This window comes from Azohydromonas lata NBRC 102462 (assembly GCF_001571085.1).
GTDB classification, from domain to species: Bacteria; Pseudomonadota; Gammaproteobacteria; order Burkholderiales; family Burkholderiaceae_C; genus Azohydromonas; species Azohydromonas lata.
Map to the genome: position 1 here is coordinate 1 of NZ_BCTC01000037.1, position 56,530 is coordinate 56,530.

At 72.9% G+C, this 56,530-nt stretch carries 45 protein-coding genes; 11 read left to right on the plus strand and 34 right to left on the minus strand.

Annotated features, from left to right (window positions below; translation table 11 throughout):
* The 20 genes from ALA01S_RS14380 to ALA01S_RS14470 all read right to left on the minus strand — a co-directional run.
* Nucleotides 1–2,558 (minus strand): hypothetical protein (locus ALA01S_RS14380; protein ID WP_169805926.1); only part of this gene is annotated, 2,558 nt, incomplete at its 3' end.
* Nucleotides 2,559–2,562: 4 nt separating this feature from the next.
* Nucleotides 2,563–4,554, minus strand: coding sequence for an ATP-binding protein (locus tag ALA01S_RS14385; protein ID WP_066337534.1), 1,992 nt, complete (start codon nt 4,552–4,554; stop codon nt 2,563–2,565).
* A gap of 45 nt (nt 4,555–4,599) precedes the next feature.
* Nucleotides 4,600–6,162 carry a hypothetical protein gene (locus ALA01S_RS14390; RefSeq protein WP_066337535.1) on the minus strand — a complete coding sequence of 521 codons (1,563 nt, stop codon included), beginning with the start codon at nt 6,160–6,162 and terminating at the stop codon, nt 4,600–4,602.
* Between the two features lie 19 nt (nt 6,163–6,181).
* On the minus strand, nt 6,182–11,191 hold the full coding sequence (locus ALA01S_RS14395) for a coiled-coil domain-containing protein (RefSeq protein WP_066337536.1): 5,010 nt from the start codon (nt 11,189–11,191) through the stop codon (nt 6,182–6,184).
* A 70-nt stretch (nt 11,192–11,261) separates the two neighbouring features.
* Nucleotides 11,262–13,739 carry a hypothetical protein gene (locus ALA01S_RS34295; RefSeq protein WP_066337538.1) on the minus strand — a complete coding sequence of 826 codons (2,478 nt, stop codon included), beginning with the start codon at nt 13,737–13,739 and terminating at the stop codon, nt 11,262–11,264.
* A 21-nt stretch (nt 13,740–13,760) separates the two neighbouring features.
* The gene (locus ALA01S_RS14405) at nt 13,761–14,693 is read right to left on the minus strand and encodes a hypothetical protein (RefSeq protein WP_066337539.1); all 933 of its coding nucleotides are present in this window, start codon (nt 14,691–14,693) and stop codon (nt 13,761–13,763) included.
* Nucleotides 14,690–17,557 carry a phage tail protein gene (locus ALA01S_RS14410; protein WP_066337540.1) on the minus strand — a complete coding sequence of 956 codons (2,868 nt, stop codon included), beginning with the start codon at nt 17,555–17,557 and terminating at the stop codon, nt 14,690–14,692. Before ALA01S_RS14410 ends, ALA01S_RS14405 begins: the two co-directional genes overlap by 4 nt.
* Nucleotides 17,557–19,860 (minus strand): putative baseplate assembly protein, encoded by a 2,304-nt coding sequence (locus ALA01S_RS14415; protein ID WP_066337543.1) that lies wholly within the window; start codon nt 19,858–19,860, stop codon nt 17,557–17,559. Before ALA01S_RS14415 ends, ALA01S_RS14410 begins: the two co-directional genes overlap by 1 nt.
* A 31-nt stretch (nt 19,861–19,891) precedes the next feature.
* On the minus strand, nt 19,892–20,284 hold the full coding sequence (locus ALA01S_RS14420) for a GPW/gp25 family protein (RefSeq protein WP_066337544.1): 393 nt from the start codon (nt 20,282–20,284) through the stop codon (nt 19,892–19,894).
* Nucleotides 20,277–21,959, minus strand: coding sequence for a hypothetical protein (locus tag ALA01S_RS14425; protein ID WP_157119012.1), 1,683 nt, complete (start codon nt 21,957–21,959; stop codon nt 20,277–20,279). Before ALA01S_RS14425 ends, ALA01S_RS14420 begins: the two co-directional genes overlap by 8 nt.
* Before the next feature lie 11 nt (nt 21,960–21,970).
* Nucleotides 21,971–22,657: a phage baseplate assembly protein V gene (locus tag ALA01S_RS14430; RefSeq protein WP_066337546.1), complete on the minus strand. Its 687-nt coding sequence runs from the start codon at nt 22,655–22,657 to the stop codon at nt 21,971–21,973.
* A 291-nt stretch (nt 22,658–22,948) separates the two neighbouring features.
* A complete protein-coding gene (locus ALA01S_RS14435; protein WP_066337547.1) occupies nt 22,949–24,022 on the minus strand; it encodes a phage late control D family protein in 1,074 nt (357 codons plus the stop codon).
* A 24-nt stretch (nt 24,023–24,046) separates the two neighbouring features.
* Nucleotides 24,047–24,223, minus strand: a complete 177-nt coding sequence (locus ALA01S_RS33025; protein ID WP_157119013.1) for a hypothetical protein — start codon at nt 24,221–24,223, stop codon at nt 24,047–24,049.
* A 56-nt stretch (nt 24,224–24,279) separates the two neighbouring features.
* On the minus strand, nt 24,280–25,404 hold the full coding sequence (locus ALA01S_RS14440) for a CIS tube protein (protein ID WP_066337549.1): 1,125 nt from the start codon (nt 25,402–25,404) through the stop codon (nt 24,280–24,282).
* Nucleotides 25,401–25,949, minus strand: coding sequence for a phage tail protein (locus ALA01S_RS14445; protein ID WP_238455805.1), 549 nt, complete (start codon nt 25,947–25,949; stop codon nt 25,401–25,403). The genes ALA01S_RS14440 and ALA01S_RS14445 overlap by 4 nt, the downstream gene beginning before the upstream one ends.
* A gap of 5 nt (nt 25,950–25,954) precedes the next feature.
* Nucleotides 25,955–27,457, minus strand: a complete 1,503-nt coding sequence (locus ALA01S_RS14450) for a hypothetical protein (RefSeq protein WP_066337553.1) — start codon at nt 27,455–27,457, stop codon at nt 25,955–25,957.
* Nucleotides 27,458–27,512: 55 nt separating this feature from the next.
* Nucleotides 27,513–27,956 (minus strand): phage tail protein, encoded by a 444-nt coding sequence (locus tag ALA01S_RS14455; RefSeq protein WP_066337554.1) that lies wholly within the window; start codon nt 27,954–27,956, stop codon nt 27,513–27,515.
* Between the two features lie 62 nt (nt 27,957–28,018).
* Nucleotides 28,019–29,779, minus strand: coding sequence for a phage tail sheath subtilisin-like domain-containing protein (locus ALA01S_RS14460; RefSeq protein WP_066337555.1), 1,761 nt, complete (start codon nt 29,777–29,779; stop codon nt 28,019–28,021).
* A gap of 63 nt (nt 29,780–29,842) precedes the next feature.
* Entirely contained in the window at nt 29,843–30,664 is an 822-nt protein-coding gene (locus ALA01S_RS14465) for a hypothetical protein (RefSeq protein ID WP_066337557.1), read from the minus strand.
* Nucleotides 30,661–31,248: a Pvc16 family protein gene (locus ALA01S_RS14470; RefSeq protein ID WP_066337558.1), complete on the minus strand. Its 588-nt coding sequence runs from the start codon at nt 31,246–31,248 to the stop codon at nt 30,661–30,663. The genes ALA01S_RS14465 and ALA01S_RS14470 overlap by 4 nt, the downstream gene beginning before the upstream one ends.
* 922 nt (nt 31,249–32,170) lie before the next feature.
* Between ALA01S_RS14470 and ALA01S_RS14475 the strand changes: the two genes are divergently transcribed.
* Nucleotides 32,171–32,659, plus strand: coding sequence for a BON domain-containing protein (locus tag ALA01S_RS14475; protein ID WP_066337559.1), 489 nt, complete (start codon nt 32,171–32,173; stop codon nt 32,657–32,659).
* A 16-nt stretch (nt 32,660–32,675) separates the two neighbouring features.
* Here the strand turns inward: ALA01S_RS14475 and ALA01S_RS14480 are convergent, their stop codons facing one another.
* Nucleotides 32,676–32,948 (minus strand): hypothetical protein, encoded by a 273-nt coding sequence (locus ALA01S_RS14480; RefSeq protein WP_066337560.1) that lies wholly within the window; start codon nt 32,946–32,948, stop codon nt 32,676–32,678.
* Nucleotides 32,949–33,312: 364 nt separating this feature from the next.
* Between ALA01S_RS14480 and ALA01S_RS14485 the strand changes: the two genes are divergently transcribed.
* The 4 genes from ALA01S_RS14485 (at nt 33,313) to ALA01S_RS14500 (ending at nt 36,897) form a co-directional block, all read left to right on the plus strand.
* Complete coding sequence (locus ALA01S_RS14485) at nt 33,313–34,071, plus strand: hypothetical protein (RefSeq protein ID WP_066337562.1); 759 nt, start codon at nt 33,313–33,315, stop codon at nt 34,069–34,071.
* A gap of 103 nt (nt 34,072–34,174) precedes the next feature.
* Entirely contained in the window at nt 34,175–35,194 is a 1,020-nt protein-coding gene (locus ALA01S_RS14490) for a M14 family zinc carboxypeptidase (protein WP_066337564.1), read from the plus strand.
* Entirely contained in the window at nt 35,191–35,991 is an 801-nt protein-coding gene (locus tag ALA01S_RS14495) for an alpha/beta fold hydrolase (RefSeq protein WP_218011474.1), read from the plus strand. Before ALA01S_RS14490 ends, ALA01S_RS14495 begins: the two co-directional genes overlap by 4 nt.
* An 84-nt stretch (nt 35,992–36,075) precedes the next feature.
* Complete coding sequence (locus ALA01S_RS14500) at nt 36,076–36,897, plus strand: GNAT family N-acetyltransferase (protein WP_084267569.1); 822 nt, start codon at nt 36,076–36,078, stop codon at nt 36,895–36,897.
* 7 nt (nt 36,898–36,904) lie between these two features.
* Here ALA01S_RS14500 and ALA01S_RS14505 read toward each other — a convergent pair whose 3' ends face one another.
* Together ALA01S_RS14505 and ALA01S_RS14510 are read right to left on the minus strand one after the other, a co-directional pair.
* Complete coding sequence (locus ALA01S_RS14505) at nt 36,905–37,801, minus strand: PhzF family phenazine biosynthesis protein (RefSeq protein ID WP_066337566.1); 897 nt, start codon at nt 37,799–37,801, stop codon at nt 36,905–36,907.
* 199 nt (nt 37,802–38,000) lie between these two features.
* A complete protein-coding gene (locus ALA01S_RS14510; RefSeq protein WP_066337568.1) occupies nt 38,001–39,233 on the minus strand; it encodes a patatin-like phospholipase family protein in 1,233 nt (410 codons plus the stop codon).
* A gap of 170 nt (nt 39,234–39,403) precedes the next feature.
* Here ALA01S_RS14510 and ALA01S_RS14515 point away from each other — a divergent pair, with 170 nt between their 5' ends.
* Nucleotides 39,404–40,207, plus strand: coding sequence for a hypothetical protein (locus tag ALA01S_RS14515; RefSeq protein WP_157119014.1), 804 nt, complete (start codon nt 39,404–39,406; stop codon nt 40,205–40,207).
* Nucleotides 40,208–40,375: 168 nt separating this feature from the next.
* On the plus strand, nt 40,376–40,609 hold the full coding sequence (locus tag ALA01S_RS14520; protein WP_066337570.1) for a hypothetical protein: 234 nt from the start codon (nt 40,376–40,378) through the stop codon (nt 40,607–40,609).
* A gap of 64 nt (nt 40,610–40,673) precedes the next feature.
* Here ALA01S_RS14520 and ALA01S_RS14525 read toward each other — a convergent pair whose 3' ends face one another.
* Nucleotides 40,674–41,048, minus strand: a complete 375-nt coding sequence (locus ALA01S_RS14525) for a VOC family protein (RefSeq protein WP_066337571.1) — start codon at nt 41,046–41,048, stop codon at nt 40,674–40,676.
* Nucleotides 41,049–41,179: 131 nt separating this feature from the next.
* Between ALA01S_RS14525 and ALA01S_RS14530 the strand changes: the two genes are divergently transcribed.
* Together ALA01S_RS14530 and ALA01S_RS14535 are read left to right on the plus strand one after the other, a co-directional pair.
* Nucleotides 41,180–41,614, plus strand: a complete 435-nt coding sequence (locus tag ALA01S_RS14530; protein ID WP_066337573.1) for a VOC family protein — start codon at nt 41,180–41,182, stop codon at nt 41,612–41,614.
* A 364-nt stretch (nt 41,615–41,978) separates the two neighbouring features.
* On the plus strand, nt 41,979–43,046 hold the full coding sequence (locus tag ALA01S_RS14535) for an NAD(P)-dependent alcohol dehydrogenase (RefSeq protein ID WP_066337574.1): 1,068 nt from the start codon (nt 41,979–41,981) through the stop codon (nt 43,044–43,046).
* A 31-nt stretch (nt 43,047–43,077) separates the two neighbouring features.
* On the opposite strand, the gene gshA is transcribed toward ALA01S_RS14535, so the two are convergent.
* From gshA to ALA01S_RS14570, 7 genes are all read right to left on the minus strand, one after another.
* Nucleotides 43,078–44,361 carry a glutamate--cysteine ligase gene (gshA, locus tag ALA01S_RS14540; RefSeq protein ID WP_066337575.1) on the minus strand — a complete coding sequence of 428 codons (1,284 nt, stop codon included), beginning with the start codon at nt 44,359–44,361 and terminating at the stop codon, nt 43,078–43,080.
* A gap of 129 nt (nt 44,362–44,490) precedes the next feature.
* Complete coding sequence (locus ALA01S_RS14545) at nt 44,491–44,886, minus strand: VOC family protein (RefSeq protein WP_066337577.1); 396 nt, start codon at nt 44,884–44,886, stop codon at nt 44,491–44,493.
* Nucleotides 44,887–44,917: 31 nt separating this feature from the next.
* Nucleotides 44,918–45,292, minus strand: a complete 375-nt coding sequence (locus ALA01S_RS14550; RefSeq protein WP_066337579.1) for a ribbon-helix-helix domain-containing protein — start codon at nt 45,290–45,292, stop codon at nt 44,918–44,920.
* A 48-nt stretch (nt 45,293–45,340) separates the two neighbouring features.
* A complete protein-coding gene (locus ALA01S_RS14555) occupies nt 45,341–46,909 on the minus strand; it encodes a GMC family oxidoreductase (RefSeq protein ID WP_066337580.1) in 1,569 nt (522 codons plus the stop codon).
* A 77-nt stretch (nt 46,910–46,986) separates the two neighbouring features.
* Nucleotides 46,987–47,607 (minus strand): gluconate 2-dehydrogenase subunit 3 family protein, encoded by a 621-nt coding sequence (locus ALA01S_RS14560; protein ID WP_066337584.1) that lies wholly within the window; start codon nt 47,605–47,607, stop codon nt 46,987–46,989.
* Nucleotides 47,608–47,819: 212 nt separating this feature from the next.
* Entirely contained in the window at nt 47,820–50,063 is a 2,244-nt protein-coding gene (locus ALA01S_RS14565; RefSeq protein WP_066337585.1) for a PhoX family protein, read from the minus strand.
* A gap of 133 nt (nt 50,064–50,196) precedes the next feature.
* Complete coding sequence (locus tag ALA01S_RS14570) at nt 50,197–51,048, minus strand: PPK2 family polyphosphate kinase (RefSeq protein WP_084267571.1); 852 nt, start codon at nt 51,046–51,048, stop codon at nt 50,197–50,199.
* Nucleotides 51,049–51,337: 289 nt separating this feature from the next.
* Between ALA01S_RS14570 and ALA01S_RS14575 the strand changes: the two genes are divergently transcribed.
* Complete coding sequence (locus tag ALA01S_RS14575; protein WP_157119015.1) at nt 51,338–51,973, plus strand: hypothetical protein; 636 nt, start codon at nt 51,338–51,340, stop codon at nt 51,971–51,973.
* A 38-nt stretch (nt 51,974–52,011) separates the two neighbouring features.
* On the opposite strand, the gene sixA is transcribed toward ALA01S_RS14575, so the two are convergent.
* Both sixA and ppk1 read right to left on the minus strand, forming a co-directional pair.
* Complete coding sequence (gene sixA / locus ALA01S_RS14580; RefSeq protein WP_066337588.1) at nt 52,012–52,476, minus strand: phosphohistidine phosphatase SixA; 465 nt, start codon at nt 52,474–52,476, stop codon at nt 52,012–52,014.
* A 47-nt stretch (nt 52,477–52,523) separates the two neighbouring features.
* Nucleotides 52,524–54,620, minus strand: coding sequence for a polyphosphate kinase 1 (gene ppk1 / locus ALA01S_RS14585; protein ID WP_066337596.1), 2,097 nt, complete (start codon nt 54,618–54,620; stop codon nt 52,524–52,526).
* Between the two features lie 325 nt (nt 54,621–54,945).
* Between ppk1 and ALA01S_RS14590 the strand changes: the two genes are divergently transcribed.
* Nucleotides 54,946–55,620: a winged helix-turn-helix transcriptional regulator gene (locus ALA01S_RS14590; RefSeq protein WP_066337589.1), complete on the plus strand. Its 675-nt coding sequence runs from the start codon at nt 54,946–54,948 to the stop codon at nt 55,618–55,620.
* Nucleotides 55,621–55,997: 377 nt separating this feature from the next.
* On the opposite strand, the gene ALA01S_RS14595 is transcribed toward ALA01S_RS14590, so the two are convergent.
* A partial coding sequence (locus ALA01S_RS14595) for a winged helix-turn-helix domain-containing protein (RefSeq protein WP_066337590.1) occupies nt 55,998–56,530 on the minus strand: 533 nt, incomplete at its 5' end.

The window sequence follows — 56,530 nt, forward strand, 5'->3', positions numbered from 1 at the left end:
GCCGGGCCGGGTAGCGCCGAGGCGGCCGCACCCGCCGCACCCGCCGCCCCGGCGGCGGCCGGCGCACCGTTGCCGCCGCCCGCGCCGCTGCGCAGGGCCTGCAGCTTGGCCGCGGCATCGGCCTTCTGGCGGGCCAGGAAAGGGCCCAGGTGCTTGTCCAGCGGGGCGGACCACCCCTTGCCGGCGTCGCGCACGGCGTCGTCCAGCGTGGTGAAGGACGCCTCCAGTCCCTCGACGGCCTGGCCCATGCGCTGGCCCGATTGCTGGCCCAGCGCCTGCAGCGTGGCGGCCAGCGTTTCACCTGCCGCCTCGCCGGCCTGGGCCTGGGTGGCGCCGTGCTGGGCCAGCGAGGCCGGCAGCCGCTGGGCCGAGTCTCCCAAGCGCCCCTCCAGCGCCTGCGCGCTTTGCCGCAGCGAGGCCAGCGGCGGCTGCGCCCCGCGCTCGGCTACCGGCCGCAGCGCCTGCGCGCCGTTGGGTGCGGCCTTGCGCACGGCCTGCTCGTAGCCCTGGGCCGCGCGCCAGAAGGTGGGCAAGGCCGCGCGCGACGAGGCGCCCACGCCGCCCAGGGCCGCCTGCGCCTCGCCGCGCACGGCGCGCATGAAGCCGCGTTTCTGGCCGGCCAGGCGCGCGCGCGCGGCGCGCTGCTGCGTGGCGACCTGCGCCAGCGCGGCCTGGCGCTGCCCGGCCAGGGCCGATAAGCCGTCCTCCTGTTGCTGGCGCAGCTTGCGCCGCGCCTGGGCGAGCGAGCGCGCCATGGCCGCGCGCGCCTCGCGCGCCATGCGGGCGATTTCTCCCTTGAGCGCGGCGCGGTAGGTGCAGGACAGCGAACAGGCCGTCTCGTCGCGCGAGCCGGTCCAGGCGGTCTTCTTCTCCTTGAGGCGGTCGTCCAGCCGCTTCTTCTCCGGCTGCACCCAGCGCGGCACGCGCGCCTGCACGGACTCGTTCTTGGCCGAGGCCAGCGCGTCGCCCTGGCCCAGCGGGAACTCGGCGCCGGGGTTGGCGCTCAGGCCGTCCAGCGCCTCCACGGCCGCCTTGAAGGCTTTGTCCGCCTTGGCGATGGCCTCGTCGTAGGCCTGGGTGTGGCCCAGCACCAGGCCGGCCACGGCCGCGTCCACCTGCTGGCCGTTGCGGCGCTCGCCGGCGCTGATGGCGCCTTCGGCCTGCCCCGACGCGGTGGTGATGGAGCGCGCCGCCCGCGCGGCGGCCCGCTCCAGGCGCTGCTGGGCCAGGTCGGCCGCGGCGTTGACGGCCTGCCGTGCCGCCTCGGCCTCGGCGTCGGCGTGGGTGAGGTCGTCCTCGTGCCGGCGCTGCAGCGTGCGCCCGGCCAGGTCGTAGGCGGCGAGTAAATCGTCGCCGGTGCGGGCGGCGCGGCGCGTGAAACCGTCCTGCAGCTGGCGCGCGGCGCGGGCCAGCCCCTGGTAGGACTGGCGCGCCATGTCCTGCGCCTGGCGCTCGGCCTTGTGCGCGTCGGCCGTGGCATCGGGTGTGGCGGCCTGGCCTGGCGCCGCGGGCTGTGCCGGCCCCGGCGGGCTGCCGGGTGCGGCCCTGGGGGTGGCCGGCGCAGCCGCCGCGCCGGGGGCCGGCCTGGCGGCGGTGGCGGACGGCAGCGCATCGGCGGGCAGCGCGTCGGCCACGGGCCAGGACGGCGCGATGTCCGGCGCGCGCAGCGGCTGCCAGCCCAGGTCCGTGTCGTCGGCCGCGGGTTCTTCCAGCGTTTCGACGAGCGCCACGGCGGCGCCTTCGCCTTTGTTCTCGCCGCCTGCGCCCCGTTGCGCAGCGCCCTGATGGCCGGCCGCGCCCGCGCCGCCCTTCCTGTCCTTCGCGTCCTTGGCGCCGTTCTGGTCCTTGTGCGCGTCCTGCTGGCCGGCCGTGCCCGCGCTGCCGCCTGGGCCGTGCGGCGCTTGGGCGGCCAGGGCGCGCTGGGCGGCACCTTGCCGCCGGTCGGCCGCGGCCTGCGCGTCGCGGGCGCCGGCCTCGCCCCGCGCCAAAAGCGCGCCTGCGGCGCGCGGTGGCTGCACGGGCTCCTTGCCGCGCGGCGCCTGGGCGAAGGCCGCTGGCATGGGCAGCTTGGGCGCGGGCGGCCGGGTGGCGACGGCGGCGCGCTGCGCGGGGTCCGTCCGGCGCGGGCGGGAGGGCACCGGCTCCACGGCGGGCGCCGGCCGGTCCGACCGCGGTGCGGGTTGACCAGACGCGGCCGGCGTGTTCGCGGCCTGGGCGGCCCGCGCATCGCCTGCGCCCAAGCCGTCGCGCGCGGTGGCGGCCTCGTCGCCGATGGCGGGTGCGTCCGCATCCAGGCGGCGCAAATAGCGCGGCCAGCCGGGTTGCGCCCGGTCCGGCCCGCCTGCCAGCGGAGCAGGCAACGCATCGTCCGGCAGATAGCCGTCCAGCGCCGCGGCCTCGTCCTGCCAGGTGCCGTCCAGTGCCGGAACGTCGGCCTGGGTTTCATCCTCGCGCGAGCGGCTGCCCGCGTGGCGGCCACGGGCGCCATCGCCCTGCCCGTCCTGCGCACGCCGCCCCCGCCGTCGCGGGCGCGCCACCGGTGCGGCGGTGCTGCCCATGCGTCTAGGACTCCGAGGCCAGGGCCGTGGGCAGCGGCTTGCCCAGCTTGCGGTACTCCGCCGCCAGGGCAGGCAGCAGCGCGGGCCAGGCGATGGGCGCGTCGGCCGACAGCGCCCGCGCCGCCAGCACCACGTTGCGGATGTGCCCGCCGGCGAGGTCGCAGCCCGCGGCCAGCCGGTTGAGCGCCGCGATGTCCAGCGCATGCGCCGAGCCCAGGTGGGCCAGCCACAGCGCGCGGCGCTCGGCCGGCGTGGGCGGCGTGAATTCCACGATGGCGTCGAAGCGGCGGGTGAAGGCCGAGTCGAAGCGCGCGCGGCTGTTGCTGGTGAGCAGCGCGATGCCGTCGAACGCCTCCACGCGCTGCAGCAGGTAGTTCGTCTGCTGGTTGGCGTAGCGGTCGTGGGCGTCGCGCGTCTCGGTGCGCTTGCCGAACAGGGCGTCGGCCTCGTCGAACAGCAGCACCACCTCGGCGTGCTCGGCGCGGGCGAACAGCTCGGCCAGGTGCTTTTCCGTCTCGCCAATGTACTTGCTGCTGACGTTGGCCATGTCCACGCGGTACAGCGGCAAGCCCAGCCGCGTGGCCAGCCAGCCCGCGGCCAGCGTCTTGCCGGTGCCGGAGGGGCCCACCAGCAGCGCGCGCACGCCCGGGCGGTAGCGGGTGCGGGCGGCGGCGCCCAGGTCGTCGGCCAGGCCGTCGCGGGCGCGGCAGCGCTGCAGCAGCGCGTTCAGCTCGGTGCGCAGCGGCGGGGGCAGGATCAGGGCCTCGTCCGGGATGTCCTGCGGCAGCGCCTCGGCCAGCGCGCCCAACAGCCCGCCACCGGCCCCGCGCGCGGCGCGGGCGACCTTGTCCAGCAGCGCCTGCGTGTGCGGCGGCTGCGCCGGGGTGCGGTCGGCCGTCGCGGCGCGCGCCAGTTGCGCGATGCGCGCGCCGGCGTGGCGGTGGGTGCGGCCCAACGCGCGCGCTGCAGCCTCGTCGCCCAAGTGCGCGGCCCACAGCGCGCTGCGCTCGTCGGCGCCGGGAATGGGCAGCAGCCAGGCGTCCACGGCCTCGCCGTCGCGCGTCCAGCCGCCTTCCGGGCCGCAGGCCACCAGCACAGGGCCGCTCCAGCCCGGCAGCGCCGGCAGCGGGCGGCGCTCGCCCGGGGCCAGCTCGGCGCAGAGCACGGGCAGCGCGTCGTGCAGCAGCAGCCACGGGCCCAGGCCGGCGGGGGCCTCGCCCTCGATGAAGGCCACGCGGCGCCCCTGCGCCGCCGCCAGCGCCGCGCAGGCGGCGCGTGCTTCCACGGGGTGCCCGCTGCGCACCACCAGGGCCGCGCGCGGGGCCAGGGCGGCGCCGCGCCGCTGGGCTTCAGCCAACAGCGACGCGGCCAGGAGGGGCGGCGCGCCGCGGACGGAGGTGGCATCGGAGCCGGTTGTTCCAGCAACCAGCAGGGGATTTGTTGCTTCCAAGCCGGTGCTTTCCAGCCGCACACCCGGCCAGCGCCCCTGCCCGCCCGCCAGCGCCGCCACCAGGGCCTGCGGCAGGCGCAGCACGGCGTCAGGCAGGCAGCGCCCGCTGCCGTGCAGCGTGAGCAGCCCGCTGGCGAGCGCTTGTCCATCCAGCAGCTCGGCCAGTGCGGCGGCGGGCAGGCCGCGCTGGGCCTGCAGGCTGGCCACCAGGCCCAGCGTGGGATGGCTGTCCGACAGGGGGGCTTGCAGCCAGGCGATGGCGCGCGCGGCCAGCAGCTCGGTGTCGGCCGCCAGGGCCAGGGCCACGGCGGCCAGCTCGGTGGGGTTGAGCGCGAGCGCCTGCGCCAGGCGGTGCAGCCGCGCGTCCTCGCCCGGGGCCTGCGCCTGCCAGGCCTGCAGCGCCTGCGCCAGCGGCGCCGCAGGCAGCGTGGCCAGCCACTGGGCCTGCGGCGCGGCGTCCTGCGCCGCGTCGCCGGGGGCCAGCAGCGCCAGCAGCCGCTGCGCCAGCGGCAGGGGCTCGGCGGCCGGGAGGTCGAAGGGGTTCATGAAGGCGTTGCGCTCGGGGTTGGCCAGGGCAAAGGGTGCTGCCGCTCAGGATCGGGCCAGCCAGGGCAGCCGCTCGAAGTGGAAGCCGACCACGCGGCCCAGCCAGGGCACCCAGCCGGGGTCCAGGTCCAGGCCGGCGCGGCGCACGCGCAGGTCCGTGGCGTCCAGGTCGAACACCAGATCGGCGTGCGTGGCGGTGAGCTGCAGCCAGCCCGGCCGCAGGACGAGCGCGTGCAAGCCCAGGCCGGCGCGGCGGCGCAGCCAGCGGCGCGCCAGAGCGATCCAAGCCTCGGCGGCCGGCTGCCCGCCCGTGCGGGCCGTGGTGCCGTACCACGGGGCCGGGCGCCCGGCTTGGGCTGGGCACAGCCGCGCCTCGGCGGCGGCCAGGGTATGGGGGTGAACAGCGGGCAGCGGCCCGGTGCCCGCTGGGGCCTGCGCCAGCGCCCAGGCCGGGTCGTCCGGGGCCAGACCCAGCCGCGTGAGCAGCGCCGCCCACAGCGCCGCGGCGCAGCGCCGCGCCGTGGCGGCGGGCAGCGACGCAAGCCAGCCGCCGTAGCCCAGCCGCTCCAGCACCGCCACCAGGAACAGCGCCCCTCCCGCCGCCGTGGCCCGGCCCTCGGCCCAGGGCCAGGCATCGCCCAGCAGCAGCACTTGGGCAGGCAGCGCCTGGGACGGCCGGGCCGCGGGCGCCGCCGCATCGGCGGCTCGCCGCGGCGGTGCCGTTTCGGTGCCGGCGGCCGTTTCGGCCGTGCCTTTGGCGGGTTCGCTTTCAGCTCCTGGCGTTGGAGAGACGGACTGGGCCGACACCCTGCGGGCACCGCTGGACGGCGTTGCCCCGGGTGCCCGCGGGGCCGCGGCGGCGTCCGGCGCGCCGGCCAGGCCGGGCACTTCGACAAGCCGCGCCGCCCTCTCCTCCCCGGCCAGGCGCAAGGCCCGCGCGACCAGCGCCCGCGGCTCGGCGTAGGGTGGCGCGCTGGCGTCGATGCCTGGATGGTTGTCCGCGGCTGCGGCCGCGGGCGCGTGCAGGGACGCCGGCCCCGGCGCGCCGCCCAACGCCCGCCACAGCGGCGCCACATCCGCGCGTGGCACGGCAGCGATCAGGGCTTTTGTGAAACCTTCGCGTGCCATGGCGGCGACCCAGGCCGGCAGGGCGGCCTGGGCTTCCGGCAGCGCCGCCACGGCGTGCATCACCGCCCCCAGCGCCGTGGGCGTGTCCGGTGCCTGCGCCAGCGCCGGCAGCAGCCGCGGCCAGAACCACGCCGCGGGCGCGGGCCCGCGCGCCAGGCGCAGGCCCAGCACCAGGTGGGCGTGCAGCGCGTCGCGAAACCACACGGCGTCGGCCGTGGCGGCCTGCGGCGCGTCGCCGGGCAGCCAGCGCAGGCGAGACTGCGCCATCGCGGTCTCCAGTCGCAGCGCCCAGGCCTGTGCGCTGGCGTCGGCGCGCACGGGGCCCAGGCTCAGGCGGCGGACGAACAGCAGACGCCGGCCCACGTCCGGCAGGCTGGCGCAGCGCAGCGCGTCTTCCAGGCGCAGCGCGGCGCGGCGCGCGTCCTCGTGGCTGGCGGCCTGCAGGTGCAGGCGGCGCACGGTGCGGTCCACGGCGGCCATGGCGCACGCGGCTCCGGCCTCAGAACAGCGACAGCGGCACGCGCTTGAACGCGCCGCCGCTGCGCGCAGGCGAGGTGCTCACCACCGGGGCATCGTCGAAGTGCACCCGCACGTCCATGCCCAGCGACTCCTGCCCGGCCGCCACGTGCAGCACCCGCGCCGAGACCTCGGCCGCGCCGATGTCCTCCACCACCGCGCGCGCCACCACCGCGTTGTTGCGGTAGACCAGGGCCTGCATGCCCACGCGCAGCCGCGCCGGCTCCAGCGCCGCCAGCGGGAGGCTCACCCCCGGCCGCACGGCGCCCACCGGCCGCGCCAGCCGCCCCGCCACGATGCGCCCAACCGGCGCGTGGCTGGCCAGCAGCAGGCACATGCGCACCACGTCGTTCACCAGCGCCTCGGCCTGCGCCTGGCGCGGGTCCACGCGGGCGAACAGCCAGTCGGCATAGGCCTGCATCCGGCGCCGGTCCAGGGAGTCGATCTCGCTGAAGCGCGGCAGGTTGGAGAGGTCGCGCAGCGAGGGCGTCTCGTCGAACTGCGACATCTGCTCGGCCCAATCCAGCCGGATGGACGGCAGCACCGCGCTGAGCTCGGCGTGCAAGCAGGTGCACACGCCGGCCATGCGGTCGAACAGCTCGGCCGCCAGGCGCGACACCTCGCCGCGCCCATGCTCGCCCTCGGCCAGGTCGCCCAGCGACACGACCTCCTGCACCTGCACGCGCAAGCCTTGCCAGGTGGCCGTGGCCAGCAGCGGCCACTGCAGCCGGTTCAGGCGCTCGGCGCGCGCGGCCAGCAGCGGCGCCTGGCGCGTGAGCAGTTGCGCCAGGGCCGTGCCGATGCGGCTGCCGCTCAAGGTTGAGGGGGCAACGATGCCGCGCTGCGCCAGCAGGGTGCTGCGCGATTGCGCGCCGCGCAGCGTGCGCAGCAGCAGCTCGCCGCGGTCCAGCCGCTCCACCAGGGCCGGCACGTCCACGAACCAGGCGGCCGGCGCCTCGCGGACGACCTTGAGCATTTCCGCCAGCTCGTCCGGCACGTCCGGGTGCGAGCGCAGGCAGGCCGGCACGGGTGCCTCGGCCAGCGCCGGGTCCACCGCGCGCCAGGGCGCCTGCAGCGCCTGCGCGGCCTCGCGCGGGCGCATGTAGGCCACGAAGCGCACTTCCTCGGCCAGCACGCGGGCGCGCCGCTCGTTGATCGCGGCCAGCCGCGCCTCCTCTTCCGCGATGAGCGCGCGCGTCACGCCCACGTCGTGCCGCGCCTCGGCCAGCCGCTCCTCCACGGCCTGCAGCCGCTGCGCGGCGTCGCTCCAGTGGCCTTGCAGCGTCTGCAGCACGGCTTCGCAGCGGCCCAGCGCGTCGCGGTAGACGGTGAGCCGGCCTTCGAGCTGGCGCAGCAGCGCCACCGTGTTGTCCGACAGCGCCACGGTCTGCGAGAACAGCAGCGCCTCGTCCTCCGCGCCGGTGGTGACGGGCGGCAGCAGCAGCAGCGTCAGCAGCTCCGGCTGGGCCAGGAAATCGGTGAGCGCCCGCTGCGTGGGCTGGTTGGAGCCGCGCAGGAAGGGGTCGTCCTTGAGGCCGTAGACGACGAAACCGTCGAACACCGAGGGCAGCTCGCCGCTGTCCTGCGCCGACAGCGTCTTCACCAGCTCCACCAGCGAGGCCACGGTGCGCTGGCGGTTGGCCAGCGCGTAGTCGCGCGCCTCGGTGGACGGCGGGCTCTTGAGCCGGTCGGCGATGGCCGTGGTGCGCACCGTCGACAGGCCCACCACCGGGTTGGCGTAGACGATGGCCTCCGGCGCGCTGGGCTTGCGCAGCAGCAGGCTGCGCGGCTGCGACTGCGCCAACCGCACGGCCGTGGTCACGCTGTTGGCCGGCAGTGCGAGCAGCGAGGATTTCACGGCCGCCGCCGCCATGGCCGCCGCGCCCGGCGTGGGCGTAGGCGCGGGGGCCGCCGCGGCCATGGCCATCAGGCCCTCGGCCGTGCCGGCCAGCACCGAGGGCTGCGCGGCGCGGCGCAGGTTGAGCGTGTCCAGGTACTGCCTGATCTGCGACTGCACCACCACGGCGCTGTCGCTCTTGGCGATGGCCGCGATGGCCGGCGACACGCTCAGCCGCGAGGCGTCGCTGGTGCTGAGCATGAGCTGGCGCAGGCGGTGAATGTCCACCTGCATGTGCGCGAAGCCGAAGTCGGTGATGTCGTCCACGCGGTCTATGCGCGTGCGCAGGAAGTCGGCAAAGCCCGCCACGCCGCGCAGCAGCAGTTGCGACTGCTCGTGGCCGGACAGGCGCAGCAGCGCCGGGTCCTGCATGAGCTGCGCGTAGGCCGGCACCACGCCCGTGCGCGCCGTGGTCGTGGGCGTGAGCACGCCCAGGCCGCCGCGCAGCGCGATGCCGCTGCCCAGCAGCACCTGGTGCGTGGTGCGTATGCCGCCGCCGTGCGGGTGGCGCGGCCACACGGGCTCGGCCTGCAGCGACCACGCCGGGTGGGTGCTCGTGGGCGGCTGCGGGCGGCCGAAGGTGATGTCGCTCACCGCCAGCTCGCCGCCGCAGGCGAAGAGGTTGATCTCGTACAGGCCCACGCCGTCGCGGTCCGGCGGCAGCGGGATTTCCAGCCACACCCAGCGCGAGGACGGCGGCAGCGCCCCCGCGCGCGTGGCCTCGTGGAGGAGCTGCGCCTGCGCCGGCAGCAGCCTGGCCAGCTCGTCCAGGCGGTTCTCGCCCCAGAAGGCGGCGCGCTCCCAGTAGGCCATCTCGTCGCCGTACTGGCTCAGCCGCAGCGTGGCCACCAGCGAGTGCGGCGGGTTGACCTCGTCCAGGTACACGGCCATCAGCAGCTTGGGCGCGATGCCCTCGGTGAAGTCCGACGGTTTCAGCAGCAGCGCGCCGGGGTCGCCGTCCTCGATGTCCACGCCATGCCCGCGCCAGGCGCTGCCCGGCGCGTACTGGAGGTTGAAGCCGCCGGAGGGCAGCCGCAGCGGCGAGTCCAGCGGCAGCGCCTCGCTCGCCTGCGGCGGTTGCACGGGCAACAGGTTGGGAGCGACGCCGCCCGCGGCGTCGAAAGGCGCCCATAAATCGTTGGTGCTCAGCAGCTCCCAGGCTTCGTTGCCCTGCGGCCGCGCGCCCGCGGGCAACTGGTTGCAGAACCACTTGCGCCAGGTGTTGGCCGTGGTGGCGCCGGCCATGCCGAAGGCCGCGCGCCCGTCGAACAAGGAAAAAGCCATGCCGTTGACGGGCTGGCCGGCCAGGCCCACGGCGGCCGCCGGTATCTGCAGCCGCACCCAGGCGCCGGCTTCCGGCAGGTCGCCCAGGCGCTGGCGCGAGGCCGGCGTGGTGGCCGGGTTGCCCCAGGCGATCAAGTCCTCGCCCCAGTAGGCGCGGTGCTCCCAACTGGTGCCCACGCGCCACTGCAGCATGAGCGTGCGCGGCGGGTGGTCGGGGTCCAGGCACACCCAGGCGAAGAGCGACTCGCCCGCGGCCAGCGTGAAGGCGGGCGTGGCGCCGTCGAAGAAATGCTGGTGCAGCCCGCCCATGAGCGCGCTGCGATGGCCGCCACCCGGCGGCGGCGGGCCCCAGGGCGAGAGCGATTCGCTCTCCAGCGCCAGCGGGTCGTCGTCCCAGGCGGGCACGGCCGGCTGGCTGCCGTCGATGGCGTGGCGCAGCATGGCCCTCTTGCGCCGCAGCCCCTGGCGCGCCCCCAGCTCGCGCGCGCGGTCCAGCAGGAAGCGGTTGAGCGTGCGCGTGAACTCGGGGTCCAGCACGTCCTTCTTGAGCAGCCGCGGCTCCCAGGACGCCTGCGGCACGGGCACCAGCAGCCGCACGCGCTCGGCGGCCGAGAGGTTCACCGGCGCCAGCGGCGCGGCCTCGCGCAGGGCCACGTCCAGTTGCTCCAGCGGCACGGGCACGGCGTCCAGCGTCACCAGCGGCGGAAAGAACTCGCAGCGGAAGTTGGCGAGATCCAGCACGTTTTTCGGCAGCAGCCCGCAGGGCGGGATGTGCAGGAAAGGGTCGGCCAGCGTCTTGACCGGCGGCGGGGGATCGCCGAGCTCGGCCAGCTCCTCGGCGAACTGCTCGATCCTCGCCTGCCACAGCGCCGGCAGCCGGCTGTGGGCCGACAGCCGCGTGGCGCCCGCGGGCGCGTCGAACGCCAGTTGCAGCCTCGCTTCGCGCGCGCGCCCGCCCTGGCGCACCACGGCGGCGCGGTCGGAGAAGGCGATGCCGCCGGCCGCATCCAGCCCAAGCAGCGCGACGGGCACGCCCAACAACTCCCAGGGCAGCGCCTGCCCTTGGGCCAGGCGGGCCTCGGCCTCGAACACCGCGTAAGCCAGCGCGTTGCGCCGGCGCAGCGTGGTGGCGGGCAGCGCGATGGCGCCTTCCGGCCACGGATACCAGACCAGCCGCACGCCGTCGGCCAGCCGCCAGTCCTCGGCGGTGGCGGGGTCCATGTCGTCGCCGCAGGCGCAACGGTCGCAGGGGTCGGCCGGGTCGAAGTCCACCGAGTCCACCGTCACCGGCTGCAGCAGCACGACGCCCGCGCGGTTGAGGTGCGCGCTGCCCGCGTCCAGGAAGGCCCCCACCGAGCTGCCGATGACGCGCTGCCCGGGCTCGCCGGGCAGCACGGGCAGCTCCACCGCATTGGTGGCGCCCGGCGCCTGCCCCGGCGCAAACCAGGCCAGGGGCAGCGCCACGGGCAGCGCGCGCAGCTCGCATTCCAGGCGCTGCAGCAGCGTCACGTCCTCGCCGCTGACCGTCAGGCCCTGCCCCGGCTCCAGCATCAGCTGGAGGGTGCTGCCCTCCAGCACGTGGTTGAGCTCCAGCCCGCGCACCACGCCGGCGGTGAAGGCTTGGCCGCGTTGGGCGATGCGGCCGGCCTGCCACTGCTGGCGGCCCTGCAGCGTGGGCGCGGTGAGCGCGCGGCCGGGGAAGAGGTTGGGACGGCGCAGCCAGGCCACGGCCGCGGTGGCGGCGTCCTGCGGCGACAAGGCCACCACCCGCTCGCCCGGCAGGGGGGTGTTGATGGGGGTCACGCTGCTCACGGGGCGTCTCCTTGGAGGTTCGCGGGCCTTGGCCGCTCAGGCGGCCATCGGCGCTGCGGGTGTGGCGTGCTCAGGCCTTGGGCTTGCGCGGCGCTGCGGGCGCTTTGGCCGCTTTGGTCGCTGCGGCCGTCTTGGCCGGCGCGTTGGTCTTGCCGGCCTTGGCCGCCTTGACCGGCGGCATGGGCGCCGGTGCTGGCGTGGCCGCAGCCCGCCGCGCTGCCTTGGGTGCCGGCGCGGGCGCTGCGGGCTGCACGCTGGGCGCCGAAGGCGGCGTGGGAGGCGGCAGGCCGCGCACCAGCGGTACCACGGGCACGGGGGTGGTGGGCGTCGGCTTGACCACCGCGGGCGTGACGGTTGCGGGCGCCACCGGCAGCGTTCCGATGGGCACCGTGGGCGTGACCGGCACGGCCGTGACGATGGGCGGCCGGATGGGGCCCAGCGTGGGCGACGGTGTCAGCACGGGCGGCCGCGTGAGCGGCGGCGTGGGCAGGGGCGTCGGTGCCAGCGTGGGCAGCGGCGTCACGGTCGGCTTGGGCGTGGGCAGCGGTGTGGGTGCTGGCGTCGGCGTCGGAACCGGCGTGGGCGCCGGGGTTGGTGTCGGGGTGGGCGTCGGCGTGGGCTGGGGTGCGGGACCCGGCGTCTGCGTCGGCACGGGGATGGGCGCAGGCGTGGGCACTGGCGTGGGCGCGCCACCGCTGGGCGCGGGTGCCGGCTGCGGCGTGCGCAGCAGTGTGCCGGCCAGGCGCTGCAGCTCGGCGCCGGAGGCGGCCAGGGCCTGCGTGTCCACCTCGCGCCAGTCGCCGCCGCTGGCGATCTGCTGCAGCTTGGGCTTGCTCACGGCGCCCTCGCCCGCCTGCTCCACGCGCAACAAGCCTTCGCCGACGCCGGGGGCGTTGAGCTGGGCCGCGACCTTGAGCACGGCGGCCTGGTCCAGCGCGGGCTCATCGGTGCCGGCGGTGGGCGCTGCCTTGGACGCCTCCACCAGCGAGCCCAGCGCGGCGGCGGTCAGCGCGTCGGACGCGGCCAGCCGCGGCGAGCTCAGCAGCGAGGTGATGCTGGAGGCCGCCGCCGTGGAGGCGCTGGCGAGCACCTTGTCGAGCTGCACCTTCAGGCCCAGCCCCGTGAGGCGGCTGCGCAGCGACAGCTCCACCGCGCGCTCGTCCACGCCCGCCACCGCCTCCCAGGCGCCGGTGTAGTCGTCGCGCATCGCCAGGTGGCGCCGGCGCACGAACCACAGGTTCTGCTGCGCCGCCAGCGCCTGCCATTGCGCGTCCGACGGGTTGCTGGCGTCCGGCGCCGCCACGGCGGGCTGCGCCACGCGCAGCCGCTGCAGCACCTCCAGCGGCCGGCGCTGCGCCATCAGGTTGGGCGCGGCCGGCTTCACCGCGCGGCTCACGCTGGCCAGCACCCGGGTGACGGCGCGCCACTGCGCGCGCGGCACGGGCGCCAGGATCAGCACGGCCGTGGCGTCCAGCGCCTGCCCCGGCAAGGTGAGATCCAGCGGCTGCAGCGCCAGCGCGTCCTCCACCAGGGCGGGCAGCTCGTCATCGGGGATGGCGGAGAGCTCCACGTCCACTTCGGGAGGGAAGAAGTTCTGCGTGAAGTCCACCGGGTTGATCACGCCCGGCGGCAGCGGCCCGGTGCCGGGCAGCGCCGGGAAGTAGGCGCTGCCCGGGAAGCGCTGGTTGGCGCCCAGCGTGTCCACCACGTCGGCCAGGTGGTCCTGGTACTGCAGCAGGTGGGCCAGGCGCAGGGCGCGGGGGTTGAAGCCCAGCCCGGGCAGGTCGCCGCGGTCGGCGCCCAGCTCGCGGCGCACCAGCGCCTCGTCCAGCCAGACCACGGTGTTGTTGGCCAGCGCCACCATGGCCAGCGGCAGCACGTTGGCCGAGAGCGCCGCGTCCTGCTGCGCCACGAACACCTGGCGCGCCACGCGGCCGCGGCGGGCGTCCAGCGCGTCGTTGCTGCCGTCGTCGGCCCAAGGCACCAGGACGATGGCGGTGGCCTCCACCACGTCGCCGTCCTCCACCGTGCGCACGCCGGTGAGCGAGCTGGGATAGGCGGCCACGGGGTTGGCCGTGAACTCCACCGGCCGCAGCGCCAGGACGAACAGCCCCGTGCGGCTGCGCGGCGGCGCCTGCGGGATGCGCCCAAGGCCGAAGCGGGCGGAAAGCTGCTCCGCCTGCGGGATGTCGGCCAGCGCCACGTCCAGCCCCTGCCCGCTTTCGCCTTGCGGCAGCAGCACCAGCTCGCCCGCGGGCGTGATGCCGTGGCCCGCCTCCACGCGCAGCGTCTGCGGGTTCGGCCCCCGCGTGACGTGCAGCCCCGTGGCCACGCCGCTGCCGGCGGCGCGGCCCAAGTCGGCCTCGCGGGTCAGGAAGTACTGCTGGTCGCGCACCAGGTCGCGCGCGGCCAGGAAGCGGCCGTCGAAGTAACGCGGGCGCTCGCGCCGCGGGTCCAGCGCCAGCACGCCGGCATCGCGCAGCGCCGTGGCCTGCTCGGCCGGGACGCTCTGGCGCGCCGCGCCCTGGGTGAGATCGTTGGATGCCATGGTCCTCTCTCCTCGCGCGGCTCAGGCGCCCAGCCAGCGCGCCAGCAGCGCGGCGGCGGGCAGGAAGCGGCGGCTGTAGTTGTCGATCACGGGCTCGCCCACGGGGTCCGTGCGCTGTGGCGGATCGCCCGCCTGCACCGGCAGCAGCACCCGCGCCAGCCACACCGCGCTGGGATCGACGCCGTCCGGGTTGGCCGACAGCGCCTTCAGGTCGCCGGCCGAACCCGCGGCCGACACGGGCCGATAGGCGTCGTCCAGCAGGTGGTCCTGCAGCGCGGCGCGGCGGTCGGCCGGGTCGGCGATGCCGGCCAGGTCCGGCCCCGGGTCCGGCAGGCCTTTGGTCGTGTCGGCCTGCAGCCCCGTGCGCGGCAGCAGCAGCAGCTCATAGGCGTCGCGCACCCGCGAGGCGGCGATGGCGTCCAGCGCGTCGTAGGGCCCGCTGGCGAAGGCGGGGCTCCAGGCGGCGTCGCAGGCCACGAAGCGCAGGTAGAGGTCGGCCGCGAGCACCCGCGTGGGCAGCGTGCCCCCGGCCTCGGCCAAGGCGCGGGCGGAGGTGAAACCGTCCAGCGTGCCGACGCCCTGCGGGTAGGCGGCTTGGCTGCGGGTGTCGTCCGGCAGCGCGGCGAACCAGGCCGGCAGCCGCACGCAGGCCGCGCGCGGCACTTCGATGAGCCGTCCCAGCCAGTCCACGGCCAGGCCGGGCTCGACGCGGATTTCCTCGGGCTGCGCGGCCTGGCCGCCGCTGCCGGCCGGCACGCAGGACACCCGCAACCCGGCCAGCGTGCCCGGCCCGGCCAGGTAGGCCAGGGCGCGGGCGAGCTGGCCGCGGTGGTAGGTCTGCTCGTCGGCGAAGTCGCGCGCGCCCAGCAGCATGCCGGTGGCATAGGCCGGGCGCTCCGGGCGCGGACGGGCGAACAGCGGGTCGGCTTGGGGGTCTCGGCGGACGGCGCTCATGGGTTCTCCGGTCCGGGGGTGGGTGGCGGGGCATCCGGCGACGGCGCGGGCCCCGGCTCAGGCACTGGGGCGGGTGCAGGTTCCGGCGCGGGCGCCGGGACAGGCTCGGGTGCGGGTGCGGGTTCAGGCGGTGGCTCGGGGGCCGGCGCAGGTGCCGGCGGCGCATCCGGCACCAGCGGCGCGGGGCTGCCGCCCAAGCGCGCGTCCAGCAGCGCGGGCTGCACGATCACGTCGCCCAGGCCCAGGGTGGATTGCTGCACCCGCGCCGGGCGCACTGGCCGCGGCGGGCCCAGGTAGGTGTCCACGCCCACCAGGCTGGCCACGCCCACCAGCAGCGGCCAGGTGGCGCCGGCCACGCGCAGCTGCACGTGGGCGGGCGATTCCAGCTCGGCGATGCGGCGGATCAGCGCGAAGTCCTGCGCCTGCACCTCGCGGTGGACGAGCACCGTGACGCGGTGCGCCAGGCGGCCGTAAAAGCCGCGCGCGGCGGCGTCCTGCGCGTCGCTGGACTGCTCGTCGCGGAACAGCGCCATCAGCTCGGCCGTCTCGTGGTCGCCCAGCACCAGCGTGTCGCCCACCAGCGAATGGCCGCTGCGCGCCAGGCCGCCGAGCAGCGGGTCTTCCTCGTCCGCCAGGTCCACGCCCAGCAGCGTGGCCATGAGGCGGCGCAACCTGAAGTCCTCGACCACGACGATCTCGCCGCCGCCCACGCCGCCGCTGTGCGCGCGGCCTATGAGCACGCGGCCCTGGGCGTCGCTTTCCACGCTGGCGCCGGTGGCCACGTCCAGCGCCATGGACAGGCCCCGGCGCGTGCCGTGCCAGCGCGCCAGTTGCGGCGCGGCCTGCAGCCAGGCGCGGCGCCGCGCGGCGGGCAGCACGGGATCGAAGGCCACGCCCACCCAGGCCGATAGCCATTCCAGGCTGGCTTCCGGCACCACGGCCGGGTCGGTGAGCAGATGGGCGGCGGCGACACGGTCTTCCAGCGCCGTGAGCACGCCTTCGAAACTGGCGAGCTGGCGGGACAGAAAGTCCGAGGGCGTGGCGCGCGGGCGGTACAGCACCAGTTCGCTGACGTCGGCCCCGGCCACTTGCGTGGCGACCCGCCGCAGCGGCCAGCTCGCGCCCCCGGCGTCGTCGCGCAGCCGCCAGCGCTGGCCGGGCTGCTCCACCTGCACCCGCGCGCCGGCCGGCGGCAGGCCGGCGGCGCCGAACCCGGCGGCCAGCGCGGCGGGCAGCGTGCCGGCGTCCAGCTCGGCCACCAGCGCCGGCAGGTTCGCGCCCAAGCGGCGCAGCTCCTCGCCCGGCGACTGCGCCAAGGCGCCGAACAGCGACTCGCGGTACAGGCGCGGCAGGTACTGGTCCACGTAGTCGAAGCGGCCCGCATACGCGCGCAGCGCCGCGATCTCCGGCGCGCTGCGCACGTTGCCCCACAGTTGCACGCGCACCCACAGGAAGCGCCCAACCAGCCGCCGCACGCGCTGCGTGCCGGCCTGTATGAGCACGCTGAAGAGGCCGCGGCGCCCGCGCTGCGGCGTCCAGCGCGCCAGGCCCGGGTGGTTGGGCAGCTCCGAGGGGCCACGCTCCCAGGCCGCGCGCGGCGTCTCGCGCGTGAGGGCGTCGCCGGCCAGCGCGGCCACGTCCTGGCCGAAGGCGTGGGGCTGCCAGGCGCCGTCGTCGTCCGCGGGCGGTGCGTTGCCGGCCGTGGCCGCCAGCCACACGACAAAGCCGCAGCCTTCGGGAATGGAGGCTTCGGCGAACAGCCGGTGCCACACGGTGGCGCTCTGGCCGCTGTCCAGCACCTGCGCGTCCAGTTGGGCGCTGTCGCCGCTGCCCACCATGCGCCAGTGCCGTGCCGCGCCGGCAGGGGCCAGGAAGCGGCGCGACAGCGGCAGCAGGGGCTCGGCGCCGCCATCGGCCTGCGGCACTTGCGGCGGGCCGTCCAGCCGGTGCGCGAACGGCGCCTCCGGCGTGCCGGCCGGCAGCGGGTACACGGTGCCCAGGGGCAGCAGCGGGCCGCCGTCCGCGCCCGGCTCGAAGGTGGGCGCCTCGCGCCGGCCGGGCAGGCGCACGGCGAGGCGGCCCCCGTCGAACCAGGCCAGGGTGTAGGCGTAGCGGGCGTCGGCCAGCGCGACGGGCGCGGCCCAGGCGCCGTCGCGGCGCACGTGCAGCCGGGGCTGGAAGCCGGCGGCCCAGGCCAGCACGCCCAGCACGCCGTTGCACGCGGCGATGGCCAGGGCCTGCTCGCCGGCGTCCAGCACGGGGCCCTCCACGAGGTCCATGCGCGGCGGCCGGCAGTTCTCCGGCTGCGGGCGGAACACGCCCGGCGCGTAGGCCGCGCGCGGCGGCGTGGTGACGGGCATGGGCCGGCCGGACAGCCGCGCGATGCGCCCGCTGCCGCGCTCCAGCAGCCACAAGCCGCCCTCGCCCGCCACGGCCGCCGCGCGCCAGGGCGTGAAGCCGGCGGGGGCGTCCGCCATGGCGTCCTCGAAGCGGCCGCGCAGGTCGTGCATCAGCACGCCGTCCGGCAGCACGGCATGGAACACGCCGTCGCCGTCCACGCACAGGTCGGTGGGTGTTTGCGCAGGCGACAGCAGCAGCACCTCGCCCGGCAGCGTGCTGCGCACCACCACGGCCGAAACGTCCGCGGACCAGCGCGCCACGCCCTGTGCCGCGTCCACGGCGCGAGGCACCTCGTCCAGCGCCGCGGTGGCCAGCGCCTGCGCCGCCGCGTCCACGGGCGTGTCCAGGCGGCGTTCCGAGGCCAGCGTGAGCGCGCTGCAGGCCGCGTCCCAGCGCACGTGCTCGCCCGCGCGCCAGTGCGCGGCGTCGGCCAGTTGCCAGAAGCGCGCGCCGTTGGCATCCATCAGCACAGCTCCGGGACGACCGGCACGGCCACCGCCGCGGCCTGCGCGAACGGGTTCGGAGCGGCCGACAGGTTCGCCGGCAGGCCGCCAAGCTCGTCGGCCACCACCACCGTCAGCAGCTCCGGCAACTGCCAGGGCATCAGCGGCAGCGTCTGCGCCCCGCCCGCGGCGCGCGGCAGCAACTGCCACTGCGGGCCGGTTTCGCCCACGCCCTTGCGGAACAGGTTCAGGCCCAGCACCTCGCGCACGCCGGGCACGCGGGAGATCTCCACTTCCAGCTCGCGCTCGCGCACCGCGCGGCCCAAGGTCCAGCCGCCGCCGTCCGTGCCGCCCGGCGCCAGCGGCCACAGCAGCCGCTTCAAGGCCTCGCGCACCTCGGACAGCACCGCCTCGCGGCCGTAGCCGTCGCGCAGCGCCACCGCCGTCGCCAGGCCCAGCGGCACGTACTCGCAGCCGATCACGTACAGCTCCGTGGCCAGCGGTGCCCTGGGCGCCAGGTGCGCGTGCAACCGCTCCAGGAACGGCTTGTCCGGCCTCGGGTTCGGCGCCCCCGACAGCGGCTGCGCTGGCAAGGCCATGACGCTCACCACGCCCGGCACTTCAAAGCGCCGGTCGCGCGGCATGAAGCGCGGCAGCACCATGACGCGGCCCACGTCCACGCCCGGCGCCTCGCGCGCCAGGCGCTCGTAGTCCAGCCCGGTGACGGCGCGGTCGCGGTGGCGCAGCAGTGCGGGGATGCGGCGCTGCGCCTCGTCCAGCGTTTCCGCGTCCGCCCCGCCCTGTGTGGCCAGCGGCTGCGCCACTTTCAAGGCCGGCGTGGCGGCCGGGTTGACGAAGCGGCCGCTGATCTCGGTGAGCGTGAGCGGCGGCAGGTTGCCCGCCGCGCCGCCGCCAAAGCGGCCGGAGCCCAGGCGCACGCGCATGCCGTGCTCGGGGATGCGCCCGCGCACGCCGTCGCCAAAGCGCAGCTCGCCCGCGGCGGCGTCCAGCTCGAACACCCGCGCCTCGCGCGCCACGTGCGGGTCGTCGCTGATGGCGGCCAGGTCGTCCACCCGGCCCCACACGCGCCAGCCGCTGCCCGGCTCCTCCACCTGGATCACCAGGGTTTCAGCCTCCACCGAGCCCGCGGGCAAGCTGAAGCGTTGATCTGGCGCGCCCGTGGACGCCCCCAGCACCTGCGCCGCGAGCGTGCGGCGCTGGTCGATTTCGACGGCGTTGATGCCTATCCACGACAGCGGCAGCCGCTGCACGTTGGCGCCGGGCCGGGGGCGCAGGCGCAGCCAGGCCACGATGCGGCCGGCGCGTTCGGCGTCGTCCACGCGCGGGGGCGTGTCGCCCACGCCCGCGGCCGGGTTTTCCACCACGTCGTTGGACGGGGCCCACAGGAAATCCTGGGCCGGCAGCGGCAGCCGCAAGGTGCCGGCGCGGGTGAGGCCGCGCGTGGTGTCGGCCGCGCCCTCGCTGCCGCCGCCCGCGCCGCTGTCGGCCACGGGCTCCACGCTCAGGTAGTCGGTCTCCAGCGCCGTGCGCCCGCGGGTGCTGACCTCCCAGACCACGGGCACCGGCGCGGGCGCGGCGATGTCCTCGAACAGCGCCGGCATCTGCAGCGCCGGCACCACGCCCACGCTGAGCTGCACCCGCGCCGCGCCGCCGCCCAGGGCCGCGCGCACCTGGTCGTTGACGCCGGCCTGCGGCGTGCCGCGCGGCGCGGCCGGGGCCAGCAGCGCCAGCCACAGCGCGCGGTCGGCGCTGGCGGCGAACACGTCCACGCCTTGCGCCTCGGCGCGCTCGCCGGCAAAGACGCGCTGCGTCTCATAAGGCGCCGCCGCCCCGGTGACGCGGTGTATGCGCTGCAGCCCGCTGATGACGTCGCTCAGCCGCGCGCGCTCGGCGTCGTCCAGCGCGCGCTTGATGTAGGCCTCGGCCGTCACCGGCAGCACGGTGATTTCGGACTGCGTCTCGAAAGGCAGCGGCCCCTTCACCGCCGCGCCCGCGGCCAGCGTGGCCGTGGCCAATTCCGTGGGCTGCGCGAAGGAGAGTTGCACCACGGTGGAGGCCGCGCGCGCCGGCCGCAGCCCCATGCCCAGCAGTTTCAGGAAGACCAGCCGCTGCCGCTCGGGAATGAGGTTGACGCGGTAGAGCAGCGCGTCGCCCAGCCAGGCGAACAGCTCGATGAGCGTGCGGCCCGGGTCGCCGGGGCGGGGGTTGGTCCACTCCGGCGTGTGCGCCGGAATGCGCGCGACCATGTCGGCCACCAGGTCGTCGAAGCGGCGGTCGTCGAGCAGGGGTGCTTGGATGGGCATGTGCGAAACCTCGGTGGCTCAGCTCGGTGTCTCAGCCCTGCAGTTGCATGGTCAACGCCAGCGCGGCGTTCGCGCCGGTGCGGACGATCCGGTAGCCGATGTCCACGCGCAGCGCGCCGGGGTCGTCCGGCAGCTCCCACACGTCCACGCGGTCCAGCACGATGCGGCGCTCCCAGCGCGAGAGCGCGTCCTGAATCAGCTCGCGCAGCCGCGCCCGCGTGGCCAGGGTGTTGGGCTCGTGCAGCAGCCGCTCCAGCCCCGCGCCGAACGCCGGCCGCATGAGCTGCTCGCCCGGCGTGGTGGACAGGATCACGCGGATCGAATCGCGCACGCTGCGCTCCAGGTCGGGGTAGCGCAGCGTGCCGTCGTCCTCCGGCAGCGCCAGCAGCGGCCAGCCGATGAGCGCAGGTGCGATGTCAGCCATTGCCGCCGCTCCTCTTGGGGAAGGGAATGCAGATCTTCAGGAAGGGCAGCCACCAGAAGATCAGGTTGAACAGCGAGAAGAAGATGCTCAGGACGATGAAGGCGCAGAGGGTGATCAGCGGGATGTTGAAGCCGCAGATCCAGCCCAGCGCCAGCCCCTTGGTGTCGCCCTTGCCGTCCATCAGGTCCTTGGGGTTGCCGTTCAGCAGGTTCTGCAGCGAGGGCGGCACCACGAAGGCCACGTTGGGTTTCAACGAGCGCAGGAAATCGCGGTCCGTCGGGTCGGGCAGCGGCACCTGCACGGGCGGCGCGCCGCTGCCCTCGTACCAGGGCGCGATCACGAAGGGCTCGCTGTAGCCGCTCCACAGCGTGTGGCCACGGCACCAGCCCTCGGTGCCGGGCTCCGGCTTGAGGCGGACGAACAGGCGCAGCCGGTAACGGGCGCCGGGCTCGTCGTAGCGGCCGGGCGATCCTTTCATCGCGACGAAGCGCTCGCGCACGGCGGCGGCCAGTTGCTGGCGCAGCCGGCGCGCGTCGGCGTCGGCCGCTGCGGGCCAGGACTGCGGCATCTCCGGCTGCCCGCCGGAGACGTCCTGCTCGATGACGACGCGGTAGGCGGCCTTGAGGAAGTCGCCTGCGGCCGTAAACCGCTGCAGCAGGCTCCCGTCTTCCTGTTGGCGCGGCACCAGCGCCAGCTGGATGCGCTGCAGCTCCGCGAACACGGCCTGGCCGCCCGCGCTGTCGCCAAACGCATCGAACTCGGCGGCGAGCTGGCGCAGCAGGAGCGTGAAACGGCGCATGCCCAGCCGGCCGGCGTCGGTCTGCAGCGTGCTCCAGTGGCTCGCCGGCAAATCCTTGGGCGGCTGCGTGCCCGGGGCTTCGGCGGCCTCGAACCATTGCGGGCGCACCGTTTCGCCGGGCAGGACGAAATCCATCGCTTGCCCGCGCAGCGGCTCCACCAGGTGTTGGACGAAATCGGGGTCGTCGGCATGGAAGCCGTCGCCAAAGGCGTCCTGCGGCGTGGCGGGCACGCTGGCGATCTCGCTGCTGGTGGTGGGCACCATGGCGTAGACCAGGGTCTTGTTGGCCTCGGCGCACACGTCCGGCGGGGCGACGAAGGCGGGGGTGAACTGCTCGTCCAGCACCGCGTCCTCGCGTTCCAGCGCCAGGCGGCGCAGCTCGCGGCCCAGGGTGGCGTTGGCGGCCACGCCCACGCCGGGGGCGGGCAGGCGCAGCTCGGCGCGCGGGTCGGCGCCGTCCTCGCCCAAGCGGACGATGGGCACCCAGCCGCGCAGGCGGCCGCCGGCCTTCATCCAGCCTTCCAGCACCTCGCGGCCCTGCGCGTCCTGGCGCACGCGGCGGATGACCAGCCCGGCCGATGCGATGCGCCGCGGGTCCAGCCGCGGCGTGCCCGCCCGCGCGCACCACAGCTCGGCCAGGGCCAGGTGGAACTGGCGCTGCACGGGCTGGAAGAGCTTGCGCGTGCCCTGGGCGTCGGTGGCGGTGGCCAGCAGCTGGCGCAGCGCGCCGCGGCCCTCGCTGCTGCGCAGTTGCTGCAGCGTGGAGCCGATGAAGTCGGCGTCGCTGCGCTGCAGCAGCGCGGGCGGGCCGTCCTGGTCCGGCGCGGGGGGCGCGGCGATGTCGCGCGGGGCGCCGATGTGCAGCTCGTGTCGCATGGCGCGTCCCTTCACCAGATGTTGCCGGCGCCCGGCGTGTAGGTCGTGGCCACGACGGTGGTGGCCATGAGCACGTCGCACTGCACCACGCCGCTGAACTTGGACATGGCGGCGTCCACCTGCACCATGCCCGCGGACACGTTGACCTGCGAGGCCTGCACCGTGACCTTGGCGGCGGCCTGCACGGTGATGCCGGCGCTCTCCAGCGTCACGCGGTTGCCGTTGCTGTCCTGGATGTCCACCTTGCCGGGGCCGTCCTTGAGCGTGAGGGACTGGCCGCCGGGGGTTTCCAGCGTGAGCGTCTCCTGGCCCTGCCGGTCTTCCAGGGTCACGGTGATGCCGTTTTTCGAACGCAGCCGCTTGGTGGTGTTGCCTTGCGCGCCCAGGTCGGCCGGCGCCTTGGCACTGCCGTTCCACAGGCCGCCCAGCACCAGCGGGTGGCGCGGGTCGCCGCCGGCAAAGACCACCAGCACCTCGTCGTCCACGTCCGGCATCCAGAAGGCGCCGCGGTCGTCGCCCGCGAAGGGGCAGACCACGCGCGCCCACAGCGGCGCGTCCTGGCCGTCCATGGCGTCGAAGGCCACCAGCCGGATCTGCACGCGGTTGAGCGCGGCGGGGTCGTCGAGGTTCACGACCTTCGCCAGTTGCGCCTGGGCGAACAGGGCCATTGGGCGGGTGAGCAGGGTGTCGGGGGTCATGGGTGCGGCTGTCCGGCCAAAACTGAAGTCATCCGGCGGTCCTGTGGCACTGGTGCGTCGCACCCCCACCCGTCATGCCCGCGAATGCGGGCATCCACGCCTACCGAGGTGGCGGCGCGCTGGTGCGGGCGTTGCGCGGTGCGGTTCCAGGGCCACACCTCGGCGTTCGTGGATGCCCGCTTTCGCGGGCATGACGAAGTAGGGATCGAAGCGGATGGGCTGGCGGGAGGCGCAGGCCTTCCAGGCTTCTTTCCCTGAACAGCGATCCAGCCCATCTCTGCCCTCCTCTCGTCAACCCAGCCAGGCGCACTCGGCGCCGAACTCGGTGAAGTAGCCGCGCACGCGGTCCCAGACGTGGCGGGCGCGGACGACGTAGTAGGTGTTGTCCAGCCGCGGCTCCAGCCCGGCCAGGGTGACGTGGGCTCCCACGCGCAATTGCGCGTTGCCCTCGGCTTTGCCCTCCACGCACACGAAGCGGCGCGCGCGCAGGTCGAAGGCCGCCTGCGCCACGGCGCGGGCTTCCTCCTGCGTGGACACGCTCACGTGCGCCAGGTGCTCGGTGCGCTCGCCCCCCAGCGCGCTGCGCAGCACCTGCGCGCCGCTGCGGCCCTGGCCCGGGCCCACATGCGCGCCGCTGCCGACGCTGGCCTCCACCGCGCTGCCGTCCACGGGGTTCCAGCCCCGCACCGTCACCTGCGTGGCCTGCTGCGACAGGTCGGCGACGGCGCGCGCGGAGATCAGCGTGTCGTTGAGGTCCAGCGTCAGCGCGCCGCGGCGCACGTCGCCGCGCGGGCTGACGTGCAGCTCCTCGCCCACGATCTGCAGGTCGGCGTCCAGCGCGCCCAGCAGCCGGCGCAGGAAGGACAGGTCGCTCTCGTTGAGCTGCGCCCAGGTGGCGCGCGGCGCGTCCAGCCCGGTGAGCACGGGCCGCAGGGCCAGGCGCGAGGCCATGGTGTTGACCACCTCGGCCGGCGTGGCGTCGGCGTAGGTGGCGCTGCGCCGCGCCAGCCGCGCGCGCTGCAGCGCGTCTTCGGCCAGCACGACCAGCTCCGGCGTCTCGCTTGGGCCGAAGCGCCATTCCAGCGCCGTGACCACGCCGCGGAAGACCTCGCGCGGCTCGCGCTCGTCGCCCAAATAGACCTGGATGTCCTTGCCCAGGTCGAGGGCCGAGCCGGCGCCGAAGGCCAGCTCCGCGCCGCCGCTGGACAGGCTGGCGACGTTGGTCAGCCGCAGCTCCAGCGCGCTGAGCCCGCCCTCCTGCTCCTGCACGGCCAGCGCCACGATGAGCTTGCTGGCGCGCACGTCCTCCTGGCCGGCAAGGCGCAGCGTGGGCGTGGCGGCGTAGATGGTGGGCGCGGCGGGCATGGCGTTCGGGGGGGTGGAAGCGCGTCAGTCCGCCTTGAGCCGCAGCGCCCGTTCGGCCATCAGCGCCAGGGCGTGGCGCAGGGCGTCGGCGCGCTCCTCGGGCGTGTCGGTGCCGGCGCCTGGCTGCGCGGCCTGCGCCTGCGGCGTGCCGCCATTGGCGGGCTGCACGGTGGCGTCCACTTCTTCAAAGACGATGGGCATGGCGGAGGTCCTCGTGTGGTCGTGTGGTGGTGTGCTGTTGTGGCTGGGAGGCGCGGTCAGGGGCCGAACTTCAGCCGGCTGTTGAGGCCGCCGTCACCGCTGACGTCCACGGCCAGGCTGGCGCCCGCGCCGCCCTGCAGCCGCCCGCCCACGCCGAAGGCAGCGCCCTGTGCCGGGGCCGTGCTGGTGAGCGCGAACGCGCTGCGCGCGCTGGGCAGCGCCGCCTGCGGACTCACGGACACGCCGGCCCGCAGCCCCGAGAAATCCGCCTGCAGGCCGGCCGGGCCGCCCACGCCGCCGGAGGCCGACAGCCCCGCGCCCAGGCCCACGCCCGCACCGGCACTCAAGCCCAGGCCCGCGCTTGCGCCGCCGCTGAAGCCCGCTGCAGCGCCGAACCCTGCGCCTGCGCCGGCCCCCGCGCTGAACTGCGCGCCCGCGGACAGGCCCAGGCCGGCGCCGCCGCCGATGCCCAATCCGAACCCGGCCCCAGCCGAGGCGCCGGCCGAGAACGCCGCGGCGGCCTGCAGCTTCACGCCGGCGCCTGCACCCACGGCCAGCTCGGCCCCCGCGGAGAAGCGCAGGCTGGCACTGCCGTTGGCCGAGGCGATGGCGCGCGCGGCGTCCGGCCGCCCCAGGGCGCTGGCGGCGCCGGCCGGGCCGCCGGGCGGCGCGGGCATGCGGGCGACGTCGCCGCCGCCGTCGTCGCCGGCCACGCCGGTGCGCGCGCTGGTGTCGGCGCTGAAGGTGGCCTCGTTGGTGGTGAGCGTCAGGCTGATGCCGCTGCGCAGCGGCACGCCTTCCGGCGAAAAGAAGTCCAGCGTCTCGCGGAACTGCTCCACCGTGCCGCGAAAGCCGTAGGTGCCCCAGGTGAACTCCACCACCGGCGGCGTGCGCTGGCCGTCCGGGCCCAGGGGCTGCAGCAGCCTGGCCATCTTGAGCGTGTCTTCGCGCACGTCGTGGCCGCTGTGCGTGGTGTCGAAGGTCAGCTCCATGCTGAGCTTGGCCGTGGTCTGGCTGACGTACTGCACCTTGCGCCCGCCGGGGGCGGGCTCGACGTTGTTGGTCAGCGTGTACTGCAGCGAGGCGGGGTTGAAGTGGACCGTGACCTCCACCGTCTCGCCCGGCGAGACGGTGCGGAACCTGGCCAGGGCCGGCGTGCGCGGCGAGGGGGTGAGGCTCATGGCGCGGCTCCTTGGGCGGGCGCGGCCGTGCCGCCGCCCTCGCCGCCCCCGCTGCCCTCCAGGCGCAGGCCCTCGTGGACGAGGTGCAGCTCCTCGATGCCGATCTCCGTGCCGCGGGCGTTGACGTCGGCCGCCTTGAACTTCACGGGCAGCGCGCGCTCCAGCACCCAGGTCAGCGCGGGCGAGCCCGCGCCGTCCAGCAGCTGTATGCGCACGTCCAGCCGGTAGGCGCTGGCGCCGCCGGCCACGCGGGCGAACCACTCCCAGAGGTGGCGCGTGCTGGTCATGCCGCGCTTGAGCACCACGGTGGCGAAGCTCACCGGCCCAACGCGCTGCGCCGCGCCGTAGTTCATGCCGCCGGCCTTGATGGCCTTGGGCTCCATGGTGGCCTCCAGCCCGGTGCACTCGGAAAAGCCGCCCTGGCAGATATCCACCGCGCCGCTGCCGCCCGCGGCCTGGGCGCCGGGCAGCGTGGCGCGCTGGAAGGTCACCAGGAAGCGAAAGACCTGCCAGGGCGCCTCGGCGGCGGGAGAGGTGTCGTTCACGGCCATCACGCCAGCTCCGTTGCGGGGACCGCACCGCGGGCCGCGTCGCCCAGCGCCAGCACCACGGTGATGCGCTCCACCGAGGCCGCGGGCACCAGCGCCACTTCCACGCGCAGCCGTCCGCTGTCCAGGTCGGCCCGGGTCATGGTCTGCGGGCCGCAGCGCACGACGAAGGCGTCGTCGGCCGTGGCGCCTTGTAAACCGCCGGCGGCCCAGTAGTCGCGCAGCAGCGATTCCATGGCGCGGCGCACCGCCGCCCAGGTGGCGGGGCCGTTGGCGTCGAAAAGCTGCTCCTGCCCCACCGCGCGCGCCGCGCGCAGCACGCTGGCCATGAGGCGGGAGACGGCGCCCGTGCGCCAGGCGGCGTCGCGCGCCGTGGTGGCGTCGGACACCAGCGTCCAAGCGCCCGCGCCCGGCGCGAACAGGCACACGCGGCGCGAGAACTGTTCCCAGGGCGAGCTGGCACCGCCGCCCAACGCCGGCACCGGCTCGGCGTCCAGCACCGGCGCCGCGCGCCCCGCGGCGCTGCGATAGCAGCCTTGCGCCAGCGCCGAGGCGGCCACGTGCCCCGCCAGCAGCCCGTCAGGCGGTTCCAGCCCCTGCGGCAGGTCGGCGCTCCAGGGCGTGCGCAGCCAGGGCCAGCCCAATTGCACGAAGGCGCTGCGGGCGTCGCGCGCGGGCAGCCCGCCTTGCGGCGCGGGCTCGGCCGCATCCAGCCAGGCCAGCGGATCGAGCCGCGCGCCCTGTGCCTGCCGGGCGGCCTCGCCCGCGTCGTCGCCGCGGCACAGGGGCAGCGCGCCGACGAAGAGGCAGTCGCGCCGCCAGCGCGACAGAAAGCCGGCGACCTCGCCCACGGCGGCGGACCAGCGCTTCAAGCCGGCCACGTCCAGCGCGGGCGCGCGCAACCGGCGCAGCAGCAGCGGCGCGGGCGCGGCGACGTCGTTGTCGCTGCACTCCACGAAACCTTCGGGCGCGGCCACCTCGTCCGGCAGCAGGGGCGCGCGCGCCGGCGTGGCCGCGTAGAGCTCCGGCAGGTCCGGCAGGCAGACCATGGCGGGCTCGTCCAGGCCGAAGAGGTGCGCCAGGCCCCGCCAGGCAGCGGGCTCCAGCGGGCTCCAGGGCACGGCGTTGCCCAGCAGCGCGCGCAGGCGCTGGGCGCGGGTGGCGTCGTCCAGCGCCTGGTCGGCCAGCAGCGGCGCGGGGTCGCCGCAGCGCACGATGACGGCACGGCGCCCGCCCGCGGCGAAGAAGCTGCGCACGGCCGCGCCCAGCCAGGTGGCGCACAGCCCCGAGGCCTCGGCCGTGGACACGGGCCGCGCGGCCCAATCGAACAGCGCGTCGAAGGCATTCCAGCCGTCCACCACCACGGGCAGCAGCAAGTCGGCCTCGCCGGCGCCCGCCGGGACGCCGGCCGGGCGCCGCTGGATGAAACCCACGAAGCAGGCCACGTCGGCGCGCGCGGGCGAGGTGAGCGGCGCGGGGGTGGCGGTTTCGAAGATCAGGCCCATGGCGTGGCGCGGGTGCGGGTTCAGGTTCAGTAGGGAGCGGTGGCCGCCGCGGGCCTCACTCGATGCTCAGGCTCTCGGCCGAGAGCACGATCTCTTCCATCGCCACGTCGCCGCCGCCCTTGCCCGCCAGCGTGGGCCCCGTGTACTTCAGCGGGATCACGTTGCCCAGCACCCAGGTCTGGACGGGTGCCTGCGCCTCGTCCAGCAGCGTGATGGTCACGCTCTTCTTCTGGCCCTTGACGCCGTTGAGCCGCACGTCCTTGATCCAGTCGAACAGCGACTTGGAATCCACCACGCCGCGCTTGAGCGTGACGTCGCCCACCTTGTGCACGCCCGGCACCTTGCGCACGTGGTTCTCGCGGTCGTTGCCGTTGCGGTACTCGGCCACCGTCATCTCCGTGCCTATGCCCGAGACGTCGGAAAAGCCGCCGAAGACCTGGCCGCCGTCGAAATTGACGACGAAGTTGAAGGCGCCGTAAGGCGTGGTGCGACTGGCCATGGATCAGCTCCTGGTGCGGTGGTTGCGGGCGTGACGGCTCGATGGCTGGGAAGGTGCGGCGCTCATTCGCGCGCGTCGGCCGTCTTCTGGCCGATGCGGAAGATCACGAACTCGGCCGGCTTGACGATGGCCACGCCGATGAGGCAGATGAGCCGCCCGTTGTCCAGGTCGTTTTGCGTCATGGTGCTGCGGTCGCAGCGCACGAAGAAGGCCTGCTCCGGCGTCGTCCCCAGCATGGCGCCGTTGCGCCATTCGGCGAGCAGGAAGTCGCTGATGGTCTGGCGCACGTTGGCCCACAGCGCCTCGCCGTTGGGCTCGAAGACGGCCCACTGCGTGCCGCGGTCGATGGAGGCTTCCAGGTAGTTGAAGTAGCGCCGGTCGCTGACGTATTTCCACTCGGGGTCGCTGGAGATGAGCCGCGCGCCCCACACGCGCAGGCCCCGCCCGGGCAGCAGGCGCAGGCAGTTGACGCCGGAAGGGTTGAGCGCCTCCTGCTGCGCGAAGTTGATGTCGGCCTGGAAGCGCAGCGCGCCGCGCACCACCTCGTTGGCCGGGGCCTTGTGCACGCCGCGCTCGCTGTCGTTGCGCGCGTACACGCCGCACACGAAGCCCGAGGGCGGCAGCGCGATCTCCCTGGGGATGTCGTCGCGCCCGGGGCGGGCCATGGGGTTGGCCGTGATGACCCAGGGGTAGTAGAGCGCGGCGTAGCGCGAGTCCAGCGCGGCGCGGGCGTCGCGCACCTGCTGCGGCGTCTGCAGCGCCGGCGTGTCCAGCACGGCGATGCGGTAGGCGCGGCGCGACTCGGCATGGGTGATCAGGGCCAGGGCCACGGCCGCGGCGTCGGCGTAGGCGCTGGAGCCCGGGGCGGCGACGATGCTCACGTCCTCCACGCCCACGAGCTGCGCCAGCGCGTGGGTGTAGGTGCCCGCGGTGGTGGCGTCGCCGATGACGGGGGCGGTGCCGTCGCTGCCGCTGCCCAGCGTGGTGAAGCGGCGCCCGTCCGGGTCGTTGGGCACGGCCGCCAGCGCCAGCACGGCCGTGCGCAGCTCGAAGGGCGTGACAGCCGAGCCGAACTGCAGGCACAGGGCGTTGACCAGCGCGTCGGCGCGGTTGGCCGGGTCAGTGGCCAGTACGGTGCCGGCCCAACGCGGGTGGCCGGCGGCAAAGCCCAGCTCGTCGAACACCTGCGTGGCGCCGTCGGCGTCGGTGAACTCCACCGTGAGCGTGAGCAGCTGCGCCACGGTGGCGTCGGTGACGGCGAGCGTGCCGGGCGTGGGCGTGGTGGCGTCCTGCCAGGCGCCGGTGGGGGCCTTGACGTACTGCGTGGTGGTCTGGCCCACGGTGACCTGCACCATGCTGCCCGCGGGCAGCGCGCCCAGGGCCCGCGTGCCGGTGACGGGTTTCAGCACCACGCGCATGGTCAGCCGCCCGTTGCCGGCCTCGCCGGGAAAGCGCGCCAGCGCGGTGATGTTCTTGTTGGCGCCCGGGTTGGCCACCAGCTCGCGCGTCGCGGCCACGGCGCCGTTGGCCGTGCGCACCACGTACAGCCGCGAGCCGCCGTTGTCGAAGTAGTTGCGCACCGCCTGCGCCAGGTGGTTGATGCGCTGCGCGTAGGTGGTGGCGCCGGTGAGGGCCAGCACCTGCTGGCTGCCGTAGTAGCGCTCGAACTCGCCCAGGCTCGTGATCAGCTCGGAGCGCACCCCCACGGGGCCGCGCCGGGTGGGGCCCACGAAGGCGCTGGTGCTGGTGCTCACGCCCTCTATGGACTTGGCACGGAAGCTCGTTTCCTCGACGTACACGCCGGGCGCCAGGTATTCAGGCATGGGACTCTCCTATGGGTCCAGGGAACGTGGTCCGCGGGGCGGCGGGGGCGTTCATGGCGGGTTTCAGGGCAGGGTGAGGGTCAGCGCCACCCGGGCGCCGCGCCGCGCGGCCAGGGCCACGGGCTGCGGCGTGGCGGCCACGCGCTGCGGGTGGCTGCCCAGGACGTCGGGATCGGGACAAGGCGCCAGCGCGGGCGCGCGCCCGTCCGCGACCCACGCGGGCGGCGTGCGCGTGCCCAGCGCCGCGACGTGAAAGGCGTGCACGGTGGCGGCAGTCTCCGTGACGACCACGTCGCCGTCGTCCGCGCCCCAGGTGGTGATGGGCAGCGCGGCCACGGGCAGCAGCGCCTCGCCGCGCCAGTCGGTGCTGCCGCGTGCCAGCAAGGCGTCGCCCGCGCCGCGCACTTCGATGAGCGTGCCGCCCAACAGGTCGCCGCCGGCTTCGGCCACGCGCACGTGCAGCGGCGTCCAGTTGCCCACCAGCGGCGCCGCGGCGCTGCGAAAGAGCTCCACGCGCTGCGGCCTGAACAGCGAGCCTGCTTGGGCGGCGTGCGCGGGGTCCGGGTCGCGCGGCAGCGCCAGGGTGAAGGCGCGTGCCTGGTAGCGGCCGGCGGGGTCGGCCACGCGCAGGGCCAGGGCCACGCTGCCCAGGGCCGGCAGCGCGGGCGGCGTGCCGAAGGCCGCGGCATGCGCCGCCAGCGCCGGGTGCGACCACAGCACCAGCAGCCCGCCGCGGTTGCGCAGCCAGCGGCTGGCGTCGGCCGGGTCGGCCGGCGCCACGCGCAGCGGCTCGGCGATTCGCGCGCCGCTGGTGGCGTCCACGAACTCCACGGCGGCCAGCACGCGGTGCTCGTCGCGCTCCAGCTCCAGCAGCTCACGCGTCACGGCTTCACCTCCCGGCCCAGCGCCAGGCGGCGCGCCACCACGGGGGCGAACTGCTCGCGGTCCTCGTCGGGGTCCAGCCGCACGACGCGGGCCACGAAGGAGGCGGAGAGGCGGTAGGACGGCACCACGGCGTCCCAGATGCGCATCAAGTCCTCGGTGGAGAGCTCCGCCGGGACGAGCTGGATGATCTCGTCCGGCGCCCAAGCGGCCGCGGGCGTGAGCGAGGAGGCGTCCAGCACCGGGTGCAGGTGGAGCTGGCGCAGCGTCCAGGCGAAGGCGATGTGCTCGTCCTCGGCGTTGTCGAACCAGGCGCTGAGCAGGTAGTGCAGGTCCAGCGACAGCGCGCCGGCGTCGCTGCGGCCGCCGCGGCCCGGCGCCTGGCGCGCGTGCTCGTTCATGGTCACGCGGTAGAGCAGCAGCCGCATGCGGCCGTCCTCCGCGGGCTCGGCCGAGAGCTGGCTGCTGGCCAGCAATTCAAACTCGCATGCCGGCGCGTTATTCCCATACAAGGTGCTGGGATAGGTATTGCGCAGGAATGTGACTATGGAATCGCCGACCGAATGAATCGCCCTGACGTTGGCCAAGAAATACCCTCCAGCAGCCGCCGCCGCATGGATTGAAATCATCAAAACCGGCAAACAAATGCCGTGCGAAAACCACACCAAAGACCGTGTGGAAAATCGGGTGCGAGCCTGGATTCAAACCACGGTGCCAACCTCGCCCAAGCCGCAACCGAAATGTCGCGGTTGGCGGTGTTGGGCTGCACGAAGGGAATCAGGCAGGCGGCAATATCCAGCCGGCATTATTTGCCGGTCGGGACATTTCGGCTATTCACAGCCGCCGGATTTTTGCTGTGCGCGCCGTGCGGCTCAATGAGGTGCGGGCCGGCATCTTCGGCGCGCATTCTTGCTGCAGCGGTGAGCTTCCCGGGCGGGCAGCGGGCCTGCGCCAACTTGGAATGGATCTTTTCTCGTCATGGGACAGCCTCTTTCATGGCAGGTGCAAACCATTTGTCCACCACCCGCTCTTTGAATTTCCGACTACCGTGTGCAAACCATGCCTGAAAACTTTTCCTGTGTAAATGGTATTCGACGGGGTGCGTCCTGGTTGGAATTGTGAGCGCCGTATTAGTTTCTTGCCAGGGAAACTTATGGTGACTTTGGTCAGCCTCGCGGTGGAAAGACGCGACGTTTTTGTGCAACACCGGGTTTTTCCTAGAAGAGAAATGACTTTGGTGATTGGCGGCGCCTGCGGCGCAGGTGTTTACCAAAGCTGCACTTTGTTTTGGGCTGGGTTTGAGTTGACGCAAACCGGCACCGGCGTGGGCCGGCAACCCTGGGTCGGTTGCGGCGTGCGCACGCCTGCGCAGGCCTGCGGATGCCGGTCGAGAAAGCCGACCCTAGGGTTTTGGAGCATAGGGTTTGGGCTTTGGCGACCTGTGAAGTAAGCCCGCCGCAAAGCTGGCCGGGCACGCTAGAGGCACAGCCCACCCCCAAGGAGCGAGACATGGAGACCGATGCCGATTTGAAGCGTGACGTGGAGGCCGAACTGGCCTGGGACCCTGCGGTCAAAGTGCTGGGCCTCAAGGTCAAGGTGCGCGACGGCGAAGTCACGCTGGCGGGCCGGGTGCCGGCCTACACCGACCGCTGCGCGGTGGAGAAGCTGTTGCAGCGCCTCAATGGCGCGCGCAGCTTCAAGCTCGATATCGAAGTGGTGCTGGCGCCCGAGGACCAGCGCGCCGATGCCGAGATCGCCCAGGCCGCGCGCGCGGCGCTGCAGTGGTCGGCGCCTTCGCTGCTGGACGACGTGCACATCAGCGTGGACGACGGCTGGCTGACGCTGGACGGCGAGGTGGACCGCCCCTCGCTGCGCAAGCGCGTGGAAGAGGCCATGCGCGACCTCGCCGGTCTGGTCGGCCTGAGCAACCGCATCAAGGTGCCCGGGGCCGCCGCGGCGGGCGCATCGGCCCGCGCGCAGCACGCCTTCCTGCGCTGACGCGCGCAGGGCTGCCTCAAGGCAGCGCGGCCTGCAGGGTGCCCACGCTGGACTGCGGCTTGGCGGGCCCCTGCTCGTGCAGCATCTGGCGCAGCGCCTGCATGACTTTTTCCGGCGTGGGATGGGCTTCCTGCGACAGCATTGGGCGCGAGCGCACGATGCACAGCACGGCCTGCCTGTCTTCCCACGAGGCGCAGCGGCAGGCCTCCATGAGCGGGTCCCCTGCGAAGTCCGAATCAGCCAGGTGCACCGCGCGCGCGATCAGTGCCATGGCGTTGAGTGTGTGCATTGAAATTCTCCGGCCGCCCAAAGTCGGCCTTGCTGGATGTGAACGACTGTGCGCGTGCCGCATGCCGCGCCACACAACGTCCCGCCCGCGCTCGCAAGCTTTGTGTGGCGCTGCGCCTACGCGCCCTCTCACCTGTGCAGGGGGTAGCGCAAGCGCCTATTGCAAATTTTCCATCATTGTTTCCCCGTAGCGGAAGCTGCGTTGGCGCGCCACAGGCTTGACCCTCCCCCGCAGTAGGGCTCCACCTCTTCGAATGGGGGATTGCCAGCAGTTCGATTTCGGGGTTGGCGCGAGTGCCTCACCCGTGGCTTGCCGGTGGTTGAAAATGGTATAAACGATTTATCCCATTTTTCAGGAGGATTCCATGCCGCGCAAGAACGCAACCGCCCCGTCCGTGCTGCTCGAAGGCGCCGCCGCGCCGGCCGAGCCCGCGGCCGCCACCGTGGCGGCCACGCCCGTGGTGCCGGTGGCGGTGGTGGTGCCGGCGGTCGAATCCGCTCCCGCCGCAGTTGACGCTGCCGAGCCGGCGGCCGTGGCCCTGGTCGCCGCGGTGCCGGCCGAAACGGCCGCATCGGCTGCACCGGCTGTGTCCGCACCCGCGAAGCCGCCCAAGGCCAGGCCGACGCGGCTGGCCAAGGCGGCGGCGCAGGCCGTGCAGGGCGACAAGCCGGTCCAGGCGGTGCGCCAGGCCGCGAAACCCGCCAAGCCCGCGCCGCTGGCCCTGGCCGACAAGCCGCTGAAGGCCGGCAAGGCGGAGACCGTGGAAAAGGCCGGGAAGCCTGAAAAGGCGGGGAAGGCCGCCAAGCCGCCCAAGGCTGAAAAAGCCGCCAGGCCGGCCAAGGCCGAGGCCAAGCCGAAGGACGCCAAGGCCAAGGAGGCGGCCGGCGAGGACAAGCCCGTCGTGAAGCCCAAGCTGGTGCGCGACAGCTTCACCATGCCGCGCGGCGACTTCGCGCTGATCGCCGTGCTCAAGGACCGCGCCCTGGGCTTCAAGCGGCCGGCCAAGAAGAGCGAGCTGCTGCGCGCCGGCCTGCACGCCCTGGCCGCGCTGGACGACGCCAAGCTGCAGGCCGCGCTGGAAGAGCTCACGCCGCTCAAGGCCGGGCGGCCCAAGAAGGGCTGACGGGGCCCGGCCCGCGTCCGCGCGTTCCTGGCGGGCGCGCCGCCTGCTTCGGCGCCCGGCGGGCGGCGCACCCTGCCCGCCCTGAACCGCCCCAGGAGGACGCATGCGCCCAACCGAGCCCGCGGAGCTGACGGAGCTGCAGCGCCTGCTCGACGCCGCCACGGCCGAGCTGCAGGTGCGCACCGTGTGCGAGGTGCAGGCCGGCCCGCGCCGCCTGCCCGTGTTGGCGCTCACGCTGGGCAACCCGGCGCCGGACGCGCCCGCGGCCGGCTTCTTCGGCGGCGTGCACGGGCTGGAGCGCATCGGCGCGGCGGTGGTGCTGTGCTTCCTGCGCAGCGTGCTCACGCGGCTGCGCTGGGACGCGCTGTTGCACCGGCAACTGGAGCGCATGCGGCTGGTGTTCATGCCCGTGGTCAACCCGGGCGGGCTGGTCAACGGCACGCGCGCCAATCCGCAGGGCGTGGACCTCATGCGCAACGCCCCCGTGGACGCGCTGGAGCGCGCCGCGCCGCTGGTGGGCGGGCAGCGCCTGTCGCGCCGCCTGCCCTGGTACCGCGGCCCGCGGCACGCGCCGCTGCAGCCGGAAAGCCAGGCGCTGTGCGCCGTGGTGGAGCGCGAGCTGCTCAGCCACGACTTCAGCCTGGCCGTGGACTGCCACTCCGGCTTCGGCCTGCGCGACCGGCTGTGGTTTCCCTATGCCGGCACGCGCGCGCCCGTGCCGCACCTGGCGGAGCTGCACGCCCTGTGCGGGCTGCTGGACGAGTCGCTGCCCCAGCACCGCTACGTCTTCGAGCCCCAGAGCCGCCACTACCTCGCGCATGGCGACCTGTGGGATTTCCTCTACCGCCGCGCCTGCGACGCCGCGCCCGCGCGCACCTTCCTGCCGCTGACGCTGGAGATGGGCTCGTGGCTGTGGGTGCGCAAGCGGCCCAGCCAGCTTTTCTCGGCCCAAGGCCTCTTCAACCCGCTGGCCGACCACCGCCACGCCCGCGTGCTGCGCCGCCACCTGGCCTGGCTGGATTTCACCTCCCGCGCCGCCTGCAGCCACCGCGCCTGGTGCCCGCAGGGCGTGCAGCGCGAGCACCAGCGCGCGCTGGCGATGCAGCGCTGGTACGCGGCGTGAGCGACGCGGCGGCGCCCCCGTCCGGTGCGGACCTTGAAGACCGCCGCGCCGCGCCGCCGCGCACCTGGGTGCTGCTGCGCGGGCTCACGCGCGAGGCCGGGCACTGGGGCGGCTTCCCCGACACGCTGGCCGCGCGGCTGCCGGGCCGCGTGCTCATGCCGGACCTGCCGGGCAACGGCGTGCTGCACGCGCAAGCCAGCCCGCTGCGCATGGCCGAGATGGCCGCGCGCTGCCGCGGGCAGTTGCGCGCGCAAGGCGCGGGGCCGCCCTACCACGTGGTGGCGCTGTCGCTGGGCGCGATGGCGGCGCTGGCCTGGGGCTCGGCGCATCCGGAGGAGATCGCGGCCGGCGTATTGATCAACACCAGCCTGCGCGGCCTGCAGCCGCTGCACCGGCGGCTGCGCCCCGCGGCGCTGGCGGCGCTGCCCGCGCTGCTGCTTGGGCGCGACGACGCGGCGCGCGAAGCCGCCATCCTGCGCCTGACCAGCCGCCGCGTGGCGCAGGTGCCGCCCGCGTGGCTCACGTTGCGTCGCGCGCATCCCGTCACGCGCGCCAACGCGCTGCGCCAGCTCCTGGCGGCCGCCGCCTTCAGCGCGCCCGCCGCGCCGCCGGCCGTGCCGCTGCTGCTGCTGGCCTCGCGCGGCGACGCGCTGGTCGATGCGCGCTGCTCCGAGGCGCTGGCCGCGCGCTGGCGGCTGCCGCTGGCGCTGCACCCCGACGCCGGGCACGACCTGCCGCTGGACGACGGCGGCTGGGTGGTGGAGCGCATCGCGCGCTGGCTGTCGGCGCGAGGCTGAAACCCCGCCGGCGCCGGGGTGCGTCATCGCTTCGTCATGCGGGCTTCACGGCCTTGTCATGGCCGTTGCCTAGCATGGCGGGCCATGGAACACACGCTCATGCTCCCCGCCGCGGCGACCTCCGCCCCCGACCCTGCAGTACTTCCGGACCGCACCCGGCCTGCACGGCTGGAGGCCGTGTGGGCCCGGGACGAGGAAGACCTGGTCCAGGCCCAGCGCCTGCGCTACCAGGTTTTCGCCGAGGAGATGGGCGCGCGGCTGCGCCCTGCCCCCGGCACGCCCGAAGGGCACGATGCCGACCTGTTCGACCGCTACTGCGAGCACCTGCTGGTGCGCACCCAGGCCACGGACGACGAGCCCTCGCAGGTGGTGGGCACCTACCGCGTGCTGACGCCGGAAGGCGCGCGCCAGGCCGGCGGCTACTACAGCGACCTGGAGTTCGACCTGGTGCGGCTGCGCCCCATGCGGCGCCACATGGCCGAGCTGGGCCGCTCGTGCATAGACGGCCGCTGGCGCAGCGGCGGCGTGATCCTGCTGCTGTGGTCCGCCCTGGCGGCCTTCATGCAGCGCAACGACTTCCAGGCCGTGATCGGCTGCGCGAGCATGTCCATGCGCGACGGCGGCCACGCGGCCGCGAGCCTGTGGGAGCAGTTGCGCAAGACGCACCTGGCGCCCGTGGACCTGCACGTGCGCGCGCGTCTGCCGCTGCCGCTGGCGTCCTTGCGCAAGGATTTGCCCGTCGAGGTGCCGCCATTGATTCGCGGCTACCTGCGCTGCGGTGCCCAAGTGCTGGGCGCCCCGGCCTGGGACCCCGACTTCAACACCGCCGACCTGCCGCTGATGCTGCGGCTGCGCGACCTGCCGGCGGCGTACCGGCGGCATTTCGGCGAGGTGAGCGGGGTGTGAGGGGATCTCACAGGGCGATGCGCCCCTCCACGCACGTCACGGCCTGCCCGCCCACGCGCACCTGCCCGCCTTGCAGGCTCACGCTCACCCGCCCCGCGCGCCCAAGCATCGAGCCCTGGGCCGCGACGTAATCCGGCCCAAGCGTGGCGGCCTGGCCGCTGTCGCGGATGAACACGCCCACGCAGCCGTTGCCGCTGCCGCACACCGGGTCTTCCACCACGCCGTGGGCGGGCGCGAAGGAGCGCACCTCGATGCCCGCGGCGGCGCCGGCCGGGTAGGCGCCGAACACCGTCACGCCCGTGTTGTGGTCGCGCATGTCGCGCAGCTTCATGCGGTTGAAGTCGGGGCGGCAGTCCAGCACGGCCTGGGCGTCGGCGAGCTGCGCGACGATCCAGCGCGCGCCCACGTCGATCAGGCGCGGCACCGCCTCGCCGCGGCGCACGGGTGCGCCCAGCACGGCTTCCAGCTCGGCAATGGCCGCGTCGTCCAGCGGGGTGACCACCGGTTGGGGCAGCTCGAAGGCGATGCGCTGCGCGCCCCCGCTTTCGCCGACGGACACCTGCAGCCGCACCAGCCCCGCCTCGCACTCCTGCACCAGCGCGCCGTCGCGGGCGCTGACCACGCCCGCCTCCAGCAGCGCGTGCGCCGTGCCGATGGTGGGATGGCCCGCGAAGGGCAGCTCGCCGCCGGGCGTGAAGATGCGCAGCCGGTAGTCGGCCTGGCCGCGGTGCGCCTGGCTCACCGGGAGCACGAAGGTGGTCTCCGACAGGTTGGTCCAGTTGGCGATGGCCAGCATCTGCTCGGCCGTGAGGCCCTCGGCCTCCATCACCACGGCCACCGGGTTGCCCTTGAAAGGCACGGAAGTGAAGACGTCGACCTGCTTGAACGGGGAGCTGCGGGACATGGAGCCATCCTGATGAGTTGGGCCGCGGCGCACGGGTGCCGCGGCGATGGCCCGCATGCTAGGTGGCGAGCGCAACGGGGGGCAGGTGCAGCGGGTGGCGATATCGACCGATACAGCGGTGTACGAGGCCCGCTGGCGGGCCGAACCGTGGCCCGGCGGCCATTCGGCCCGCACGGCCATGGCCGCGCCGGGTGCTGCGTCAAGCCGGCTGCGTCGCCTGCGCCTGCGCCGCCTCTACCGCCTCGGCCGGTGTCTCCTCCCGGGCCTGCACCCGCCGCGCGTCGTAGAAGTTGAACCCCGGGTCGCGCGTGGTCGCCTGGCCGGCTTCGAGCAGGGTCAGGGCGCGCTGCATGTCCTGGCGGCCGGCCTCCCAGCGCTCGGCGATGGAGGCGGCGGAGAACTCCAGCGTCTTGGCCGAGACCTCGTGCGCCGGCGGGTGGTAGGCCAGCAGCACCATGTCGGTGTCGGCACCGCGGGCCTCGCGCTCCAGCAGGCGCATCTCCTCGGCGTCCAGCTCCACCGCGTGGCCCGTGCGCTGCAGCGACTGCGCCAGCAGCCGCCTGAGCCGGTACTCGCGCCGGAACGCCTCGATGGTGCGCAGCGATTGCGAGGCAAACGCGATGTCCTGCACCCGCTCCAGCGCCGTGTCCATGGAGGACGGCCGCCCGCCGCGCGCGTCGAACAGGTCCACGGCGATACACAGGTGCGGCCCCGGCGGCGGGTCGCGCAGCAGCGGGTCCAGCGGCAGGTTGCACAGCATGCCGGGGTCGCCCAACAGCCGGCCGTCGATGTCCACCGGCGGGAAGCCGGGCAGGAAGGCGGTGCTGGCCAGCACGTGGTGCGGCTCGATCGCCTGCTCCCGGGTGTCGAAATAGACGCCCTCGCCGCTTTCCAGGTCCACGCTGCCAATGGTCAGCGGCAGCGCCGCGGTGTTGAGGAAGTCCCAGTCCATGACGCGCTCCAGCGTGGCCAGCAGCGGGTGGCCGTCGAACAGGCCCACGTCCGGCGGCGTGCCGGGCAGCAGGGAAAAGAAGCCGCTGGGCCGCGGCCGGAACAGCCCCGGGCGCCCGGCCATCACGGTGTGCAGCGTCTGCAGCTTGTTGAGCGTGTCGCGCACCTGCCCGCCCGTGGGCAGCGTGCCCCAGGGCGACCAGCGCGCGGCCTGCTGCCAGAACTCGCGCAGCTTGGCCGCGCGCTGAGCCGGCGGGTTGCCGGCCAGGATGGTAGCGTTCACGCAACCGATGGACGCGCCGCTGACGCGGTCCAGCGCGTAGCCGGCTTCCAGCAGCGCCTCGCAGGCGCCCGCGCCATAGGCGCCCAAGGCATTGCCGCCGGACAGCGCCAGGCTCACGTACCGCGCCGGCCCGCTGGCGGCCGGCACCGTGCGCTCGCCCGCGCCGGTGGAAGAGGAGGAAACAACATGGAGATTCATTGCTGCAGTGCAGCAACGCGTATGCCCGCGGTTTGATGAAGTAAATGCCCGCTCCGATTTTCCGGATGCCGCGTTTATGAACATTCAATGACTTTCTGCCTAGGACATTCCCCATCACCGCTGGCTGAATATGCCGGCAACCTTGTGGGGGGTATTGATCCCCCTCCCCCGTGCGCCGACCTTTGGGGGTGGTCGGGCCATTCTGGCTGCCTAAACTGCTCGTCATTCCGCAACGAAATCCCAACGCCAATAGCCCAGGCTATTCAGGACAGTGGGGCGGCGGAATAAAACTCCAAAAAGACAGGGTCATCCCACCAAACTGCCTCAGGCGGTTTCAAGGCAAGGAAATCGACATGCAAACCCAAATCTCCCACGCTCGCCTGTTCGCCCTGCTGGGCATGTCCGCTTTTGCCGCTGCGTCGGCCATGGCGCAAAATGATCCGGCCAATGATGCGGAAGTGGAAATGGGCAGTGCTCCGGCCGTGACCAGCCCGCAAACGGCCGGCAAGCACTGCGTGGCCGAATTGCAGCCCATGGCCGAAGGTGCCAAGGCCTCTGCAATGGGCAAGGTGGAATGCCACGCCACGTTTGCGGCGGCCATGGCGGCGGCCACGCAAAACACGGTTGCGCTGGCGGCGGATGCCACGCCGCAATCTCTCAAGGAATCCGACGTGGCGGCTGCCGCCACCCGCGTGATCGGCGTGGACTACGACGGCCGCTATTACGGTGGCGCGAGCTTCATCTGGTACGCCAACAATATCTACGGTTGTTATGGCGGCCGTTCCTATGTTGCCAACATGCCCGGCGCCTTCAACAACCGCCTGACCTCCACGCGCGGTTTCAATGGCTGCAACCGCAATACCAGCTACGACGGCTACTGGCAGACGGGCGACTGGGTTCGCTGCTTCCCCAACTGCTATTTCGTCGGCTCCTTCATGAATAACCGCGCCTCGTCCAAGCGCTGGTCCTGGTAAGCGGCCGGGGGGTATGTTGTCACGCCAAGGCGCCTGCGGGCGCCTTTTTCCTGGGCGTCCGAAACGTGCCAAGGCGTGGCAAAGCTGACGGCCGTGGCGGGAGGGGCCGGCGGGCGGAGGTGCGGCATCGCCGATAATCCGCCTTTGAACCTTCCCTTGAGAGCAGCCTTGAAAACCTTTGACATCGAAGTCCAGCGCCTGAAGTCCCTGCGGCACGACAAGGGGCTCATAGAAATCGGCGTGGACGCCCTGGTGCTCCCGCGTTCGGCGCGCGACGAATCGCCCACCACGGTGGTGAGTTTGCCGGTGGACCAGGCGCGGGCCCTGATGCTGCTTTTGAAACAGCAGTTTGCGGAGCTGGACAAATTGCAGCCGCGGAGCCGGCGGTCGGGGCGCTGCTGAGGAATGTGATTCGGGGTTTCAAACGCGGTGTAGTTGGGAAAATCGGAAATATCTCCGCTCTGGGTCAGGTTATGGGTTCATTGCAAACCGCCTCGATATTGTGCCCATCCGGCCCAATCACGAACGCCGCATAGTAATTCGCATGGTATTGCGGCCTCAGCCCCGGCGCCCCATGGTCCTGGCCGCCTGCCGATAAAGCGGCCCGATAAAAATCGTCCACCTGCTGGCGGTTTTCCGCTCTGAATGCAAGGTGAAGATGCGCCGGCTTTTCCTGGGTTTGAAACAAACACAGGGTGGCCCCGCCTTTTGAGCCGATTTCCACGCCGTAGCTCGGCAGGCCTTCGGAAAGCAGGGTGACGCCCAGCGGCGCCAGTGCCTTGAGGAAAAATGCCTTGCTGGCCTCGTAGTCGGTAACGCCGAATTTCACGTGGTCGAACATTGAATTCCCTTCTGAAGTGTCTGTCGTTTAAATTTTATTAAAAGTATTTCATTGAGGGCACAATGGTCTATGGTTTTGTTTTTTGATGAAGGGTCTCTTATGCTTCTCCCGGTCAAAAACCAGGAGCCTCCATGGAAACCACCGAACTGCGCCGCGGCCGCCTCATAGACCACATCCACCTCGTCGTCCATGATCTTTCCGCCAGCCGGCGGTTTTATGAGGCCCTATTGAAAGCTTTGGAAGTTCCCATGGGCGGCAGCGGCGACAGTTATTTCTGGGCCGACGAATTGTTCATTTCCAGCGCCAACAGCCCCGCTGCCCAAGGCCATTTGACCGGCCGCATCCATTTGGCCTTCCAGGCCCGCGATCACGCCATGGTCGAGGCTTTTTACAAGGCCGCGATGGAGAACGGCGGCCGCGACAACGGCCCGCCCGGTGAGCGCCCCTACCACCCCGGCTATTACGCCGCCTTTGTCCTGGACCCGGACGGCAACAATATCGAGGCGGTTTTTCATGGGCCGGCGCAGCGCAGTGCGGATTCGGTGAAGATCACTTTCGACCGTTGAGCAGATTGACAGGGGGCGATGCTCAAACTCCCCAATGTGCCTCCGGCACCGAGCCATCCTGCTGCCGCAGGGGAATGCGCACCGAAAACTCGCATCCCTTGCGTCAATATGCTTGGCGTCCATGCCGTGCCTTTTGTGCTGACAGGTTTCACATTCGGAAAATCCACGCCTCGTGGGCAGTGACGCCTGTAGGCCGGGGACGGCAATCGGTGCTCCCATCGATTCACGGGCATTGGAACGTCGGCGCTATTGGGCGTTGGGCGTTGGGCGCTGCACGACTTCACCGTAGGTAACGGCCGGCGGCTGGCGCCCGGCTCATGATCGCCCCGCCTGTCTCTCCTCAACGCTTGAAGGAGCTCCATTCATGATCGCCACCCGCGGCTACGCCGCCGTTTCCGCCACGTCCCCGCTGCGCCTGTTCGGCTTCGAGCGCCGCGACCCGGGGCCGCGCGACGTGCAGATCGAAATCCTCTACTGCGGCGTGTGCCACTCCGACCTGCACACCGCGCGCAACGAGTGGCAGAACACGGTCTATCCCAGCGTGCCCGGGCACGAGATCGTCGGCCGCGTCACGGCCGTGGGCGCCGAGGTGACGCTGTTCAAGGCCGGCGACATCGCCGGCGTGGGCTGCATGGTGGATTCCTGCCGCGCCTGCAGTGCCTGCCGCGAGGGCCTGGAGCAGTACTGCGAAACGGGCTTCACCGGCACCTACAACGGCCCGGCCTTTGGCGGCGGCGAGAACACCTACGGCGGCTACTCGGAAGTGATCGTCGTGGACGAGGCTTTCGTATTGCGCGTGAGCCATGCGCAGGACGACCTCGCCGCCGTCGCGCCGCTGCTGTGCGCGGGCATCACCACCTACTCGCCGCTGCGCCAATGGGGCGCCGGGCCGGGCAAGAAGGTGGGCGTGGTCGGCCTCGGGGGCCTGGGCCACATGGCGGTGAAGATCGCCCACGCCATGGGCGCCCGGGTGGTGCTGTTCACCACCTCGCCCGGCAAGACGGAGGACGCGAAGCGGCTTGGGGCCGACGAGGTGGTCATCTCCAAGGACCCGGACCAGATGGCCGCGCATGCCGAGAGCTTCGACATGATCCTGGACACCGTGGCCGCGCCCCACGACCTGGACGCGCTGCTGGTGCTGCTCAAGCGCGACGCCACGCTGGTGCTGGTGGGCGCGCCGGCCGAGCCGCATCCCTCCCCGCAGGTCTTCAACCTCATCTTCCGGCGCCGCCGCCTGGCGGGCTCGCTCATTGGCGGCATCGCCGAGACGCAGGAAATGCTGGACTTCTGCGCCCGCCACGGCCTGACCTCGGACATCGAAATGATCCGCATGGACCAGATCAACGAGGCTTACGAGCGCATGCTGCGCTCGGACGTGAAGTACCGGTTCGTGGTGGACATGGCGTCGCTGCGGGAGCAGAGCGCGGCGTGACGCCCCACCCCGCCCCGCCCTGCCCCTTCTCTCAAGCCGCCTCGCAAGCCTTCACCGGCGCCTGCTCTGCCTCCAGCTCCCGGCTGGCCGCCAGCGTGGCCAGCCGCGCGATCACGGCATAGGGATAGAAGCGGTTGGCGCCGCCCACGCCCTCGCCCGGCTGGCCTTCCGCGCAGGCCATGGAGACGAAGCGCGCACCCGGCGCGTTGAGGTTCTCGTCCACCCCGCGCTCGGCGTGCGTGCGGTAGAAGCCGCCCGCCACCTGGCCGTCCATCAGGTAGACCACCGGCTCGGCCATGGCCTCGCCCACGCGCTCGCAGGTGGGCACGCCCTCCTGCACGATCACGGACGTGGTGCGCTGGCCGTCCTTGATCACGTCCATCTTGTTGCGCGTGCGGCGGTTGAGCTTGTCCAGCTCCGCCGCGTCGCGCACCGTCATCACGCCCATGCCGTAGGTGCCGTTGTCGGCCTTGACGATGGCAAAGGGCTCATCCGCCACGCCCAGCGCGCGGTACTTGTGCCGCACGCGCGTGAGCAGCGCGTCCACGCGCGCCTGCAGCGCCTCCAGGCCCGTGCCGGAGCTGAAGTCCAGGCCGTCGCAGGCTTCGAAGTCGGGGGTGATGAGCCACTCGTCCAGCCCAATGGCCTCGCCCAGCTCGCGCGCCACCTCGGCGTAGCGGGCGAAGTGCGTGGTCTTGCGCCGCACGTGCCAGCCCGCATGCAGCGGCGGCAGCACGGGCTGATCGCGCAAGCCCTGGAGCTGCGGCGGGATGCCGGCGCTCAGGTCGTGGTTGAGCAGCACCAGGCCGGGGTCGAAGCCGGGCAGGCCCAGGCGGCCGTGCTCGCGCTGGACGGGCTCCAGCAGCACGCTGCCCCCGTCCGGCAGCTCCACCGCCAGGGGCTCTGTCAGGTCGGGCAGCACGCTGCCCACGCGCACGTCCAGGCCGCCGGCCAGCAGCGCCTGGCGCAGCCGCGCGACGTTGGAGAGGTAGTGCAGGTTGCGCGTGTGGTTCTCGGGGACGAGCAGCACGCGGCGGTTGCAGGGCGCCGCGCGCCGCAGCGCGCCGGCCGCGGCCTCGGCCGCGCGCTCCAGCATGCGCGGCGTCAGGTTGTTCCAGCCGCCGGGAAAGAGGTTGGTGTCCACGGGCGCCAGCTTGAAGCCGGCGTTGCGCACGTCCACGGAGGAATACACCGGCGGCCGGTGCACCGCCCATTGGCGGGCGAACCAGCGTTCGATGTCGGGGGCTGCATTGAGCAGCCGCTTTTCCAGTGCGCCCAGCGGGCCGCTGAGCGCCGTGAGGAGATGAGGGGCCATGGGGAGATGCTCCAGCTCAACCGTGAAGAAACGGTGACCAAGCCCTTGGCAAGGGCTCCAGACGGCACGGCCCCGTGGCCCGCCGCCCCGGGGCAGCGAGCCCGGGGCAGCACCGGACTTTCGAGAGATTTACTGGTAGTGGCCGTGGCGCTCCAGGACTTCGATCTTGTAGCCGTCCGGGTCCTGGATGAAGAAGAAGCGCGCCAGCAGCTCCTCGCCGACCTTGAATTCCTTGATGGCCAGCGGCGCGAAACCCGCCTCCACCAATTCCGCGTGCTTCTGGGCCACGCTGTCCACGGCCACCGCCACGTGGCCGTAGCCGTCGCCGTGGGTATAGGGCTCCTCGCGGCCCTTGTTCCAGGTCAGCTCGATTTCAAAATCGTTCTCGGGATTGCGCAAATACACCAGCGAAAAATCGGGGAAATCCAGCCGGTGCGCGGGCGTGAGATTCAGCACCTGGCGGTAGAAATTCAGCGAGGCGTCCAGGTCGCGGACGCGAATCATGGTATGGATGATTTTGGCCATATATGCGTTCGGTGCGTTCAGGGGGAGATGGTCAGTGCGTGCTCTGAGGGAAAGCCGGGCCGGTGCCGTCCAGGAGATGCCCGTCGAGCGAGCCGCCGAGGGCGCCGTCAATCGGGCCGCCGGGCTGGTGGCCTTCGGCCGCGTCCAATTTGCGCCGAAGATAGCGCAGGCATGTCACCCGCAGGAAAGAGGCGAAATTCTGCACGTCGCCGCGGTGGCGCAATATCTCGTCATGAAATTGGGCGATCAGCGCATTGGTGGTGACACCCTCTTCGGCCGCCAGCGCCGCCAGCGTGTCCCACATGAAGTTTTCCATGCGGATGCTGGTGGACACGCCGCGGATGCGCACGGTGCGGGTACGCGATTCGTAAAGAATCGGATCGGCGGATACGAAGAATTCACACATGCTGTCTCCGGGTATTTTTATCCGGCCGATTTTACCGGCCGGCCGCAATTAGATCGCGCGCTGGGTCATTTGCCCGGCGATGTACTCGGCCTGGCGAATGGCCAGGGTCACGATGGTCAGCGTCGGGTTTTCCGCGCCGCCGCTGGTGAACTGGCTGCCGTCGCTGATGAAGAGGTTGCTGATGTCGTGCGTCTGGCCGTGCTTGTTGCACACGCCGTCGGCCGCGCGTGCGCTCATGCGGCAGGTGCCCAGGTTGTGCGTGGAGGGGTAAGGCGGCGTGCGGAAGGTGCGTATCGCCCCCGCGGCCTGGTAGACGCGCTCGCCCTGCGTGAAGGCGTGGTTGCGCATGGCCGCGTCGTTGGGGTGGTCGTCGTAGTGCACGTTGGGCACGGGGTTGCCCCACTGGTCCTTGACGTCGGTGTTGAGCGTGACGCGGTTGGTCTCGCGCGGCATGTCTTCGCCCACCAGCCACATGCCGGCGAGCTGCGTGTAGTGCTCCATCCACCACGCGAAATCCTCGCCCCAGCCGCCCGGATTCAGGAAGGCGGCCATGAAGGGAATGCCCAGCGACAGCGTCTCCATCTCGTAGCCGCCGGCAAAGCCGCGGCGCGTGTCGTGCCCGGCCTCGTCGCGGACGATCCCGGCCATGGTGGTGCCGCGGTACATGTGCACCGGGTCCTTGAAGGCGGCGTAGACCGAGCCCGTCATGTGCCGCATGTAGTTGCGGCCGACCTGGCCGGAGGAGTTGGCCAGGCCGTCCTTGAACAGGTTGGAGGCCGACAGCAGCAGCAGCCGCGGCGTCTCGATGGAGTTGCCCGCCACGCAGACGATGCGGGCCTTCTGGCGCTGCTCCTTGCCGTCCTTGTCGAAGTAGACGACGCCCGTGGCCTTGCCCTTGGCGTCGTGCTCGATGCGCGAGACGTGGCACTGGCTGCGCAGCTCGAAGTTGCCCGTGGCCTCGGCCTTGGGCAGCTCGGTGTAGAGGGTGGACCACTTGGCGCCGCTCTTGCAGCCCTGGAAGCAGAAGCCCAGCTGCATGCAGCGCCCGCGCCCGTCGCGCGGCTGGCTGTTGATGGCCATGTTGCCGGTGTGCACCTCCTTGTAGCCCAGCCGCGTGGCGCCGTTGTAGAGCACCTTGAAGTTGTTGTTGCCGGGCAGGCCGGGAATGCCGTTGGTGCGCGTCACGCCCATCTTGTCCTCGGCGCGGGCGTAGTAGGGCTCCAGCTCCTTGAGCGTGAGCGGCCAGTCCAGCAGGTTGGCGTCCTTGATGCCGCCGTACTCGCTGCGGATGCGGAACTCGTGCTCCTGCAAGCGCAGCGAGGCGCCGGCCCAGTGCGTGGTGGTGCCGCCCACGGTCTTGCAGATCCAGGCCGGCAGCCCGGCGAAATCCTTGGCCACGCGCCAGGTGCCGGAGGTGGTGCGCTTGTCCAGCCAGGCGAGCTGGCTGAACGACTTCCACTCGTCGTTGATGAAGCTGGCGTTGGACTGTGGCGCGCCCGCCTCCAGGACGACGACCTTGATGCCCTTTTGGCACAGCTCGTTGGCCAGCGTGCCGCCGCCCGCGCCGGAGCCGATGATGACGACGATGGAGTCGTCCGAGAAATCGAATGCAGCCATGGAGGTCTCCGCCCCGGCCGGTGCCTGGCCGGCCGGGCATGTTGTGCTGGTGAAGTGCGGTCTTGCGCCGTGCGCGCTCAGCCCATGTAGGGCTTGGGGCTGGCCGACAGCGGCGGCGCGGGCAGCCACTTCAGGTCCTGGAAGCCGCGGGTGATGTAGCCGCCCTTGTCCCACGACGAGCCGGGGTAGCCGAAGGCGGCGAAGGCCATGTCGTTGTCGTACAGCGACGTGACGCACTTGCCGCGCACGGTGTTGAAGAAGGGCTGCCCCTCCATGGACTTGACGGCCTGCAGCCGCCGCGCCGGGCTGGCCTTGGCGAAGCTGCCGCCGGCCAGGTGGTCCAGCGAGGCGATGCCGTCCTGCAGTTGCTTGGCCATGTCGGTGTTGTCGCCGGCCGCCGCATCCAGGTCCTTGGCCAGCAGCGCATACACGGCGTCGGGCAACTTGGCATGCGGGTAGAGCACGCGGCCCATGAGCAGCAGGGTCTGGCCCTGCGCTTGGGACAGGGTCTTCAGCTCCACGGCCCAGGCCGTGGAGGGGGCCAGCAGCGCCAGCGGGCTGCCGGCGGCCAGGGTGCCCATCAGGATGCCGGAGCCGCGCAGCAAGCTGCGCCGCGTCAGCGGCAGCGCGAGCTTGGGCACCTCGCCGCTGGGTTCTTCACAGCCCTGGCCGGCTGCGGCCAAAGGAATCACTTTCATGGTGGCGTCTCCTGCGTGGCGGCTTGTCCCCGCCGCTTTTCCGGGTAGGTGCCCAGACTTTAGGAAACGCCTCCCCCGGCCAGGGCATAGCCTGATACCTACAGGGAAAGTCCCAGGCGGGAGAGGGCCGCAAGAGGTCTCAAGGCGGGCTTCTCCTGCGCGCAGGGACATGCCGATGCAGGCGCGATGCACGCGCCTGCCCGGGCGTGGGCTCAGATGCCGATCTCGCCGCCGTCCGTGCGCGTCACCACCACCGTGGCCGAGCGCGGGCGCCGCGTGGAGGCGGCGTTGGTCTGGCGGTCCGGCCAGTGGCTGGTGGGCGCGGCCAGCGTGCCGTCCTCGCCCGGGTGCTGGACGTTGAAGAACAGCGTCTTGTGGTCCGGCGTCAGCGCGATGCCCGTGATCTCGCACTCCACCGGCCCAACCAGGAAGCGGCGCACGGTCTGCTCGGTTGCGTTGGCACCCTTGCGCGTGACGGCACCGCCCGCGGCGGTGGCGCTGCCGCCGTCGCCCACCCGGCCCGGCACCGCCGCCAGCATCATGCAGTTGGTCACGTCGGTGTAGGCGCCGTCGTCGGTCTGTATCCACAGCAGGCCGCGCTCGTCGAAGTGCAGGCCGTCGGGGCTGGAGAAGTCGTTGACGGCGGTGAGGCCGGAGAGGTTGACGTCCGCCGCCGCGTCGGATTGCGCGCCGAAGAGGTAGACGTCCCACGCGAAGCTCGCGGCCGCGTTGCCGGTGCCGGCCTCGCGCCAGCGGATGATGTGGCCGTTGACGTTGCCCGCGCTGTTGCGGGTGCTGCCGTCGGCGTTGGCGTAGGTGTCGGTGTAGGCGCGCGGGTTGGCGGCATCGACCTTCACCTGGCTGCCGCTGGGCGTGGCGGTGGCCGCGACGCGGTTGCTGTTGTTGGTGAGGGTCATGTAGGCCTCGCCGTTGAGCGGGTTCACGCCGCCCCACTCCGGCCGGTCCATCTTGGTGGCGCCCAGCACGTCGGCGGCCAGCCGCGCGTGCGTCACCACGTCGGCCTGGTCGGCGAAGGCGTAGGTGGCGTTGGCGGCGGTCAGGCCGTTCTTGCCGTGGGTGAGCTCCAGCCACTGGCCGCTGCCGTCGGCATTGAAGCGGGCCACGTACAGCGTGCCCTCGTCGAGGTACTTGGCGCCCGCGGCCACGCCGCCGCCCACGTCCTTGGCGTCCCACGGCGCCTTGGAGACGAACTTGTAGATGTACTCGCCGCGCGAGTCGTCGCCCATGTAGATCACGATGGGCTGGCCGGCCACGGCCGGTGCGGGCCAGGCGCCCTCGTGGTTGAAGCGGCCCAGGGCCGTGCGCTTCACCGGCGTGGCGTCCGGGTTGAAGGGGTCGATTTCCACGACCCAGCCGAAGGTGTTGAACACGTTGCGGTAGTCGGCACCGGCGCTGGCGCCCGTGACGGAGGAGGTCCAGCGCGCGAAGAGGTCGTCGCTGCCGGCCGTGTCCCAGAGGTAGGGGCTGCGGCGGTTTTGCGGCAGGCCGTAGCGCGCGAGGGCCACGATCTCCTTGGGCGTGCGCAGCGCGTCGTCGTTGGCGGCGCGCGCGAGCACGTTGAGGTAGTTCTCCTCGCAGGTCAGGTAGGTGCCCCAAGGGGTGTAGCCGTTGGCGCAGTTGTTGTTGGTGCCGCGCGCCTTCACGCCGGTGGGCGAGAACCTGGTGGCCATGAGCGCGCTGCCGCGGGCCGGGCCGGCGATGTCCATCTCGGTGGCCGAGGTGACGCGGCGGTTGTAGCGCGAGCCGCGCACCAGGCTCATGGCCGTGCCCGCGGCGCCGCGGCGCACCTCGCAGATGCTCACGCCGTGGGCGTAGATCTCCTTTTCCACCTCGGCGGGCACGGTGCGCACGTTGTCCACGATGGTGCGGCCGTTGGGGTGCAGCGCGTAGGGGCCCACGACGTACTCGTGGTTCACGCACAGCAGCCCGCGGTCGGAGCGGTCGGCCTGGTAGGCGCCGGCCTCGCTCAGGCCGAAGTAGTGCATGCCGTCATGGCCGTCGCCGATGCGGCGGTTGTAGGAGTCGGCGCTTTCGCTGCCGTTGTCGGCCCAGGAGGCGTCGCCCCAGTGCAGCGGGTCGCCCAGGGCGTGCAGCACGCTGACCTGGTAGCCCGCGGGCACGGTGACGAGGTCGTTCCTGTTCTTGGCCACGGCGGTGAAGCCCAGGGCCAGGGCCTTGGGCGTATCCACCGGCGTGGCGGGCGTGGCGGGCGCGTCGTCGTCGCCGCTGCCGCCGCAGGCCGTGAGCGAGAGGCCGCCCAACAGCGCCCCGGCCGTGACGCTGACGCCGCCCCTGAGCGCCTGGCGGCGGCTCACCAGCCGCGCGGCCAATAAGTCGTTCATGTGCGCGTTGGCGCTGTGGTTGACGATCTCGTTGTCGTCGTAACCGTTGGGTTCGTCGGCGGGGGTGGCGGCGGGCGTGAAGCTGTGGTTCATCGGGGAACGCGTCGGTTGGGAAAGACCAGCGCATTCTTCGAAGCCTTCGTGTCAGTGCCGTGACGGCTTCAAGTCGCTTGCATGAAAGCCGCGCGCCGCCCCCCGGGATGCACGCCCGCCGCGCACGCACGCATCACTCGACGCGCACGTCCCTGAGCGCCGGGTCGCCTTCCGGGAAGCGCAGGTTCAGCGCCTTCAGGGCCCGCGCCACCAGCGTGGCGATCATGAGGTTGCGGTGGGTCTTGGAGTCCGCGGGCACCACGGTCCACGGCGCCCACGGGGTGCCGGTGGCGGACAGGGCGTCGGCGTAGGCGTCCTGGTAGGCGTCCCAGTGCTTGCGCACCTCCAGGTCTTCCGGCAGGAATTTCCAGTGCTTGGCCGGGTCGTCCAGGCGGTCCTGCAGCCGCAGGCGCTGCTCGTCGCGCGAGATGTGCAGCATGTACTTGAGGATGACGGTGCCGTGCTCGGTGAGCATGCGCTCGAAGTCGTTGATCTGCGCATAGCGCTGGGCGATCTGCTTGCCGGTGAGCTGGCGCTTGACCACGGGCACCAGCACATCCTCGTAGTGGCTGCGGTTGAACAGCACGATCTCGCCCGCGGCCGGCGCGCGTTGGTGGATGCGCCAGAGGAAGTCGTGCGAGCGCTCCTCCTCGGAGGGCGCGCGCCAGCTCACGGCGTGCACGCCCAAGGGCGTCATGCGGCCGAAGACGTGGCGCAGCGTGCCGTCCTTGCCGCAGGCGTCCATGCCCTGCACCACCACCAGCAGCTTGAAGCGGCGGTCGGCCCAGAAGAGGTTCTGCAGCCCGTCGAGCTCCTGCGCGAGCTCCTCCACCACGGCCTTGTCCTGCGCCTTGTCGCCCACCGAGAAGGGCTTATGACCCGGGTCCACCTTGGCGAGGTTGAAGCGCGCCTTGGGGTCGGCATGCACCAGGCCGGCCAGGCGCTTGTCGTGGGCCGCGTCGCTGTCCTTGCTGGGCTTGCTCATGCGCGGCCCTCCGGCAAGGCGCAGCAGGGGGCGGCGGCGGGCCGCTTGGGCGGGACAGTGGAATGGGAAGCCATGCGTCACTCCTGGGTGGATCGTGGTTTCCATGCTGACAGCAAGGAGACGGCCTGCGGGCAAACCCCGGGGGCGCTGTCACGCAAGCTTCACGGGACGCGCCTAGGCTGGCTTTTTTGCCGATGGCTGTTCCTCGCGCCCCCGGTCCATGGCGTGCATGCCTTGCGGCACGCATCCTGCCCCGCCGGGTTTTCCAGCGTCCGCCCCGCCGCCAGACATGAACGCTGCCGCCCCCTCCGCCCTGCTCCCGTGCACTGCTGACCCGGCCGTGCCGGCCCCTGACGGCGCCGCCAACCTGCGCGACGCCGCGGTGGCGGCGCTGCAGCGCCAGTTCGGCTGCGACCTGGCGCAGGCGCGCCGCGTGCGCGAGGTGGCGCTGGCGCTGCACCGCGACGCCGCGCCGGACGCGGGGCTGGACGAGTACCGCGAGCTGGCCTGGGCCTGCGCGCTGCACGAGCTGGGCCGCTGCATCTCGCACCACGACCACCACCGCCACGGCGCCTACCTGGTGGAGCACGCCGACGCGGCGGGTTTCACCGCTGCGCAGCAGCGGCGGCTGGCCGATCTGGTCCTGGCGCAGCGCGGCGGCTTGAAGAAGCTGGAAGCGGCGCTGGCGCGCCGCCCCTTCGCGCGCCAGGTGCTGTGCCTGCGCCTGGCCGCCATACGCTGCCACGCCCGCCGCGACGTGGCCGGCCCACGGCTGCGCCTGCAGACACTGGGCGGGCGGCGCCACGCGCTGCGCTGGGAGCGGGCCAGCCCGCCGGCCGATCCGCGCACGCTCCACCTGCTGCAGGAGGAGGTGGCGCTGTGGGCGCAGCAGGGGCCGCTGGAGCTGCTGCTGCAAGCGCCCTGAGCGTGCGGGCCGTGACGGCGCCGTCGTGCGGCCTGCCCTTACAGGTGCGACGGCGAGCGCACGGCCAGCAGCGCGACCTGGCGCTGGCCGTCCTTGTCGCGGCAGCGCAGCCACCACGCGGCGCCCTTGCGGATGCTCCAGGCTTGGGCGGTGCCCGCGAGCAGGTAGGCCGCCGCGAGCCCCAGCGTGGGCTGGTGGCCCACGACCAGCACGGGCTCCTTGGCGTCGGGCCAGCGCGCCGCGTCCAGCAGGCCGTCCACCGTGCCGTCCGGCGCCAGCGCGGCCACGGTCTTGAAGCGGCGCTCCAGCGCCTGCGCCGTCTGTTGCGTGCGCACGGCCGGGCTCACCAGCACGCGCGTGCTGGCGGGCAGCACCTGGTTGAGCCACTGCGCCATGCGCGCGGCATGGCGCTCGCCCTTGGGCGTGAGGGCGCGGGCCAGGTCGTCGGTGTCGCCCTCGCGCAGGTCGTGGGCTTCGGCGTGGCGCCACAGGATCAGGTCCATCGCTCGATCTCCTGTTGATCAGCTCTTGTTCAGCCCGTGGCCGGCCTTCAGCCCTGGTAGCGGTTCATCAGTGCCTGCTGCGCGCCGGGGCGGCCGGGCTCGGCCAGGCTCGTCCAGCTGCCGTCGCTGTGCAGCGCCCACGCGTCGCGGGCGTCGTGCAGGTAGGGCACCAGGCATTCGTCGATCACGCGCTGGCGCATCGCCGCATCGCGCAGCGGCCAGGCGATCTCCACGCGGCGCAGCATGTTGCGGCTCATCCAGTCGGCGCTGCTGAGGTAGATGGCTTCGTCCTCCTCCGACTTGCCCCAGCGGAAGTAGAAGACCCGCGTGTGCTCCAGGAAGCGGCCCACCACCGAGCGCACGCGGATGTTGTCGCTCACGCCCGCCAGGCCCGGCGGCAGCATGCAGGCGCCGCGGATGACGAGGTCTATGCGCGCCCCGGCGCGGCTGGCCATGACCAGCGCGTCGATGAGCAGCGGGTCGGTGAGCGCGTTGCACTTGACCACCACGCGCGCGGGCAGCCCCGCGAACGCCGCCTGCGTGACCTGCACCAGGTGGTCCAGCATGGCGGCCTGCAGCGCGAAGGGCGCGGCCAGCAGCCGGTGCAGCCGGCCCAGCTCCACCTGGCCGGTGAGCTGCTGGAAGACGGCGTCCACGTCGGCGGCCAGCTCGGGGTCGGCGGTGAGGCAGCCCAGGTCCGTGTAGAGCCGCGCGGTGCGGGCGTTGTAGTTGCCGGTGGACAGGTGCACGTAGCGGCGCAGCACGGTGGCTTCGCGCCGCCCCTGCCCCGTGCCGCTGCGCTCGCGCCGCGTCACCAGCAGCAGCTTGGCGTGGGTCTTGAGGCCCACGATGCCGTAGACCACCTGCGCGCCCACGGCCTCCAGGCGCTCGGCCCAATTGATGTTGGCCTCCTCGTCGAAGCGGGCCTTGAGCTCCACGACGACGGTCACCTCCTTGCCGCGGCGCGCGGCCTCCAGCAGCAGCTCCATCAGCACGGACTCGGTGCCGGTGCGGTAGATGGTCTGCTTGATGGCGAGCACGTCCGGGTCCTGCACCGCCTCGCGCAGGAACTGCACCACGGGCTCGAAGCTCTCGAACGGGTGGTGCAGCAGCATGGGGCCCTGCTGCAGCCGCTCGAACATGGAGCCCCCGCGCGGCAGGCTGGCCGGCCAGGCCGGCTCCCAGGGCGGAAAGCGCAAGGCGCGCGCGTCGGCCTGGTCGATGAGCTCGTTGAGCCGCACGAGGTTGACCGGGCCGTTGACCCGGTACAGCGCCCAGGGCGCCAGTTGGAACTGCTGCAGCAGGAACTGCACCAGCGTCTCCGAGCAGCTGTCCACCACCTCCAGCCGCACGGCCTGGCCGAAGTGGCGGGTGTAGAGCCCGGTGCGCAGGGCCTGGCGCAGGTTGGTGGCGTCGTCCTCGTCCACCTCCAGGTCGGAGTCGCGCGTGACGCGGAACTGCGAGAAGGCCAGCACCTCGCGCCCGGGGAAAAGCTCCTTCAGGTGCGCGCGTATCACGCTGCTGAGCAGGACGAAGGCCTGCCTGCCCTCGGCCAGCTCGTCGGGCAACTGGATCACGCGCGGCAGCACGCGCGGCACCTTGACGATGGCAATCGCGTTCTCGCGGCCGAAGGCGTCGCGCCCGCCGAGCTGGACGATGAAGTTCAGCGTCTTGTTGGCCACCGTCGGGAAGGGGTGCGCCGGGTCCAGCCCAACGGGCACCAGCAGCGGCCGCACCTGCGCCGCGAAGAACTGCGCCACCCAGCGCCGCTGCGCCTCGTTGCGCTGCGAGTGCTGCAGCACCACCAGTCCCTCGCGGGCCAGGGCGGGCATGACCTCGTCGTTGAACACGGCGTACTGCTGGTCCACGAGGGCGCGGGCCTCGGCGGCCACGGCCTGCACCTCGCCGGTGGAGACGGCCGTGCCGGGCAGCCGGGCGGCTTCCATCACGTCGGCAAAGCGGACCTCGAAGAACTCGTCGAGGTTGGAGGAGACGATGGTGACGTAGCGCAGCCGCTCCAGCAGCGGCACGTCCTCGCGCCGCGCCTGTGCCAGCACGCGGCGGTTGAAGGCCAGGATGGCCTTTTCGCGCTCCAGCAACACCAGTGGCGGGGTCAGCTCCGCCGGGTCCAGGAATGCCGTCATGTCGCCGGAAAGCGGGAAATCGTTCATGCAAACCACTCTATGAACCGATTAAGACAGCAATGTGACAAGGCGGGCCGGACTTGAGGAAAAGCATTTCATCCCCCGGAAATCGGGACGGTGGGCATGGCCAGGGCTGGGCATGCGGCATTCCTTGACGCCGCCGGCGTGTGCGTCTTGGGGGTGTCAAGAGACTGTCACATCGCGGCTTCACCATGGCGGTTTGGGCCCGACGTCTGGCGTTGGGCGTTAAAGGAATCGCTTGCCCATGACCATGCCCGGATCTGCCGCAGCCGCTCCTCGACAACCGGTTCCCAGGTCCGTCCTGGTGATCATCGAGAACCCCGCCATTCGCGAGCTCGTGGCCTCGCACCTGCAGCACGCGCGGCTGCTGCCCATCCTGGCCGCCTCGGCGCAGGAGGGACGGCAGCTTGCGGGCGAGGTGCGGCCGGACGCGGTGCTGGTGGATGCGGACTCACCCGCCGCCGCCGCCTGGCTGGACGCCGCGGGCGCCGCGGCGGACGACATCGCGCCCACGCTGGTGTTGTCGTCCCAGGCCCGCGGCGACGAGCAGGCCGGCAGCCGCCGGCTGTGGATAGAGAAGCCCTTCGTGCCGCGCGAGGTGGTGCGCTGCCTGGGCGAGCAGCTCAACAGCCGCCCGCCGGTGGCGCCGGCCCCGCCGGAGGCCACCCTGCGGCTGGGCCCGCTGGAGCTGGACACGCTGCGCCACGAGGTGCGCGTGGCGCGCGGGCAGAAGGTGGACGTGGTGTCGCTGCCGCGCGCGGAGCTGGAGCTGCTGCGCTGCCTGATGGAGCACCAGGGCCGCGTGGTCAGCCGCGAGCAGATCATCGCCGCCACCTGGGGGCCGGATCACGCCGTGGACGTGCGCACCGTGGACCAGAACATCAAGCGGCTGCGCAAGCACCTCGACGGCGGGCGCGGGCGCTCGATGATCCAGACGCAGCGCGGGTATGGGTACAGGCTCAACTTCGGGGCGGGGTGAGGTGGGGGCGACGATTTTCTCGCTGTCGGATGGGATGTCGCCTGTCGCCTGCCGCTAGGCGTTCGCTGTTCGCTGTTCGTCCTCAGCCCTCAGCCGGAAACTGACGGGCAGCGCACCTCAAGCCGTCATTCCCGCGAAGGCGGGAATCCAGGCGGCCCCCAAGCCGGCCGCCAGCTCACCCGTCGGCGTACCAGGGCCTAACCTTGGCTTGCCTGCGTCATTTCTACGCTTAGGCGTGGGACCGCCTGGATTCCCGCCTTCGCGGGAATGACGAGGTAGAGGGCGTGGCTTGGTGTCTCGCGGCTTGCGTTCTACGTCTACGGCCTGGGCTGTACGGGCCTGTCTTTGGGTGAAGGCAAGCGCTCAGCCCTCAGCCCTCAGCCCGCCACCGCCTCCACGCTCTGCGCCATCCGGTACCCCGCCCCGCGCACCGTCTCTATCAGCGCCGCGCAGTCCACCGGCGCCAGCGCCTCGCGCAGGCGTTTCACGTGCACGTCTACCGTGCGTTCCTCGATGAAGACGTGGTCGCCCCACACCTTGTCCAGCAACTGCGCGCGGGTGTGCACGCGCTGCGGGTGCGCCATCAGGAAGTGCAGCAGCCGGAACTCCGTGGGCCCCAGCTTGACGTCGCGCACGCTGCCCTCCACCGCGCGCGTGACGCGCCGCGTGGCCGGGTCCAGGCGCAGGCCGCCCACCTCCACGGCCGCCTCCAGCGCCTCGGGCGCGCGGCGGCGCAGCACGGCGCGCATGCGCGCCATCAGCTCCGACATGGAGAACGGCTTGACGAGGTAGTCGTCCGCGCCGGCGTCCAGGCCGTTGACCCGGTCGGACTCGTCCGTGCGGGCCGTGAGCATGATGATGGGCAGCTCGCGCGTGCGCGCGTCGCTCCTCCACTGCCGCGCCAGCGCCA

What these genes read in the sequence shown, in the direction of transcription:
- ALA01S_RS14385 (WP_066337534.1), bottom strand. Translation starts at nt 4,554, where the DNA reads ATGAACCCCTTCGACCTCCCGGCCGCCGAGCCCCTGCCGCTGGCGCAG.
- ALA01S_RS14390 (WP_066337535.1), bottom strand. Translation starts at nt 6,162, where the DNA reads ATGGCCGCCGTGGACCGCACCGTGCGCCGCCTGCACCTGCAGGCCGCC.
- ALA01S_RS34295 (WP_066337538.1), bottom strand. Translation starts at nt 13,739, where the DNA reads ATGGCATCCAACGATCTCACCCAGGGCGCGGCGCGCCAGAGCGTCCCG.
- ALA01S_RS14405 (WP_066337539.1), bottom strand. Translation starts at nt 14,693, where the DNA reads ATGAGCGCCGTCCGCCGAGACCCCCAAGCCGACCCGCTGTTCGCCCGT.
- ALA01S_RS14410 (WP_066337540.1), bottom strand. Translation starts at nt 17,557, where the DNA reads ATGGATGCCAACGGCGCGCGCTTCTGGCAACTGGCCGACGCCGCGCAC.
- ALA01S_RS14415 (WP_066337543.1), bottom strand. Translation starts at nt 19,860, where the DNA reads ATGCCCATCCAAGCACCCCTGCTCGACGACCGCCGCTTCGACGACCTG.
- ALA01S_RS14420 (WP_066337544.1), bottom strand. Translation starts at nt 20,284, where the DNA reads ATGGCTGACATCGCACCTGCGCTCATCGGCTGGCCGCTGCTGGCGCTG.
- ALA01S_RS14425 (WP_157119012.1), bottom strand. Translation starts at nt 21,959, where the DNA reads ATGCGACACGAGCTGCACATCGGCGCCCCGCGCGACATCGCCGCGCCC.
- ALA01S_RS14430 (WP_066337546.1), bottom strand. Translation starts at nt 22,657, where the DNA reads ATGACCCCCGACACCCTGCTCACCCGCCCAATGGCCCTGTTCGCCCAG.
- ALA01S_RS14435 (WP_066337547.1), bottom strand. Translation starts at nt 24,022, where the DNA reads ATGCCCGCCGCGCCCACCATCTACGCCGCCACGCCCACGCTGCGCCTT.
- ALA01S_RS33025 (WP_157119013.1), bottom strand. Translation starts at nt 24,223, where the DNA reads ATGCCCATCGTCTTTGAAGAAGTGGACGCCACCGTGCAGCCCGCCAAT.
- ALA01S_RS14440 (WP_066337549.1), bottom strand. Translation starts at nt 25,404, where the DNA reads ATGAGCCTCACCCCCTCGCCGCGCACGCCGGCCCTGGCCAGGTTCCGC.
- ALA01S_RS14450 (WP_066337553.1), bottom strand. Translation starts at nt 27,457, where the DNA reads ATGGGCCTGATCTTCGAAACCGCCACCCCCGCGCCGCTCACCTCGCCC.
- ALA01S_RS14455 (WP_066337554.1), bottom strand. Translation starts at nt 27,956, where the DNA reads ATGGCCAGTCGCACCACGCCTTACGGCGCCTTCAACTTCGTCGTCAAT.
- ALA01S_RS14460 (WP_066337555.1), bottom strand. Translation starts at nt 29,779, where the DNA reads ATGCCTGAATACCTGGCGCCCGGCGTGTACGTCGAGGAAACGAGCTTC.
- ALA01S_RS14475 (WP_066337559.1), top strand. Translation starts at nt 32,171, where the DNA reads ATGGAGACCGATGCCGATTTGAAGCGTGACGTGGAGGCCGAACTGGCC.
- ALA01S_RS14480 (WP_066337560.1), bottom strand. Translation starts at nt 32,948, where the DNA reads ATGCACACACTCAACGCCATGGCACTGATCGCGCGCGCGGTGCACCTG.
- ALA01S_RS14485 (WP_066337562.1), top strand. Translation starts at nt 33,313, where the DNA reads ATGCCGCGCAAGAACGCAACCGCCCCGTCCGTGCTGCTCGAAGGCGCC.
- ALA01S_RS14490 (WP_066337564.1), top strand. Translation starts at nt 34,175, where the DNA reads ATGCGCCCAACCGAGCCCGCGGAGCTGACGGAGCTGCAGCGCCTGCTC.
- ALA01S_RS14500 (WP_084267569.1), top strand. Translation starts at nt 36,076, where the DNA reads ATGGAACACACGCTCATGCTCCCCGCCGCGGCGACCTCCGCCCCCGAC.
- ALA01S_RS14505 (WP_066337566.1), bottom strand. Translation starts at nt 37,801, where the DNA reads ATGTCCCGCAGCTCCCCGTTCAAGCAGGTCGACGTCTTCACTTCCGTG.
- ALA01S_RS14510 (WP_066337568.1), bottom strand. Translation starts at nt 39,233, where the DNA reads ATGAATCTCCATGTTGTTTCCTCCTCTTCCACCGGCGCGGGCGAGCGC.
- ALA01S_RS14525 (WP_066337571.1), bottom strand. Translation starts at nt 41,048, where the DNA reads ATGTTCGACCACGTGAAATTCGGCGTTACCGACTACGAGGCCAGCAAG.
- ALA01S_RS14530 (WP_066337573.1), top strand. Translation starts at nt 41,180, where the DNA reads ATGGAAACCACCGAACTGCGCCGCGGCCGCCTCATAGACCACATCCAC.
- ALA01S_RS14535 (WP_066337574.1), top strand. Translation starts at nt 41,979, where the DNA reads ATGATCGCCACCCGCGGCTACGCCGCCGTTTCCGCCACGTCCCCGCTG.
- gshA (WP_066337575.1), bottom strand. Translation starts at nt 44,361, where the DNA reads ATGGCCCCTCATCTCCTCACGGCGCTCAGCGGCCCGCTGGGCGCACTG.
- ALA01S_RS14545 (WP_066337577.1), bottom strand. Translation starts at nt 44,886, where the DNA reads ATGGCCAAAATCATCCATACCATGATTCGCGTCCGCGACCTGGACGCC.
- ALA01S_RS14550 (WP_066337579.1), bottom strand. Translation starts at nt 45,292, where the DNA reads ATGTGTGAATTCTTCGTATCCGCCGATCCGATTCTTTACGAATCGCGT.
- ALA01S_RS14555 (WP_066337580.1), bottom strand. Translation starts at nt 46,909, where the DNA reads ATGGCTGCATTCGATTTCTCGGACGACTCCATCGTCGTCATCATCGGC.
- ALA01S_RS14560 (WP_066337584.1), bottom strand. Translation starts at nt 47,607, where the DNA reads ATGAAAGTGATTCCTTTGGCCGCAGCCGGCCAGGGCTGTGAAGAACCC.
- ALA01S_RS14565 (WP_066337585.1), bottom strand. Translation starts at nt 50,063, where the DNA reads ATGAACCACAGCTTCACGCCCGCCGCCACCCCCGCCGACGAACCCAAC.
- ALA01S_RS14570 (WP_084267571.1), bottom strand. Translation starts at nt 51,048, where the DNA reads ATGAGCAAGCCCAGCAAGGACAGCGACGCGGCCCACGACAAGCGCCTG.
- ALA01S_RS14575 (WP_157119015.1), top strand. Translation starts at nt 51,338, where the DNA reads ATGAACGCTGCCGCCCCCTCCGCCCTGCTCCCGTGCACTGCTGACCCG.
- sixA (WP_066337588.1), bottom strand. Translation starts at nt 52,476, where the DNA reads ATGGACCTGATCCTGTGGCGCCACGCCGAAGCCCACGACCTGCGCGAG.
- ppk1 (WP_066337596.1), bottom strand. Translation starts at nt 54,620, where the DNA reads ATGACGGCATTCCTGGACCCGGCGGAGCTGACCCCGCCACTGGTGTTG.